Annotated in this window: 53 protein-coding genes and 1 pseudogene (2 of these 54 only partly in view); 23 read left to right on the top strand and 31 right to left on the bottom strand. The window is 62.2% G+C overall.

Features of this window, described 5'->3' with window-relative positions; translation table 11 throughout:
- Positions 1–198 carry the 5' portion of a macro domain-containing protein gene (locus tag VFB05_RS18780; protein WP_325014782.1) on the bottom strand. It extends 234 nt beyond the left edge of the window, so the window shows 198 of its 432 coding nt (coding positions 1–198); the start codon lies at positions 196–198; its stop codon lies off the left edge, out of view.
- Between the two features lie 135 nt (positions 199–333).
- On the opposite strand from VFB05_RS18780, the gene VFB05_RS18775 reads away from it, so the two are divergent.
- A complete protein-coding gene (locus tag VFB05_RS18775; RefSeq protein WP_325014780.1) occupies positions 334–1,872 on the top strand; it encodes a YifB family Mg chelatase-like AAA ATPase in 1,539 nt (512 codons plus the stop codon).
- A gap of 22 nt (positions 1,873–1,894) precedes the next feature.
- On the opposite strand, the gene VFB05_RS18770 is transcribed toward VFB05_RS18775, so the two are convergent.
- On the bottom strand, positions 1,895–2,623 hold the full coding sequence (locus tag VFB05_RS18770) for a DJ-1/PfpI family protein (RefSeq protein WP_325014778.1): 729 nt from the start codon (positions 2,621–2,623) through the stop codon (positions 1,895–1,897).
- A 343-nt stretch (positions 2,624–2,966) separates the two neighbouring features.
- Here VFB05_RS18770 and VFB05_RS18765 point away from each other — a divergent pair, with 343 nt between their 5' ends.
- The 4 genes from VFB05_RS18765 (at position 2,967) to VFB05_RS18750 (ending at position 8,702) form a co-directional block, all read left to right on the top strand.
- Positions 2,967–3,599: a glutathione S-transferase gene (locus VFB05_RS18765; RefSeq protein WP_325014776.1), complete on the top strand. Its 633-nt coding sequence runs from the start codon at positions 2,967–2,969 to the stop codon at positions 3,597–3,599.
- 931 nt (positions 3,600–4,530) lie between these two features.
- On the top strand, positions 4,531–5,010 hold the full coding sequence (locus tag VFB05_RS18760; RefSeq protein ID WP_325014774.1) for a hypothetical protein: 480 nt from the start codon (positions 4,531–4,533) through the stop codon (positions 5,008–5,010).
- 153 nt (positions 5,011–5,163) lie between these two features.
- The gene (locus VFB05_RS18755) at positions 5,164–7,407 is read left to right on the top strand and encodes a response regulator (protein ID WP_325014772.1); all 2,244 of its coding nucleotides are present in this window, start codon (positions 5,164–5,166) and stop codon (positions 7,405–7,407) included.
- A gap of 302 nt (positions 7,408–7,709) precedes the next feature.
- Complete coding sequence (locus VFB05_RS18750; protein WP_325014769.1) at positions 7,710–8,702, top strand: alpha/beta hydrolase; 993 nt, start codon at positions 7,710–7,712, stop codon at positions 8,700–8,702.
- Between the two features lie 111 nt (positions 8,703–8,813).
- Here VFB05_RS18750 and coaA read toward each other — a convergent pair whose 3' ends face one another.
- From coaA to hisB, 7 genes are all read right to left on the bottom strand, one after another.
- Positions 8,814–9,770 (bottom strand): type I pantothenate kinase, encoded by a 957-nt coding sequence (coaA, locus tag VFB05_RS18745; protein WP_325014767.1) that lies wholly within the window; start codon positions 9,768–9,770, stop codon positions 8,814–8,816.
- Positions 9,771–9,788: 18 nt separating this feature from the next.
- A complete protein-coding gene (locus VFB05_RS18740) occupies positions 9,789–10,112 on the bottom strand; it encodes a phosphoribosyl-ATP diphosphatase (protein WP_325014991.1) in 324 nt (107 codons plus the stop codon).
- An 88-nt stretch (positions 10,113–10,200) separates the two neighbouring features.
- Positions 10,201–10,977 (bottom strand): imidazole glycerol phosphate synthase subunit HisF, encoded by a 777-nt coding sequence (gene hisF / locus VFB05_RS18735; RefSeq protein ID WP_325014765.1) that lies wholly within the window; start codon positions 10,975–10,977, stop codon positions 10,201–10,203.
- A 92-nt stretch (positions 10,978–11,069) separates the two neighbouring features.
- Positions 11,070–11,810, bottom strand: coding sequence for a 1-(5-phosphoribosyl)-5-[(5-phosphoribosylamino)methylideneamino]imidazole-4-carboxamide isomerase (gene hisA, locus VFB05_RS18730; protein ID WP_325014764.1), 741 nt, complete (start codon positions 11,808–11,810; stop codon positions 11,070–11,072).
- The gene (hisH, locus tag VFB05_RS18725; protein WP_325014762.1) at positions 11,807–12,457 is read right to left on the bottom strand and encodes an imidazole glycerol phosphate synthase subunit HisH; all 651 of its coding nucleotides are present in this window, start codon (positions 12,455–12,457) and stop codon (positions 11,807–11,809) included. The genes hisA and hisH overlap by 4 nt, the downstream gene beginning before the upstream one ends.
- Entirely contained in the window at positions 12,454–12,987 is a 534-nt protein-coding gene (locus tag VFB05_RS18720; RefSeq protein ID WP_325014760.1) for a DUF2628 domain-containing protein, read from the bottom strand. The genes hisH and VFB05_RS18720 overlap by 4 nt, the downstream gene beginning before the upstream one ends.
- 25 nt (positions 12,988–13,012) lie before the next feature.
- Positions 13,013–13,606 (bottom strand): imidazoleglycerol-phosphate dehydratase HisB, encoded by a 594-nt coding sequence (hisB, locus tag VFB05_RS18715; RefSeq protein WP_325014757.1) that lies wholly within the window; start codon positions 13,604–13,606, stop codon positions 13,013–13,015.
- Positions 13,607–13,994: 388 nt separating this feature from the next.
- Between hisB and hslV the strand changes: the two genes are divergently transcribed.
- The 5 genes and pseudogenes from hslV to VFB05_RS18690 all read left to right on the top strand — a co-directional run bounded on the left by hslV (position 13,995) and on the right by VFB05_RS18690 (position 18,111).
- Positions 13,995–14,555, top strand: a complete 561-nt coding sequence (gene hslV, locus VFB05_RS18710) for an ATP-dependent protease subunit HslV (protein WP_325014755.1) — start codon at positions 13,995–13,997, stop codon at positions 14,553–14,555.
- 2 nt (positions 14,556–14,557) lie between these two features.
- Positions 14,558–15,040, top strand: a complete 483-nt coding sequence (locus VFB05_RS18705) for a GNAT family N-acetyltransferase (RefSeq protein ID WP_325014753.1) — start codon at positions 14,558–14,560, stop codon at positions 15,038–15,040.
- Positions 15,040–15,627: pseudogene (locus tag VFB05_RS18700) on the top strand (DUF2585 domain-containing protein). The gene VFB05_RS18705 and the pseudogene VFB05_RS18700 overlap by 1 nt, the downstream one beginning before the upstream one ends.
- Positions 15,628–15,676: 49 nt before the next feature.
- The gene (gene hslU / locus VFB05_RS18695) at positions 15,677–16,978 is read left to right on the top strand and encodes an ATP-dependent protease ATPase subunit HslU (RefSeq protein WP_325014751.1); all 1,302 of its coding nucleotides are present in this window, start codon (positions 15,677–15,679) and stop codon (positions 16,976–16,978) included.
- Between the two features lie 8 nt (positions 16,979–16,986).
- On the top strand, positions 16,987–18,111 hold the full coding sequence (locus tag VFB05_RS18690) for a hypothetical protein (RefSeq protein WP_325014749.1): 1,125 nt from the start codon (positions 16,987–16,989) through the stop codon (positions 18,109–18,111).
- A 12-nt stretch (positions 18,112–18,123) separates the two neighbouring features.
- Here VFB05_RS18690 and VFB05_RS18685 read toward each other — a convergent pair whose 3' ends face one another.
- The 3 genes from VFB05_RS18685 to VFB05_RS18675 form a co-directional block, all read right to left on the bottom strand.
- Positions 18,124–18,705, bottom strand: a complete 582-nt coding sequence (locus VFB05_RS18685) for a Smr/MutS family protein (RefSeq protein ID WP_325014746.1) — start codon at positions 18,703–18,705, stop codon at positions 18,124–18,126.
- A gap of 165 nt (positions 18,706–18,870) precedes the next feature.
- A complete protein-coding gene (locus VFB05_RS18680; protein ID WP_325014744.1) occupies positions 18,871–20,340 on the bottom strand; it encodes a murein transglycosylase A in 1,470 nt (489 codons plus the stop codon).
- A 40-nt stretch (positions 20,341–20,380) separates the two neighbouring features.
- Positions 20,381–21,085, bottom strand: coding sequence for a Tim44/TimA family putative adaptor protein (locus VFB05_RS18675; RefSeq protein ID WP_325014742.1), 705 nt, complete (start codon positions 21,083–21,085; stop codon positions 20,381–20,383).
- 469 nt (positions 21,086–21,554) lie between these two features.
- Here VFB05_RS18675 and secB point away from each other — a divergent pair, with 469 nt between their 5' ends.
- Positions 21,555–22,046 carry a protein-export chaperone SecB gene (secB, locus tag VFB05_RS18670; protein WP_325014740.1) on the top strand — a complete coding sequence of 164 codons (492 nt, stop codon included), beginning with the start codon at positions 21,555–21,557 and terminating at the stop codon, positions 22,044–22,046.
- An 18-nt stretch (positions 22,047–22,064) separates the two neighbouring features.
- On the opposite strand, the gene dnaQ is transcribed toward secB, so the two are convergent.
- From dnaQ to VFB05_RS18650, 4 genes are read right to left on the bottom strand one after another with little or no spacing between them, the layout of a single operon-like run.
- Positions 22,065–22,787 (bottom strand): DNA polymerase III subunit epsilon, encoded by a 723-nt coding sequence (gene dnaQ / locus VFB05_RS18665; protein WP_325014738.1) that lies wholly within the window; start codon positions 22,785–22,787, stop codon positions 22,065–22,067.
- 46 nt (positions 22,788–22,833) lie between these two features.
- Positions 22,834–23,433, bottom strand: a complete 600-nt coding sequence (gene coaE / locus VFB05_RS18660; RefSeq protein WP_325014736.1) for a dephospho-CoA kinase — start codon at positions 23,431–23,433, stop codon at positions 22,834–22,836.
- 1 nt (position 23,434) lies between these two features.
- Positions 23,435–24,043, bottom strand: coding sequence for a Maf family nucleotide pyrophosphatase (locus tag VFB05_RS18655; RefSeq protein ID WP_325014734.1), 609 nt, complete (start codon positions 24,041–24,043; stop codon positions 23,435–23,437).
- Positions 24,040–24,876 carry a pyruvate, water dikinase regulatory protein gene (locus VFB05_RS18650; RefSeq protein WP_325014732.1) on the bottom strand — a complete coding sequence of 279 codons (837 nt, stop codon included), beginning with the start codon at positions 24,874–24,876 and terminating at the stop codon, positions 24,040–24,042. Before VFB05_RS18650 ends, VFB05_RS18655 begins: the two co-directional genes overlap by 4 nt.
- 457 nt (positions 24,877–25,333) lie before the next feature.
- On the opposite strand from VFB05_RS18650, the gene hemJ reads away from it, so the two are divergent.
- The 7 genes from hemJ (at position 25,334) to VFB05_RS18615 (ending at position 33,381) form a co-directional block, all read left to right on the top strand.
- Positions 25,334–25,759, top strand: a complete 426-nt coding sequence (gene hemJ / locus VFB05_RS18645) for a protoporphyrinogen oxidase HemJ (protein WP_325014730.1) — start codon at positions 25,334–25,336, stop codon at positions 25,757–25,759.
- 250 nt (positions 25,760–26,009) lie between these two features.
- Positions 26,010–27,275 carry a transcription termination factor Rho gene (rho, locus tag VFB05_RS18640; RefSeq protein ID WP_072818380.1) on the top strand — a complete coding sequence of 422 codons (1,266 nt, stop codon included), beginning with the start codon at positions 26,010–26,012 and terminating at the stop codon, positions 27,273–27,275.
- Between the two features lie 159 nt (positions 27,276–27,434).
- Positions 27,435–28,769, top strand: coding sequence for a tRNA uridine-5-carboxymethylaminomethyl(34) synthesis GTPase MnmE (gene mnmE, locus VFB05_RS18635; RefSeq protein ID WP_325014727.1), 1,335 nt, complete (start codon positions 27,435–27,437; stop codon positions 28,767–28,769).
- 105 nt (positions 28,770–28,874) lie between these two features.
- A complete protein-coding gene (mnmG, locus tag VFB05_RS18630; RefSeq protein ID WP_325014725.1) occupies positions 28,875–30,764 on the top strand; it encodes a tRNA uridine-5-carboxymethylaminomethyl(34) synthesis enzyme MnmG in 1,890 nt (629 codons plus the stop codon).
- Between the two features lie 99 nt (positions 30,765–30,863).
- Positions 30,864–31,583: a 16S rRNA (guanine(527)-N(7))-methyltransferase RsmG gene (locus VFB05_RS18625; protein WP_325014723.1), complete on the top strand. Its 720-nt coding sequence runs from the start codon at positions 30,864–30,866 to the stop codon at positions 31,581–31,583.
- Entirely contained in the window at positions 31,580–32,431 is an 852-nt protein-coding gene (locus tag VFB05_RS18620) for a ParA family protein (RefSeq protein ID WP_325014721.1), read from the top strand. The genes VFB05_RS18625 and VFB05_RS18620 overlap by 4 nt, the downstream gene beginning before the upstream one ends.
- 65 nt (positions 32,432–32,496) lie before the next feature.
- Positions 32,497–33,381, top strand: coding sequence for a ParB/RepB/Spo0J family partition protein (locus tag VFB05_RS18615; protein ID WP_325014719.1), 885 nt, complete (start codon positions 32,497–32,499; stop codon positions 33,379–33,381).
- 9 nt (positions 33,382–33,390) lie between these two features.
- On the opposite strand, the gene holA is transcribed toward VFB05_RS18615, so the two are convergent.
- The 4 genes from holA to VFB05_RS18595 form a co-directional block, all read right to left on the bottom strand.
- On the bottom strand, positions 33,391–34,419 hold the full coding sequence (holA, locus tag VFB05_RS18610) for a DNA polymerase III subunit delta (protein ID WP_325014717.1): 1,029 nt from the start codon (positions 34,417–34,419) through the stop codon (positions 33,391–33,393).
- Between the two features lie 108 nt (positions 34,420–34,527).
- Positions 34,528–35,079, bottom strand: a complete 552-nt coding sequence (lptE, locus tag VFB05_RS18605; protein WP_325014715.1) for an LPS assembly lipoprotein LptE — start codon at positions 35,077–35,079, stop codon at positions 34,528–34,530.
- Positions 35,066–37,690, bottom strand: coding sequence for a leucine--tRNA ligase (leuS, locus tag VFB05_RS18600; RefSeq protein WP_325014713.1), 2,625 nt, complete (start codon positions 37,688–37,690; stop codon positions 35,066–35,068). Before leuS ends, lptE begins: the two co-directional genes overlap by 14 nt.
- Before the next feature lie 286 nt (positions 37,691–37,976).
- Positions 37,977–39,677, bottom strand: coding sequence for a diguanylate cyclase domain-containing protein (locus VFB05_RS18595; protein ID WP_325014710.1), 1,701 nt, complete (start codon positions 39,675–39,677; stop codon positions 37,977–37,979).
- Between the two features lie 90 nt (positions 39,678–39,767).
- Between VFB05_RS18595 and VFB05_RS18590 the strand changes: the two genes are divergently transcribed.
- The gene (locus tag VFB05_RS18590) at positions 39,768–40,448 is read left to right on the top strand and encodes a YggS family pyridoxal phosphate-dependent enzyme (RefSeq protein WP_325014708.1); all 681 of its coding nucleotides are present in this window, start codon (positions 39,768–39,770) and stop codon (positions 40,446–40,448) included.
- Here VFB05_RS18590 and VFB05_RS18585 read toward each other — a convergent pair.
- Both VFB05_RS18585 and VFB05_RS18580 read right to left on the bottom strand, forming a co-directional pair.
- Positions 40,445–41,230, bottom strand: coding sequence for a hydratase (locus tag VFB05_RS18585; RefSeq protein ID WP_325014706.1), 786 nt, complete (start codon positions 41,228–41,230; stop codon positions 40,445–40,447). The genes VFB05_RS18590 and VFB05_RS18585 overlap by 4 nt on opposite strands.
- Positions 41,231–41,243: 13 nt before the next feature.
- Entirely contained in the window at positions 41,244–41,813 is a 570-nt protein-coding gene (locus VFB05_RS18580; protein ID WP_325014704.1) for a L,D-transpeptidase family protein, read from the bottom strand.
- A gap of 226 nt (positions 41,814–42,039) precedes the next feature.
- Here VFB05_RS18580 and VFB05_RS18575 point away from each other — a divergent pair, with 226 nt between their 5' ends.
- Both VFB05_RS18575 and VFB05_RS18570 read left to right on the top strand, forming a co-directional pair.
- Complete coding sequence (locus VFB05_RS18575) at positions 42,040–42,726, top strand: response regulator transcription factor (protein WP_298106660.1); 687 nt, start codon at positions 42,040–42,042, stop codon at positions 42,724–42,726.
- A 39-nt stretch (positions 42,727–42,765) separates the two neighbouring features.
- Positions 42,766–43,206: a cyclic nucleotide-binding domain-containing protein gene (locus VFB05_RS18570; RefSeq protein WP_325014698.1), complete on the top strand. Its 441-nt coding sequence runs from the start codon at positions 42,766–42,768 to the stop codon at positions 43,204–43,206.
- Between the two features lie 6 nt (positions 43,207–43,212).
- On the opposite strand, the gene VFB05_RS18565 is transcribed toward VFB05_RS18570, so the two are convergent.
- The 8 genes from VFB05_RS18565 to VFB05_RS18530 form a co-directional block, all read right to left on the bottom strand.
- A complete protein-coding gene (locus tag VFB05_RS18565; RefSeq protein ID WP_325014696.1) occupies positions 43,213–44,028 on the bottom strand; it encodes an exodeoxyribonuclease III in 816 nt (271 codons plus the stop codon).
- Between the two features lie 99 nt (positions 44,029–44,127).
- On the bottom strand, positions 44,128–44,958 hold the full coding sequence (locus VFB05_RS18560; protein ID WP_325014694.1) for an outer membrane lipoprotein carrier protein LolA: 831 nt from the start codon (positions 44,956–44,958) through the stop codon (positions 44,128–44,130).
- Between the two features lie 300 nt (positions 44,959–45,258).
- Positions 45,259–47,703 (bottom strand): DNA translocase FtsK, encoded by a 2,445-nt coding sequence (locus VFB05_RS18555; RefSeq protein WP_325014692.1) that lies wholly within the window; start codon positions 47,701–47,703, stop codon positions 45,259–45,261.
- A 5-nt stretch (positions 47,704–47,708) separates the two neighbouring features.
- Entirely contained in the window at positions 47,709–48,923 is a 1,215-nt protein-coding gene (locus VFB05_RS18550) for an aminotransferase class I/II-fold pyridoxal phosphate-dependent enzyme (RefSeq protein ID WP_325014689.1), read from the bottom strand.
- A 260-nt stretch (positions 48,924–49,183) separates the two neighbouring features.
- On the bottom strand, positions 49,184–50,629 hold the full coding sequence (locus VFB05_RS18545) for an ammonium transporter (RefSeq protein ID WP_325014687.1): 1,446 nt from the start codon (positions 50,627–50,629) through the stop codon (positions 49,184–49,186).
- Between the two features lie 38 nt (positions 50,630–50,667).
- Entirely contained in the window at positions 50,668–51,006 is a 339-nt protein-coding gene (locus VFB05_RS18540; RefSeq protein WP_325014685.1) for a P-II family nitrogen regulator, read from the bottom strand.
- Between the two features lie 307 nt (positions 51,007–51,313).
- The gene (locus VFB05_RS18535) at positions 51,314–52,618 is read right to left on the bottom strand and encodes an ammonium transporter (RefSeq protein WP_325014683.1); all 1,305 of its coding nucleotides are present in this window, start codon (positions 52,616–52,618) and stop codon (positions 51,314–51,316) included.
- A gap of 98 nt (positions 52,619–52,716) precedes the next feature.
- The gene (locus tag VFB05_RS18530; protein ID WP_325014680.1) at positions 52,717–53,055 is read right to left on the bottom strand and encodes a P-II family nitrogen regulator; all 339 of its coding nucleotides are present in this window, start codon (positions 53,053–53,055) and stop codon (positions 52,717–52,719) included.
- A gap of 216 nt (positions 53,056–53,271) precedes the next feature.
- Here VFB05_RS18530 and VFB05_RS18525 point away from each other — a divergent pair, with 216 nt between their 5' ends.
- Complete coding sequence (locus VFB05_RS18525; RefSeq protein WP_325014678.1) at positions 53,272–54,150, top strand: DUF4339 domain-containing protein; 879 nt, start codon at positions 53,272–53,274, stop codon at positions 54,148–54,150.
- Here VFB05_RS18525 and tesB read toward each other — a convergent pair whose 3' ends face one another.
- Positions 54,151–55,011, bottom strand: coding sequence for an acyl-CoA thioesterase II (gene tesB / locus VFB05_RS18520; protein WP_325014676.1), 861 nt, complete (start codon positions 55,009–55,011; stop codon positions 54,151–54,153).
- Between the two features lie 226 nt (positions 55,012–55,237).
- Here tesB and VFB05_RS18515 point away from each other — a divergent pair, with 226 nt between their 5' ends.
- Positions 55,238–56,450 carry the 5' portion of a ubiquinone biosynthesis hydroxylase gene (locus tag VFB05_RS18515; protein WP_325014674.1) on the top strand. Its footprint extends 8 nt past the window's final position, so the window shows 1,213 of its 1,221 coding nt (coding positions 1–1,213); the start codon lies at positions 55,238–55,240; its stop codon lies off the right edge, out of view.

The following is a 56,450-nucleotide window of genomic DNA, read 5'->3' as shown; positions in this document are numbered from 1 at the left end:
TGCGCCACGCCAGAGCCAAAGCTTGCCCGGCGTCAATAGCTTCTTTTCGCAGAGTCGTTTGTAAGCGACGAACATCTCCGGTTCGCGTTCTTTGAACTCCTTCGCGAGACCTTTCCCCATGACGCCGACGCAATTGACTGTGTTCACCAAGGTCTGCGCGGTGGAGTCCAGCAGGCTGGTTCGTCGGTAAATCAGCATAGGCAGGTGTAATCGCTTTCTGCATCTCGCCCGCCTACCTTCTCGTAAGCGATCCCAAATGTGCCGCAAGTTCTGTTCACCTAATGTTCTTGCACATTTCGCTCCCTTCCGCTACCCTGTTTCCCGGAGGGGCTGATGGTCCAGCGGATTTCAACCGTCGCGTTTGAGGGGATCGAGGCGCGCGCCGTCGACGTGCAGGTGCAGGTCGCGCCGGGTTTGCCGGCCTTTGCCATCGTTGGGCTACCCGACAAAGCCGTCTCCGAGGCGCGGGAAAGAGTCCGCTCCGCGCTGATCGCCTCCGGTCTCGCGCTTCCCGCGCGCCGCATCACCGTCAACCTCGCTCCCGCCGACCTGCCGAAGGAAGGCAGCCATTATGATCTCCCCATTGCGCTCGGGCTGATGGCCGCGATCGGCGCGATCCCGCCGGATGCGCTTTCCGGTTTCACCGTGCTCGGCGAACTCGGCCTCGACGGCTCGATTGCGCCGGTCGCGGGCGTGCTGCCGGCCGCGATCGGCGCGAATTCGCGCGAGGAAGGCTTGATCTGTCCCGCCGCCTGCGGCGCCGAAGCGGCCTGGGCGAGCCCGGACATCCAGATCGTCGCAGCGAATTCGCTGATTCAGCTCGCCAATCATTTCCGCGGGCAACAGGTGTTGTCGCGCCCCACGCCCAAGGTGCACGAAATAAGCCCAAGCGCGCTCGACCTGCGCGACATCAAGGGCCAGGAAAGCGCCAAGCGCGCGCTCGAAATCGCAGCCGCCGGCGGGCATCACCTCCTGATGATGGGCTCGCCCGGCGCGGGCAAGTCGATGCTGGCCGCGCGCCTGCCCTCGATCCTGCCGCCGCTGTCGCCGTCCGAACTGCTGGAAGTGTCGATGATTGCGTCGGTCGCCGGCGAAATCCGCGACGGCGCGTTGACCGCGCAGCGCCCGTTCCGCAGTCCCCATCATTCGGCAAGCATGGCGGCGCTCACTGGTGGAGGTTTGCGCGCAAAACCCGGCGAGATTTCGCTCAGCCATCACGGCGTATTGTTTCTCGACGAGCTGCCGGAGTTCGATCCGCGCGTGCTCGATTCTTTGCGCCAGCCGCTCGAGAACGGTGTGGTCGCCGTCTCCCGCGCCAATCACCGCGTCACCTATCCGGCGCGCTTCATGCTGGTCGCCGCCATGAATCCCTGCCGCTGCGGCCATGCCTTCGAGCCCGGTTTTTCCTGCAAGCGCAACCGCATCGAGCGCTGCACATCAGATTATCAGGCGCGCATCTCCGGTCCGTTGATGGACCGCATCGATCTGCGCATTGAGGTGCCGGCGGTTTCCGCCGCCGATCTCATTTTGCCACCGCCGGCGGAAGGTTCAGCCGAAGTCGCGGCACGCGTCGCCGCCGCGCGCGACGTTCAGAACGCGCGTTATGCCGCGCTTGGACTATCGAACATCCGCACCAATGCCGAAGCGCCGGCCGCCGTGCTTGAAACCATCGCAGCGACGGACGCAGCAGGGACGAAACTGCTGCGCGAGGCATCGGAGTCCATGCGGCTCTCGGCACGAGCCTATCATCGCGTGCTGCGCGTGGCACGCACGCTCGCCGATCTCGACGGCGCGGAGGCGATCACGCGGTTGCATCTCGCCGAGGCGCTGTCGTATCGCGCGCTCGCGGATGATCTGCAACGGGCGGCTTGATTCACTCTCCACCGTCACAGCTCTAGCTCGCCGTCCGGATCAGATCGATGAAGCGCCTCCATGCGATCCTGGGCACGAGGCGGCGCTGATCGGCGGGAATGGATTGGTCCATCATCGTCCCGGCGAGACCTCGCACCTCCTTGCTGGCCTTCGTGGTGTGACCGGCCTCGAACGGCGGATGCGGGTCGTACTCGATCACGAGCTGGATCGCCTCTGCGCGCTCGCGCCCCGCGATCTCGCCCGCGAGCCACAGCGCCATATCGATGCCCGACGATACGCCCGCCGCCGTGACGATCTTTCCCGAGCGAACCACCCGTTCGTCGGGCCTGGGCCTGGCGCCCATGATCCGCAGGACACCCATCTTGTACCAGTGCGTCGTCGCGGGCCGGCCTTTCAGGATACCCGCTGCTCCCAGGATCAACGCGCCGGTGCAGACGGAAGCGGTCCACGTCGTCCTCTCGTGCACCTTGCGCAACCAGTCGAGGACCTCGTCATCCACCATCTGGCCCGGCGTCGTCGAGCCGCCTGGCACCACCACCACGTCGGGCGAGGGAGTTTCAGCCACCGAATGCGTGGCCCCGAGCAGCAGCGCTCCGCCTTCGACGACGACCGGCCCCACCTCCTTGGCCACAAAGCGCACGTCCGCGCCTGGAATGCGCGACAGGACCTCCCACGGCCCGACCGCATCGAGGGCCGTCACGCCCTGATAAAGCAGGATCGCGATCTGAAGAGGGTTTTCCTTTTGATCCATGCCGGTGGCTCCTTGCCGTCTGTTGACGTGGCCTGGCCCTCAGCCCTTCTGCGAATAGTGACGGAGCCGACCACGCGCAATGGCACGAAAGTCGAGCGCCTCAATGGAACCTCGATCCCGCAGCTGAACCCATCACGCGGCGGTACCTCATCGAAGCGATGTCGTGTCGCGCACCCGCGGATGATCTGCAAAGCGGCGTGATCGTCTCTCCATCGTCATTCCGTAAGCCGCGCAGCGGCTATCCGGAATCCATTTCTCCTAGTATTCATGCGGCCTGATGGATTCCGGGTTCTCGCTTCGCGAGCCCCGGAATGACGAAACAATTCGGTCTGGAAGCCAATATATGACCCCACCCCTCCGCATTCTCGGCCGCGCCTCCTCGATCAACGTCCGCAAGGTTCTCTGGACCTGCCGCGAGATCGGCATCGACTACAGCCGCGAGGATTTCGGCGCCGGTTTTGCGCCGACCAACACGCCCGAATTCCTCGCGATGAATCCGAATGGCATGGTGCCCGTCATAGAGGATGAAGCCGGCGTGCTTTGGGAATCCAACACCATCTGCCGCTATCTCGCCGGCAAGCATGGCCGCACCGATCTGCTGCCGGCAGGTCCGCGCGAGCGCGCCGGCGTCGAGCAATGGATGGATTGGGGCGCAACCGACCTCAACACGTCCTGGCGTTATGCCTTTGTCGGGTTGATCTGGCGCGATCCGGCGTTTCAGGATGCTCAGCAGATCGCCGCCAGCATTGCCAAGTGGAATGCGATGATGGGCATTCTGGAGCAACGCCTCGCTGCAACGGGCGCGTTCGTCGCGGGCGAGACCTTCACGCTCGCCGATGTGGTGCTGGGACTGTCGGTCAATCGCTGGCTGATGACGCCGATCGAACGGCCGGACTATCCGGCCGTCGCGGCCTACTACGAGCGCCTCAAAGCACGGCCGGGATTCCGCGAACACGGATGTAATGGATTGCCGTGAACTAACTGTCGTCATTCCGGGATGGTCCGAAGGACCAGACCCGGAATCTCGAGATTCCGGGTTCGCGCTGACGCGCGCCCCGGAATGACGAAAAAACTTGACACCTCTTCGCTACCTCAACTGATTTGCCCGTCGTGCCAATCTGTCGCAGCACGCCTGCTTGTGACGACGGGCAAATCACGGGCACATCTTTGCGCGTCTTCCGCCCGGTAAAGAGGGGCGTTTCGCGATCGTCACTAAACGTGGGGCGGAAGATGCGGTGGACGCGTTGACGCACGAGACGAGTGCGCGCGGCGCGGACGGCGAAGTCGTGGCGTCCTGATATCTCGACGCTGGTATCAACCTGGTGACGCTGCTTGCGCGGCGCACCGGGGATGGTGGCAAGAAAGCCCGATCACCAGGGAGACCACGAAGGAAACCGTTAAAACCATTGCGCGGGGAATGCCGGAACGTTATCGGCGAACTCGCGGTGACTAACTCGTACGCTTTTTTCTTTTGCGTGCGAGGCTGCGGGCGAGCCAAACGCCCGGCATTCCCTGCGCCCTCTGATTTCGGGGGCATGTTTGCAATAACCCGGAGGCGATTTGCCGCGCGGGAATATTTCCTTGCGTCATTGCGAGGAGCCCTGCGACAAAATTGCGGAGCAATTTTGCGCTGGAGCGACGACCCGTCTTCGCTCGGCAGGCGAGCTTCGCCGGGTAGGAGACCGCCGAAGCGCATCAGCGCGAAGGCGGAAGCAATCCAGCTCTTCTGGATCGCTTCGCTAACGCTCGCGATGACGGTGTGGGCTGTTTGACATGTGAATCGATGTGACCGCGGGAACCGCGCGCGACAGCCACCGCCGTCAACCCGGCGGTAACCTGTTTTATTTACGCTTCACGAACCATGAATCCTCCGGCCATCGGGGGACACGGTGCGTAGGGGCGTATCCATGTTGCGTTTGAACGTGCGTTTGAAAGTCCTTGCCTCGGTTGTTCCCCTGGCTCTCGTCGCGCTGCTCGTGCGCGGCAATCTGTTATCCAGCGCGCACCCCTGCATCGCGATCGCCAATACCTCGGTCGAAATCGCCGAGCTGCCCTGGCACGCCGACCTCCATGTCGCCTTCACGGACGATCCCGCGGCCGCGACGGTGCGGGTGCAGATCACCGAAGACGCGCAGACGGCCGACTTCGCGATCGTCGACGACAACAATGCCGCAGACGCCAGCGCCTGCGAGCTCAACCCCGCTACACGCGCGGTGTCGATTTCGGACATGGTGGAGCGCGGCACGCCCGTCATCTATCTGACGCATGACGGCCCCGCCGACTATCGGATCTTCGTCCGCTCGAACAATTTCAGCCAGCGCGATGCCGCCGCGCTGGTCGTCGGTGCCGGCATTTCGGGCCGACCGCAGGAAGCCGCTTCGCTCTGACCGCGCCAGGGAGCCCGCGGAGCGCGCGTAACTCGTCATCAACCATGTTCGTAACGCACGGGCGGAACCCGCGCGCCTTCAAGCACTTCGCAAGGTGGTGGGCGGCATCTTCGTGAACCAACAAGACGTTGCATAATCTTCAGGTGATCGGCGATGGGGCGGATGATCCGGATCAAATTGCACCTGCGCCGCTTCTCGCGACGTCATCCGCGCATTGCATTTTCCATTCGTTCGTTTGCGATCTTCTCCGCCACCTTCGGCGGCGCCTACGGCTTCATCGCCGGCAGCCGGTCACAAAATTCGGGCTACGATCCCAACAATTTCGCGATCGGCGCCAGTTTCCTGTTTGCGCTGGCCTGCCTTGCGCTGGTGACGCTGAGCATGCGCTTGCGCTTTTTGCGCAAGAAGATGCGCAAGATCGCGCTGCATAACGAAGCGATGGCCGATCGCAATTGGGAATTGCAGGAAGCCGCCGATCGCGCGCGCAGCCTGTTCGAGCAGCAAGGCGATCTGATCGTGCTGCGCGACGCCGACGACAGCATCACCTTTGTCAACGACGCCTATTGCGAGCTGGCCCGAAAACAGCGCGCCGCGCTGATCGGCAGCCGCTTTCAGTTTAGCGTGCTCGAGCAGGGCGAAAGCGCCATCGAATCGAACGGCACGCGAATTCATGACCAGCGAATCGAAACCGAACTCGGTCCGCGCTGGATCGCATGGCGCGAAGCGCTGGTTCGCTTCGATGCCGGGGCGCCCGCCGAATTGCAATGCGTCGGGCGCGACGTCACCGACCGCACCGAAACCGAGCGTGCGCTGGCCGAGGCACGCGACCAGGCCGACGCCGCCAACCGCGCCAAGTCGCGCTTCCTCGCGATGGCGAGCCACGAGATACGCACGCCGCTCAATGGCATCATCGGCATGAGCAGCCTGTTGCTCGACACCGCGCTGACACCCGAGCAGATGACCTACGCCAAGGCGGTGAAGACGTCGGGCGATGCGCTGCTCGCGCTGATCGAGGAATTGCTCGACTACTCCAAGATCGAGGCCGGCAAGATCGACCTGGAATCGCGGCCCTTCGCGCTGCAAAGCCTGATCGAAGACATCACCGAGCTGCTGGCGCCGCGCGCGCAGGCGCGCAAGCTTGAAATCGCCGCTTACGTCGACGACAGCCTGCCGACCGAGGTGATCGGCGATGCCGCGCGCTTGCGGCAGGTGCTGCTCAACCTCGCCGGCAATGCCATCAAGTTCACGACGACGGGCGGCGTGGCGCTGATCGTCGAGCCCGGCATCTGGCCGGATGAGATCTCCTTCATCGTGCGCGACACCGGCATCGGCATCGCGCCGGAAGCGCAGGTGCGCATCTTCCGCGAATTCGAACAGGCCGACGACAAGATTGCCCGCAGCTATGGCGGCACTGGATTGGGCCTCTCCATTTCCGAGCGCATCGTCAAGCGCATGGGCGGCCGCATCACGCTTCAGAGCGAGCCCGGCAAGGGGTCGACCTTCGAGGTCAGCATTCGGCTGGCGGCCAGCCAACATGCGCCGCAGCCATTCCCCACGCCCGACCTTGCCGGACGGTCGGTGATGCTGGTGGCGCCGCAGAGCATCGAGGCCTCGCTGATCGCGCGGCGGCTGGAGCGCTGGGGCGGCCAGACCTGCGTCGTTTCCGATCCCGACGTGGCGCAGGCATTGCTGCCCGAGCGAAGCTGGCACGCCGTTCTGCTCGATCACGGCCTCGGCATCGGCAAAGTCGAGGCGCTGGCAACAGCAGCTCGGTCCTACGTGTCCCAGCGCATCGTCATGTTCACGCCGGCATCGCGGCAGGAACTGCAATTCTCGGCCGCATCGAGCTTGACCGGCTATCTGGTCAAGCCCTTACGCGCGGCCTCGCTCGCGGCCCGCCTCGCCGGCCCGCCGGAAATTTCCGCACCTCACCTCGTCGACGACGCGCTGACCGGACAGACCGAGACGGCGGCACCGGCCATCACGCCACGGGGCCTGTCGGTGCTGGTGGCGGAGGACAACGAGATCAATGCGCTGCTGATGCGCTCGCTGCTGACCCGGCTCGGACATCAGGCGGTCATCACCACCAATGGCGAGGAGGCGCTGGAATCCTGGCTTGCGGCGAAATCCGCTGGCACGCCTTACGACCTGGTGCTGATGGATATCCAGATGCCGGGCCTCGATGGCATCGAGACCACCAAACGCATCCGCAGCCATGAAGCCGCGCAAGGTCACAAGCGAACGCCGATCCTGGCGCTGACTGCAAATACGCTGGTTGAGGATCGCTATGCCTGTTTCGAGGCGGGCATGGACGGCTTCCTGGTCAAGCCGCTCGACCGCGACAAGCTCGCGGAAGCCCTCGCCGGACTTGGCGCGACGCCACATCCGGTTACTTAAGGCGCGACATCGGACCAGTGCCGTCATTGCGAGCGTGAGCGAAGCAATCCAGAACTCTTGCCCGAGGCGGACTGGATTGCTTCGTCGCTTCAGCGCAAAATTGCTTTGCAATTTTGTCGCGAGCTCCTCGCAATGACGACGCCCGGCGCAAAGCACGGTTGCTTCTACCAGTCTTGACAGCGGCGGCCGATTCCATCGAGCATCACCGCCAACAAAAAAGGCATGGGAGGCATTCGATGCGCGCCAAGGTTTTGCAGGTTTCTTCTTTGTTGGCGTCAGCGTTGCTGGCCAGCATTTCTTTTTTGCCTCGGGCAAACGCCGAAGAACCCAAGTTCGACACCTCTGACACCATGATTCCGTCGGGCGATCCCGGCATCGAGCTGTTCGTGCGCAACAAGCATCTCGCCGGCCGCGAGAGCTCGCCGGACAAGATCTTGCTGTTCGTGCATGGCGCGACCTATCCGGCCGAGACGGCGTTCGACCTGCCGATCGAAGGCGTGTCGATGATGGATTTGATCGCAAGCCGTGGTTACGACGTCTACCTTGTCGACGTCCGCGGCTACGGCCATTCGACCCGGCCTGCTGAGATGAGCCAGCCGCCGGAGGCCAACAAGCCGATCGTGTCGACGAAGGTTGCCGCCCACGATCTTGGCGCGGCGGTCGACTACATCCTGAACAAGCGCAAGGTAGCGAAGATCAATGTCATGGGCTGGTCATGGGGCACATCGATCGCCGGCTCCTACACGTCAGAACACAATGACAAGGTCGAGAAGCTTGTACTGTACGCGCCGCAATGGATTCGCAACGAACCGGCCGCGCCACCCACAACGCCGCTCGGCGCCTACCGGCTGGTGTCGAAGGATTCCGCGAAAGCGCGCTGGCTGAAGGGCGTCGCCGAAGACAAGCAGGCCGGCTTGATCCCGCCCGGCGTGTTCGAGGCCTGGGCGTCCGCGACGTGGGCGACCGATCCCGAGGCGTCTAAACACAATCCGCCGATGCTGCGCGCGCCGAACGGCGTGATGGAGGACAGTGCGAACACCTACGGCGCCGGCAAGGCGCTCTACGACCCCGGCAAGATCACGGTGCCGACGCTGCTATTGCACGCCGAATGGGATGCGGATCTGCCGAGCTATCAGGCGCAGGGCTATTTCGCGCAGCTCACGCATACGCCCTACAAGCGGCTGATCGAGCTTTCCGAGGGGACGCATACGGTGATGATGGAAAAGAACCGCATGCAGTTCTTCCACGAGCTGATGGGTTTCCTCGACGAGGAACGGCCGCTGGCGCTGAAGTGACACGCATGATCCGGACCGGTACGGCCGCGTTAGCGCAAAGTGGGAACCGGTTTTCCCTCGCGACAAACGCGCAGGCGTTTGCGCGGAGATCATGCTTCAAAGAAGATTATGTCAGAGCCGGCGCAGCGCCACGGTCTCGACCACGTGGTCGGCGCCCTTCTTGAGGATCAGCGTCGCGCGCGGGCGTGTCGGCAGGATGTTGTCTTCGAGATTGGCGAGGTTGGTGCGTTCCCAGATCGCAATCGCGGTCGCCGTGGCTTCGTCGTCGGACAATAGCGCGTAGCGGTGGAAATAAGACTTGGGATCGTGGAAGGCGGTATCGCGCAGGGTCAGGAAGCGACGGATGTACCAGTCGCGCAGCACCGGCTCTTCCGCATCGATATAAATGGAGAAATCGAAGAAGTCGGAGACGACAGGCACGGCCTTGCCGTCGCGCGGCAGCCGTCCGGTCTGCAACACATTGACGCCTTCGACGATCAGGATGTCGGGCTGGCCGACCTCTTGCCATTGGTTTGGAACGATGTCCCAGCTCAAATGCGAATAGACCGGCGCGCGTACCCCTCTGCGTCCGGCCTTGATGTCGCTGAGGAACGACAACAACAAGGCCTGGTCGTAGCTCGCCGGGAAACCCTTCTTCTGTATCAAACCCAACCGTTCGAGCACCGCGTTCGGATAAAGGAAGCCATCGGTTGTCACGAGATCAACCTTGGGCCGCGGCGACCATCGAGCCAGCAGAGCCTGAAGCACGCGTGCCGTGGTCGACTTGCCGCCGGCAACCGAGCCGGCAATGCCGATGATGTACGGCACCTTGCGGTCGCGGATGCCAAGAAACTGGCGCTGTGCCTGAAACAGGCGAGTCGTGGCGTCGACATAGATCGACAACAGGCGCGACAGCGGAAGGTAAATGTCTTCGACTTCCTTGAGGTCGAGGCGATCGTGCAGCGAGCGCAAGCGTTCGAACTCGCCCGGCTCCAGCGTCATCGGGGTGTCGTCGCGAAGGCGCGCCCACTGCTCCCGGGTAAAGATCCGATAAGGGTTATATTGCTGATCCGGTGCCCTGATATCCATGACGCCTATTATCCAGCTCTAGTCACGCTTGCGCGCGGCCTTCTCTTCAAGCCCCGACATGCCGGTGCGGCCTTCCAACGCCGCCTCGACTTCCTCAAGCCGAACGCCACGCGACTTCAGCAGCACCAGCAGATGAAACAACGCGTCCGCGCTTTCCGCGATCAGATGGTCGCGGTTGGTGCCGACAGCGGCGATCAGGGTTTCCACCGCCTCCTCGCCGAACTTCTTGGCGCAATGCTCCGGTCCCTTGTCCAGCAGCTTGCGAGTATACGAGGCCTCGCCACCCGACGCGGCGCGCGCGTCGATAATGCCGGCAAGATCGTGGAGCGAAAAACGCGACATCACTTCGAACTCGACTTCAAAATTACAGGCGCCCGCTGTCACGAGCGCCAACGATCCCGACATGTAGCACTTCTGTCACAAAGAGTCGTCAGGGATCGAGCCGCATGGCCAAGCCGGCGCGGGCCATGTGGTCCTTGGCCTGCCGAATGGTAAATTCGCCAAAATGGAAGATCGAGGCCGCCAGCACCGCGGTCGCGTGCCCCTCGCGGATGCCGTCGACCAGATGGTCGAGATTGCCGACCCCGCCGGAGGCGATCACCGGCACGCCAACGCTGTCGGCAATCGCCTGGGTCAGCGGAAGGTCGAAGCCCTGCTTGGTGCCGTCGCGGTCCATCGAGGTCAGGAGGATTTCGCCGGCGCCGAGCGACACGACTTCCTGCGCATATTCGATGGCGTCGATTCCAGTAGCGTTGCGCCCGCCATGGGTGAAGATCTCCCAGCGGTCTGAGCCGCCGGGGCGTTTCACCCGCTTGGCGTCGATGGCGACCACGATGCACTGGTCGCCAAATTTTTCGGCAGCTTCCTTGACGAATTCCCGCCGGCTGACGGCGGCGGAGTTGATCGAGACCTTGTCGGCCCCCGACCGCAACAGCGTGTTGATATCGTCGACTTTGCGCACGCCGCCGCCGACCGTGAGCGGCATGAAGCAGGCTTCCGCCGTGCGCCGCACCACGTCCAGCATGATGCCGCGGTTCTCGTGGGTCGCGGTGATGTCGAGAAAGCAAAGCTCGTCGGCACCGGCGGCGTCATAGGCGATTGCTGCCTCGACGGGGTCGCCAGCATCGCGCAGGTCGACGAAGTTGACGCCCTTGACTACGCGGCCGTCTTTCACGTCGAGACAGGGAATGACGCGGACCTTGAACATCGGAATCTCCTACGTCTTTTTCCTGCGCATGATCTCCGCGCAAACGCATTTTGCGTTTGTCGCGAGGGAAAACCGGTTCCCACTTTTCCGGATCATGCGATCGCCCGCGCGCTGCGGATCAGCTTCAGCGCCGCGGCCGGATCGAGGCGGCCGTCATAGAGCGCGCGGCCGACGATGGCGCCGGCGAGCTTCTTGGCCCGCGGGTCGAGCAGCGCCTCCACATCGTCGATCGAGGCAAATCCACCGGAGGCGATGACGGGAATGGAAATGCGATCGGCAAGCGCGATCGTGGCCTCAAGATTGAGGCCCTTCAGCAGGCCGTCGCGCGCGATGTCGGTAAAGATGATCGCGGCAACCCCGGCATCCTCGAAACGCTGCGCGATATCGAGCGCGGTGACTTCCGACGTCTCCGCCCAGCCTTCGACCGCGACCTTGCCGTCGCGCGCGTCGAGACCGACAGCAACGCAGCCCGGAAATTTCTTCGCGGCGCTCTTGACGAGTTCAGGATCGCGCACCGCCGCGGTGCCGATGATGACACGTGTAATGCCCTTTGAGAGCCAGGCCTCAACCGTCTTCAGATCGCGGATGCCGCCGCCAAGCTGCACCGGCATGGTGATGTTCGCGAGCATGGCTTCGACCGCATGCGCATTCACCGGCTTGCCGGCAAAGGCGCCGTCGAGATCGACGACGTGGAGATATTCGAAACCCTGCGCGGCAAAGCTTGTGGCCTGCGCCGCCGGATCGAGATTGAAGACAGTAGCGCGCGCCATGTCGCCTTGCTCGAGGCGCACGCACTGCCCGTTCTTCAGGTCAATGGCGGGAAAAAGAATCACGGCTTCCACTTCAAGAAGTTCGAAATCAGAGCGAGCCCGAAACGCTGGCTCTTTTCGGGGTGGAATTGCGTGCCGATGGCGGTGTCGCGCGCAACGATCGCCGTGACCGGCCCGCCATAGTCGGCGCGCGCCAGCACATCCGCCTCATTGGCGGCGTTGAGGTGATAGGAGTGCACGAAATAGGCATGCCGGCCCTTTGGCCCCAGCGGCAAACGCTCCAGCACCGGGTGCTCGCGCAGCACGTCGAGCGTATTCCATCCCATGTGCGGGATCTTCAGGTTTTCGTCGCGCGGCGAAATCTTTTCGACATCGCCCGCAATCCAGTCGAAGCCCTTCGTCGTGACGTATTCTTTGCCCTGCGTCGCCATCAATTGCATGCCGACGCAAATGCCGAAAAACGGCCGCGCCTTGTTGCGTACGGCCTCGGTCAGCGCATCGACCATGCCGTTCACTGCATCGAGGCCGTGGCGGCAATCTGCGAATGCGCCGACGCCGGGCAGCACGATGCGATCGGCGCGATAGACTGCGTCCGGATCGCGCGTGACAACGATCTTGTCGGGATTCTCCATGCTGCGGCTGGCACGCTCGAAAGCTTTCGCCGCCGAGTGCAGGTTGCCGGAGCCGTAATCGATGATCGCAACACTCATCGTGGCGCTCCCGGTTCCGGAAACAGGCCAATGATGTCGTCATCGCGTGGCGGTGACGGAGGCCTTGAAAAGGCCTGTCCGGGAATGTCCCGCGTCGGCGGCGGCGCACCGCGATCAACTGCCAGCTGGTCGTTGCTCGTCATATTTTGCCTTGCAGTCCAGCGATCGAAGAAGCGGCGTTCGGCAGCCTCCTCGTCGTCCGCGACCACGATGTCAAGTTGCCGCCATCTGCGCCGCGACAACGTCCAGCGCTTAAGGCTTGCGGCCTCAAAGCCCAGGAGCAACGCGAGCAGGGCATCGACGAGAAAGACAATTCCGCCCCCGACGCCAAGCTTGACGAAGGCAATATCGATCACCGCCATCAGCACGATCCAGCCGATCAGCGCCAGCCAGAGACGATGCCACGCAAGCCAGATCACGCCGAAGATCGCGGCCCACACGTGAAAGCCGTCGCGCACGAAGGCAAAGCGATCGGTGGCGCGAAAATCCATATTGTTCGCCACGGGGGCATGAACGGTATAGACCGGCATCTTACTCTCCGCCTGAAAAGCGGGATCAGCCGCCGAGCTGACCCTTGGTGGATGGCACCTCACCCGCGGCGCGCGGATCGATGGCTATCGCCAACCGCAGCGCCCGCGCCAAGCCCTTGAAACAGGACTCGGCAATATGATGGCTATTCTCGCCATATAGGGTTTCGACGTGCAAAGTCACCCCGGCATTCATCGCAAAGGCGTTGAACCATTCGCGTACCAGCTCGGTGTCGAACTGGCCGACCTTGTCGCGGGGAAACTCGGCCTTGAACACCAGGACCGGCCGGCCGGAAATATCGATCACCACGCGAGACAGCGTTTCGTCCATCGGCATGTGGACGCTGGCATAGCGCGTGATGCCGGCCATGGTTCCGAGCGCCTGCTTCACCGCCTGACCGAGCGCAATGCCGACATCTTCGGTGGTGTGGTGGTGATCGACATGGAGATCGCCCGCCGCTTTCACCGTAATGTCGATGCGGGAATGGCGGGCCAGCAAGTCAAGCATATGGTCGAAGAAGCCGATCCCGGTCGCGACATTGGACGCGCCCGTGCCATCGAGGTTGACGGTCACCTCGATGTCGGTCTCTTTCGTCTTGCGCTTGATGGTGGCGCTGCGCATGAGGCTTTCTCTCCAGACCAACCCATTGGCCGAAAACGCGGTTCTTTGACAGGCCGCCTTTTAACAGGCCCCCTTGCGCTTCGCTACCGCAGGACACCGTTTTGGGGGTGCGAATTCGGCCTATGGTGACCGGAATCCGCGCTCCCCGCCCCGTCAAAAAGTGACCTGGTCGAGCGGCCTCCGTTGTAACGGCGTGCGGCTAGCCCTAAATGGCCTGGTGGTCCGCTTCTGACATTCGCATCCCGTTGCGGCAGGCTCTGTCGGAAGCATCGGACCACCAGCAAATATATGGGTTTCTAGTGGAGTTTCGGATTTGACATTCGCTTAACGCATTCGCGGCCGGGTGGGCGCGAATGTCAAATCCACTCCACTGGTTATGAGGTATTCCATGCATTCAGCAGCCCCAAATACGCCGGTTTGGCACGGCACCACCATTCTGACGGTCCGCAAGGGCGGCAAGGTCGTGGTCGGCGGCGACGGCCAGGTCTCGATCGGCCAGACCGTGATCAAGTCCAACGCCAAGAAGGTCCGCAAACTCGGCAAGGGCGAGGTGATCGGCGGCTTTGCCGGCGCCACCGCCGATGCCTTCACGCTGTTCGAGCGGCTGGAAGCCAAGCTCGAGCAATATCCGGGACAATTAACTCGCGCCGCGGTCGAACTTGCCAAGGACTGGCGGACCGACCGTTATTTGCGGCGCCTGGAAGCGATGATGATCGTCGCCGACAAGGACGTTTCGCTGGTCCTGACCGGAACCGGCGACGTGCTGGAGCCGGAAGGCGGCGTGATGGCGATCGGCTCGGGCGGCAATTATGCGCTGGCGGCTGCGCGCGCGCTGGTCGAGACCGACAAGGACGCCGAGACGATCGTGCGCCGGGCGCTCGATATCGCGGCCGACATTTGTGTCTACACCAACCGCAACGTCACCATCGAGACGCTGCAAGGCGGGTAGGCATGGCGGATTATGCGTTCCGCCCGATGTCGTCCGGTGACCTCCCAGTCATCAAACGATGGCTGGAAACGCCGCACGTCCGTGAATGGTGGCACGACCCGGCCGAGCAGTTCGAACTCGTGAGCGGCGACCTCGGCCATCCCGATATGGCGCAGTTCATCGTCGCGGTGGACGGACAGGAATTCGCTTACTTGCAGTGCTACGCCTTAAGCGCCTGGAATTGCGGTTTCGGCCCACAGCCCGACGGCACCCGCGGGCTCGATCAATTCATCGGCGAAGCCGGCATGATTGGACGCGGCCATGGCTCGGCCTTCGTTCGCGCCTTTGCCGACCGGTTGCTCGCGAACGGAACGCCGCGTGTCGTCACTGATCCTGATCCCGACAACGCACGGGCAATCCAGGCCTACGAAAAGGCCGGGTTTCGCCGCGACCGCCTTGTCGAGACGCCCGACGGAACGGCGCTACTGATGATCCGTGATCCCTGATGCCAGCGCGCTTGCTTTCACGGTCTTCCCTGAGCTGGCTCCTGATCGCGACAGGCCTGCTTGCCGCTCAGGCGGCGTTGCTGTTGGCCATGGGCCGCGTACCGATCTGCACCTGCGGCTATGTCAAGCTGTGGCATGGCGTCGTTCAGAGCTCCGAGAACTCGCAACACATCGCGGATTGGTATTCGTTCTCCCATATCATCCATGGCTTCCTGTTCTATGCCGTAACCTAGATGCTGTTTTCGAAACTGCCCTGGCCGGCGCGGCTGACCATGGCCATGATGATCGAAATCGGCTGGGAGCTGGTTGAGAACTCGAACTGGATCATCGAGCGCTATCGCAGCGCCACCATCTCGCTCGACTATTTCGGCGACAGCATCGTCAATTCCGTCTCGGACACCCTTTTTATGGTGGCCGGCTTTCTGCTGGCGAGGAACTTCCCCGTCTGGGTAACCGTCCTGCTGGCGGCCAGCTTAGAAATTCTGGTCGGTCTTCACATTCGCGACAATCTGACGCTGAATATCATCATGCTGATCCACCCGTTCGAGGCGATCCGGCAATGGCAAGCCGGCCCTCCCCTCATCTGAGACGTAAAATCGCTTGCCCCCACCAGATTCCGATCCTAGCTAGAGCCTCATGACCGACTTTTCCCCCCGCGAAATCGTCTCCGAACTCGACCGCTTCATCGTCGGCCAGACCGACGCCAAACGAGCGGTATCGATCGCGCTGCGCAATCGATGGCGTCGCCTGCAGCTCGCCGAGGGCTTGCGCGAGGAAGTGCTGCCGAAAAACATTCTCATGATCGGACCGACCGGCGTCGGCAAGACCGAGATCGCGCGACGGCTGGCGAAGCTCGCGGGCGCGCCTTTCCTCAAGGTCGAGGCTACGAAGTTCACCGAGGTCGGCTATGTCGGCCGCGATGTCGAACAGATCGTCCGCGATCTCGTTGAGGTCGCGATCGCGCAAACCCGTGAGCGCAAGCGCAAGGATGTGCAGGCGCGCGCGCAACTCGCGGCCGAGGAACGCGTGCTGGATGCGCTGGTCGGCGCCAGTTCCAGCGCCGCGACGCGGGACTCTTTTCGTAAAAAGCTGCGCGCCGGCGAACTCAACGACAAGGAAATCGAGATCGAGACGCAGGCGTCCGGCGGCATGCCGATGTTCGAAATCCCGGGCATGCCTGGCGCGCAGATGGGCGCGATCTCGATCGGCGATATCTTCGGCAAGCTGGGCGGCCGCACCAAGACGCGGCGGCTGACGGTCGAGGGTTCGCACGAAATTCTCGTCAATGAAGAAGCGGACAAGCTGCTGGATAGCGATCAGCTCGTGCTCGAGGCGATCGCGGCGGTCGAAAGCAACGGCATCGTCTTCCTGGACGAGATCGACAAGATCTGCGTGCGCGATGGCCGCGTCGGCGGCGAAGTATCGCGCGAAGGCGTGCAGCGCGACCTGTTGCCGCTGATCGAAGGCACGACGGTTTCGACCAAGCACGGCGCGGTGAAAACCGATCATATCCTGTTCATCGCGTCCGGCGCGTTTCATATCGCCAAGCCCTCGGACCTGTTGCCGGAGTTGCAGGGACGCCTGCCGATTCGCGTCGAGCTCGAGGCGCTCAGCCGCGACGACATGCGGCGGATCCTGACCGAGCCGGAGGCCTCGCTGATCAAGCAGTATGTCGCGCTGATGCAGACCGAAGGCGTGACGCTCGACATCACCGACAGCGCGATCGACGCGCTCGCCGATATCGCGGTTGCCGTCAATTCGACGGTGGAGAATATCGGCGCGCGACGTTTGCAAACCGTGATGGAGCGCGTGCTCGACGACATTTCCTTTGCCGCGCCCGATCGTCACGGCGAAACGGTCCGGATCGATGCGGACTACGTCCAGAAGCATGTCGGCGACCTCGCCAAGAATGCCGATCTAAGCCGGTTCATTCTGTAGTCTCACGGATGAATTGGCTCACCCGGCAAAATCCCTGGCGCTTGATGCTTGTCGTCAACGCCGCGGTGATATCAGGGGTGTTGATCCATAAGATCCTGCTGCCGCCTTACGTCCCCTACATCCATCTTCTCGTCGACTACCATTTCGGGTTCGTCAAACGCGCGCTGATCGGTGCGATTGTCGCGCTCTTTGCCCAGAAGGTGCCGGTGTGGCTGGTGTTCGCGCTCGGCGCCGCGACCTGGCTCGTCACCGCCGGACTTTTCGTCAAACTGTTCCGGCGCACATTCGGTTTCGACGATGCTCATCTGCCGCTGTTCGTCTTCATCGCGGGCTCGCCGTTCTTTCTGAAGAATTTCATGCACACGCTCGGGCATTTCGACATCTACGGATGCCTGTTCGCGATCGTCTTGCTGCTCATCCCTGCACGATCGATTGGCTATGTGCTGCTGGCCGCGGCCTTTTCAATCGTCCTGATCCTGATCCACCACATCCATCTTCTGATGTATGTGCCAACCATCGCCGTGATCGCCCTGCTCCGGCATTATCTGGCAGTCGGGTTCGATCGCTCGAACCTCATCGTGGGAACGATCTCGATCCTTGCGCTCGGCGCGCTCTTTTTCGTGCTGCAGTTTTTGGGGACGATGCCGATCCCCGAAGCTGAATTCGTCGCCTATCTGAAGACGCGGATGGCCGACCCGTCTCGCACCGACCTCTTGGGCTTCAGCTACATCTGGTACCAGCCGCTTGCGAAGGAAATCAGCGATACCTGGGCGCGGCTGCCGTCGAATCTTCTCGGCCTGCCTGTCTTTGCGTTGTTGATCTGGCTGCACACGCCGCTCTGGCGATATTTTGCCGATCTGGTTCGCTCGCTTACGGATGATACCCATCGCCGCATCGTTGTCGTCAGCATCGCCGGCGTGACCATGGGTTACCTGATCATGTTTGCGATCGTGTTCGACTATTCCAGGTGGATTTCGAACTGGGCGGTGTGCCTGTTCCTGATCCTGCACGCAATCAAGACGCTGCCATCCGCGCAAGCCGTTCTGCCCATCAAAGGCGCCGACCGAAAGCCCAATATCTTCGGCTGGATCGTGACGCTAATCCCGCGCGTCGGCGTGATCCGGCCGTTCTGATTTCGATCGGATTTAAATCCGCGATCGCCGGATGCGCACGTAGAGTGCGCCCTCGCCGCCATGGCCGATATGCGCCTCTTCAAAGCCGACAACGAGCGTTCGAAATTCCGGCTGGCTCAGCCATTGCGGCACCTGGCGGCGAAGCACGCCGCGCTCCGACGGAGTGCCGACCTTGCCCTTGCCGGTGATCACAAGCACGAAGGTCAAGCCATCGCCATGCGCCCGGTGCAGAAATCCCGACAATGCGCGATGCGCTCTCGCCTGCGTCATGCCGTGAAGATCGAGACGGGCTTCGATCTCCTTCTTGCCTTTCGACAGTTGCGACCGCTCGCGGCGACCGAGCGGCGCAAGCGGCGGCGGCAGCGGTTTCTTCGACGCCGGAGCCACGACCGGAAGCGCCGCTTTTGGATGCAGCATGGCGTTGGCGGCCACCGGCGACTCCATCTTTGAGGCGGCGGCCTGCGGCGCGGCAGCACGATGCTTCTTTCGCAGCGGTTTGATTTGCTTTGCGACACTCTCCCACAACGCGTGCTCTTCCTCGCTCAGGATTCGCTTGCGGCGCGGCGGATCAAGGATGGGAGGCGGTCGTTTCATGGTCTAGTGGTCCGATTTCAACATTCGCATCCCATCGCGGCAGGCACTTTTGCGAATGTTGAAATCATAGGCCCACTAGCAAATATAAGTTTCTAGTGGAGTTTCGGATTTGACATTCGCTTAAGAATTTGTGGCTAGCGGGTAGCGAATGTCAAATCCACTGCACTAGCGGTGATGGACAAAACGACGAAGGCGAAGGCCCGTGCGCCCGGGCTTGATCACAGGCCGCGCCTCCGGCAACGGCACCTTCTCGGCCGCTTGCGCCGTGGTGGTTGGAGCCGCCGTTGACTTTACACCGTCCGCCGGCTCATTCGGCTTGGCTGCCAAAGGATCCGTTTGCGGAAACAGCTTTGCGATCGTCTCCGACGGACGCGGGTCCGGGAGCGGCATCTTGCGGCCGCGGGCGACGGGGTCAAGGCTCTTCGGCACCAGCATGACAAAGTGCATGCTGTGACGAAACCGGCCGGAGATCCGCCCTGCTTCAGGACCGGCGCCATAATAAATGTCGGCGCGCGCAGGCCCGGTGATCGCCGAGCCGGTATCTTGCGCGACCATCAGCCGCCGGAACGGCGTTTTCGCCTGCGGCGACTGGATCGGCAGTTCGCCCTCGATGAAAAACAGCGTGCCGTAGACGTGGAGCGAATTGTCGACCGCGATCGATCGTCCCGGCGTCAGCGGCACGCCTTGCGCGCCGACCGCTTCGTCCTTGTTGGAGAGCGGCACTTCGCGGAAGAATACATAAGCGCGATTTTGTCGCCGTACTTCGTTGGCCCCGTCTGGATTTTGCTCCATCCACTCCCTGATCTTTTGCATCGACATCTGTTCTTTCGGAATGATGCCGCGGTCGATCAGGATGCGGCCGACCGCCGTATAGGGATAGCCGTTGTGCGCATCGTAGTTGATGCGAATGGTCGAGCCGTCCTGAAGGCGGACGCGCGCCGATCCCTGGATCTGCGAGAACAGCAGATCGGTTTGATTCTTGAGCCAGCAGATTTCGAGACCGCGGCCTGCAATTGCGCCATCTTCGATTTCGGCCCGATCGTAGTAAGGCACGAGCTTGCGGCGTCCGATCTTGCGAAACACCTGGCCTTTGTTGGGCAGGCTCGGGGAATCCTGCGTGAAACCCCGCACAAACAAATTGGACGGCCGGCGGTAGACCGGCACGTTGTAAACATCCGTCTTCGTCCGCGAGCCCTCGATGATCGGCTCGTAGTAGCCGGTGACAAAGCCCGCATCCTCGCCAAGCCGCGATATCTGGAGCGGCACGAAATTGCTTTCGAAGAAGGCGCGCGCCTTGCCGTCGTCGGTGATCTCCTTTGCCTTGGCGGCCCGGCAGGGTTCGCGCAACGAAGCGCCGAGCGCTTTGGAATCATCGGGTGGATTTTGTTGCGCGGCTATCGACTTGCAGCTGACACGAAACGCCTTGTAGGCCTCGACGTGATCATCGCTGGCCCAGCCGGCCATGCCGCTCCAGGCAAGCGGCATATATTGTCCGCCATGGACGACCAGCGGCCAGTCAAGCCTCGGATAGGGAATCTGTCGCGGCGCTGGGGCTTGCGAAAGAGTGTGACCGGCGAGCGATGAACGCACCTTGCGCGCAGCCATGGCCGCAAGCGGGATGAGGGGCAGCGCCATAATCACTAAACCGAGCGCGGCGACGATGCGCCACTTTCGATTAGTGAGCGCTACCCGTGCCAACCAGCTTCCAGTTAGGATCGCGCGAAGACGGATCGCGGGCGAATGTCCAGACATCGGTGATATCGGCGACCTTGTCCGGGTTGCCGTCGACAATGGCGCCGGTCTTGTCGCGGGTGACCGAGATCATTTGCGAGACAAAGCGGACCGTGAGCTGGGCGTTGCGGTCGCGCGCGTCGGCGCCGACGATTTCAGCCTTGTCGATCGAGACAAAGCGCGTCTCGGTCTTGCGCTCCTGCCGCTCCCGATCCTTGATCGCGGCGTCGAAACTGTCATAGACCTCGGTCGAGAGCAGGTCCTTGAGCGCGCGCCGATCGCCATTGGCAAACGCCAGGACGATCATTTCATAGGCGCTGCGCGCGCCACTGACGAAGTGGCGGGGATCGAACGACGAATCCTGGGCGGCAATCCCGTCGAGACCCTGGGCGAGCGGCGTTCCCGGCTCGGCAATCCCCTTCCAGCGATCGGTGGGCGGCGCGACATCGGCGGTCGGCGCCATCGGCGTCTGGTCGATCACGGTTCCCGGAATCGGAACGACATTGCTCTCCGGCGCGCCCTGCACGACGTTGCGCGCCGCGCGATCGTAAGGCGGCCGCTCATTTCCGGTGCGCTGTCCAAGGACGTTGCGCAAGCGGAGGAAGATGAACACGGCCAACGCCAGGAAGATGATCGTATAAATATCCACGTCGAATTCGCTTTCTGATTCTAGGCGCCGGCAGTGGACCCGGCGGTAGAGTGCCCTTTGAGCGGGCTGACATTACATCATGGACGAGTCAGCCGCATGTAAGAACGAAACCTTGGCCGGCCAATGGCACCTGCCGGCAAGATTGCCGGATCAATGACGTGCCAGCCTGTCCCGGGCTTTCACCGGCGCGCCAACGATAAGCAAGTGAATTCTAGCGCGTTTCGGCGGCGGGAGGAAACCCCGCACTGGCTATAAATCGCGCATATTCAATTATTTAGAAGCACCTCTCGTTCCCTTCCGCGGGAGTCATAAATAAAATTGAGCTTAGTCTGCGACCCACCTTGAGGTCGTCCTTGTGGAACGAGGCAGGGCTATGTTAGCCACTCGCCCCGACGAGGCTTTTTCCTTTCAGGCGAGCGCGGATGCGACAATTGGCTCCGCTCGCCAAACCGTTCCAGGAGCGATTCGCATGACCAACGGCAATGGTACGCCTCCCGAGGCGGCCCCTCCTCCGCAGCTGAACGTGTTGGCGCAATACACCAAGGACCTGTCGTTCGAAAATCCGAACGCGCCGGCTTCCCTGAGCCCGCAACAGCAGCAGCCCGCGATCAACATCCAGATCAACGTCAACGCCAATACCGTTGCCGAAACCGACTACGAAGTGGCGCTGTCGGTCGAGGGCAAGGCCGAAACCGGCGGCAAGGTGATGTTCTCTTTCGAGCTCGTCTATGCCGGCGTGTTCCGGATCGTCAACGTGCCGAAGGAAAACCTGCATCCGCTGGTCATGATCGAATGCCCGCGTCTGCTGTTTCCGTTCGCCCGCGAGATCATCGCTAACGCCGTTCGCGACGGCGGCTTCCCGCCCTTGATGCTGGATCCCGTCGACTTCGTTGGCCTGTATCGCCAGAACATGGAACGGCAGGCGGCGCAGATGCAGGCCGCCCAGGTCAAGCCGAGCTGAGGCAAATCAAGCTGAAGATCAAGCCGGGCTGATTTCGGCCGGAGCCAAAACCGGCAGGAACTCGTTCCAGATCGGCTTGTCGCCAAGCGTCAGAACAAACTCCCGATGCGCCGCGCGGTCGGCCTCTGATATCCGCGGCACGAGCGGGATCTCGCGCTGCCGCCGTGGCATTTCGCCGGCGCCGGCGACGCGGATTTCGCGCGATTCGGACGCCAGGATCAGCTGCGACTGCCGCGCCCCGATCAGATCGACATACACCTCGGCCAGAAGCTCGGCGTCGAGCAACGCGCCATGCTTGGTGCGGCGGGAATTATCGATCGAATATCGCGAGCAGAGATCGTCGAGGCGATTGGACACGCCCGGATGCTTGCGACGCGCCAGCAGCAGAGTATCGACCAGCCGTTCCCGCAGGATCGGAGGCCGCTTGATCCGGTCGAGTTCTGCATTGATGAAGCTGACATCGAACGAGGCATTGTGGATGACGAGCGGCGCGTCGGCGATGAACGCCAGGAAGTCCTCGACCTCTTCCTCGAACAGCGGCTTTGAGGACAGAAATTCGCTCGACAGCCCGTGCACGGCGAAGGCCTCCGCCGGCATGTCCCTTTGCGGATTGAAATAGCGATGGAAAGTCTGCCCGGTCGGCATGCGGTTGAAAATCTCGACACAGCCGATTTCGACCAGCCGATCGCCGCGCAAGGGATCAAGGCCGGTGGTTTCGGTATCGAGAACGATTTCGCGCATGGAAGTGAGGGAACCGACGAGGAAAGACGAAAGAGACGAGGGCGAATCAGGATCGCCCGGGCGGCAATTTAGCAGCCTCGACCAGAATGTCGCGAATTCGCGCGCGGACGGGATCAAGACCGTGCGAGGTATCCACCACGAAATGCGCCCGCTTTCTCTTCTCGGCGTCGGGCATCTGCCGCGCCAGAATGCCGGCGAGCTTTTCCTCGGTCATATTGGGCCGCGCCAAAATGCGCTCGCGTTGGACTTCCGGCGTCGTGGTGACCACGACAACCGCATCGACGCGCTTTTCGCCGCCGGTCTCGAATAGCAAGGGGACATCGACCAGCGCAACCGGCGCGCCCGACTGTTCCGCCTCCTGAAGAAATTTCTGCCGCGAGGCCCCGAGCATCGGGTGAACGATGTCCTCGAGCTTTTGCATGGCGGCAGGATCGTGCACCACGCGGGCCGAAAGCTTGTTGCGATCGACCTTGCCGTTTTCGGTCGTCCCCGGAAACGCGGCCTCGATCGCGGCCACGGCCTCGCCTTCGTACAGCCGATGAACGGCGGCATCGGCGTCATAGACGGGAACGCCGGCTTCCGCGAACAGGTTTGCGGTCGTCGACTTTCCCATCCCGATCGAACCGGTCAATCCAAGGACGATCATGTTAAAGGCTCAACAAATGCTGGCTGCGCAGAAACGCCAGCAGGGGAAACAACGGCAGGCCGAGGATGGTGAAATGATCGCCCTCGATGCGCTCGAACAAATGAATACCAAGTCCTTCGAGCTGATAGGCGCCGACGCTTGTCGTCACCGCGCTGCCTGCCTCATCGAGATAGGCGTCGATTTCGGCATCGCTGAGCTGACGCATGGTCATACGAGCAATCGACACATGGTCGAACAGTATTTTCTCATCGCGAGCGAGCGCAATCGCCGAGTGCAATTCATGGCAGTGGCCGGACAGCGCGCGCAGCTGATCGGCCGCCTGCACCCTCCCCGCGGGCTTGTTGAAAATTCGCGTTCCCAGCGCCAGCGTCTGATCGGCGCCGATGACATACTGGCCAGGGCGCCGCGCAGAAACAGCGCGGGCTTTCTCGCGCGCAAGTAAGCTTGCGACCTCCCCCGGCGCCGAAAGTTCAGATGATTGCTGGATCGCGCGTTCGTCGATATCGGCCGGCTGGCTTTCAAATGCGAAGCCGGCATTGGCCAGCAAGGTTTGCCGCGCTTTGCTCTGCGACGCCAGGATCAACGGCGCTTTGCCCAGCCACAGTGTCATTCGGCCAGCCGCTGCCTTTGCCGGTCGGAGAAGAGCTTCATGACGGCAGCCGCGGTTTCCTCGATCGAGCGGCGCGTGACGTCAAGCTGCGCCCAGTTGAACCTGGCGGAGAGCCGCCGCGCAAAGGCGACCTCATCCGCCACCGCCTGACGGTCGATATAGGTGTCGTTGTCGCGATCACCCATGCTCAGCAATCGATTTTGCCTGACCTGAATGAGACGCTCCGGCGTGGCGTGCAGACTGACGACCAGCGGCTTGGTCAGGACTTCGAGCTGATGCGGGAGAGGAATGCCCGGCACCAGCGGTACATTGGCGGTCCGGATGCCGCGGTTGGCGAGATAAATCGAAGTCGGCGTCTTCGAGGTGCGAGACACCCCGACCAGAATCACGTCCGCCTCGTCGAGGCCTTCGACGTGCTGACCGTCGTCATGCATCATCGTGTAATTCAGCGCATCGATCCGCTTGAAGTATTCGGCGTTCAGCGTGTGCTGGGCCCCTACCCGCCCCGAGGTCGGCGCGCCGAGATAGGCCTGGAACAGTTGCATCACCGGCCCGATGATCGACAAGCTCGGAATGTTGATTTCCTGGCATTTCGACTGAAGTTTCGAGACGAGATCCTTCTCCAGCAGCGTGAACAGGACGATGCCGGGTGCTTCCTCGATTTCGCTGAGCACCCGATCAAGCTGCTTCTGGCTGCGCACCAGCGGATAGACATGCTCGACAGGCGTCACATTGGTGTATTGCGCGGCGACCGCGCGCGCCACGGTGATCAATGTCTCGCCGGTCGAGTCGGACACCAGATGAAGATGGAAATAGTTGCTGGACGGGGACACGAAAAACCCTGTGTAACCTGTGAATCCTTGTGGAGCTTATCCGAGTGAATCGCAGCCGCCTCGCCTCCTCCGGGATAACCGGCTTTTTTCTTCACAAGGCTCCCTGCGAGGATAACTCCATGACGACGCGACGACGTTAGTGGGGTTTTGTGGATTTGTCTCTTTATAAACGGACGAGACGGCCTGCCAAGAGATTGAAACATTGGACGTAACGGCGATTGGCGGGACAGCAGTGAAAATTGTCGACAGATGTGAGCAACGACTGAAAAACGAACGGATGTCGTTGTGTGAGTCCAATCCACGGTCAACCAGACTCAAACCCTAAGATTCTAAAATTATTAGTTTAGATAAGAGCGCTTCACGGATATCTCTCAGCGAGACGGGAGACAGGATGTCGTTCAGCTCGATATGACTAAGCGATCTATTTGCCAGGCAAGCTTCGAAAGGTGAGGTGCAAGTGTACGAGTGGATCAAGGCGCTGCACATCATCGCGGTCATCTCCTGGATGGCCGGCATGCTCTATCTGCCGCGGCTGTTCGTTTATCACTGCGAGGCAGAGGCTGGCTCCCGGCAGTCCGAGACGTTCAAGGTGATGGAACGGCGGTTGCTGAAGGCGATCATCAATCCGGCGATGATCGTGACCTGGCTCGCCGGGCTTTACCTGGCCTGGGCCGGTCATTGGCTCTTCATGAGCTGGTGGATCTACGGAAAACTTGTCCTGGTGCTGGTGCTTTCTGGTGTGCACGGGTTTTTTGTCCGCTGGGTGAGAGATTTTGCCGCGGACCGGAATCGGCACTCACAGAAATTTTATCGTTTAATCAACGAGATACCGACCGTCCTGATGATCGGGATCGTCATTCTGGTGGTGGTCAAGCCGTTCTGAGCGCTATATCGAGCGAAGACGCCGTCTTGCGGAAACGGAGCCGATTTTCTATATTGTTGCCATTCCCACCCTACGCAGGCGGATGTGGTTGCGTCCCGGTTTCCTCATTGGGCCGGCCGCTGCATCAGGTTTGAAGCCTTATCAGGCCCTTTCCTTGCTCAGACCTGCGGACTTCCTGACTTCAGGCTCCGCATTCCAAGAAGCCACCCTGCACTCCCTCCCCTCTTAAGCACTCCACAGGACCATCCCAATGCGGGAAATCAAACTCCAAGACCTCAAAGCCCAGACGCCGGCGGAACTCGTCGCTTTTGCGGAGGAAAAAGGGGTCGAAAACGCCAGCACCATGCGCAAGCAGGAGCTGATGTTTGCCATTCTCAAGCAGCTCGCGATCCAGGAAATCGACATTATCGGCGAAGGCGTCGTTGAGGTTCTCTCCGACGGCTTTGGCTTTTTGCGATCGCCCGATGCGAACTACCTGCCCGGCCCCGACGATATCTACGTTTCGCCCTCGCAGATCCGTCGTTTCGGCCTGCGCACCGGCGACACCATCGAAGGCCATATCCGCAGCCCGAAGGAAGGCGAACGTTATTTCGCGCTGCTCAAAGTCAACACGCTCAATTTCGAAGATCCGGAAAAGTCCAAGCACAAGGTCAATTTCGACAACCTGACGCCGCTGTTTCCGGATGAGCGTTTCCGCCTCGAACTCGAGGACCCCACAAGAAAAGACCTTTCGGCGCGTGTGATCGACATCGTCGCCCCGATCGGCAAAGGCCAGCGCGCCCTGATCGTGGCGCCGCCGCGCACCGGCAAGACGGTGCTGATGCAGAACATCGCTCATTCGATCACCGCCAATCATCCCGAATGCTATCTGATCGTGCTTCTGATCGACGAGCGTCCGGAAGAAGTCACAGACATGCAGCGTTCGGTGAAGGGCGAGGTGGTTTCGTCCACCTTCGACGAGCCGGCCGTGCGTCACGTTCAGGTCGCCGAGATGGTGATCGAGAAGGCCAAGCGCCTGGTCGAGCATGGCCGCGACGTCGTGATCCTGCTCGATTCGATCACGCGATTGGGCCGCGCCTACAACACGGTCGTTCCGTCATCCGGCAAGGTGCTGACAGGCGGTGTCGACGCCAACGCACTTCAGCGGCCGAAGCGGTTCTTCGGCGCCGCGCGTAACATCGAGGAGGGCGGTTCGCTGACGATCATCGCGACCGCGCTGGTCGATACCGGCAGCCGCATGGACGAAGTGATCTTCGAAGAATTCAAGGGCACCGGTAACTCCGAACTGATTCTCGACCGCAAGGTCTCCGACAAGCGGACCTTCCCGGCGATCGACATTTCGCGCTCCGGCACCCGCAAGGAAGAGCTCATCACCGATCCGCAAGTTCTGAAAAAGATGTACGTGCTGCGGCGGATCCTCAATCCGATGGGCACGATGGACGCCATCGACTTCCTGCTCGACAAGCTCCGCAACACCAAGAACAACGCGGAATTCTTCGAGTCCATGAATACGTAAAGCACTCGGCCACTGGCCTACCTTCAGGCGTCCTTGCGCGAGCAGGGACGCCTTTTTGTTGCGTGACCAGCCGCAGCATGAGCTGCAGCATTTCCGCGTAGGCTCTACGACAAGCTCAAATCCCGTTGCCTTTTCAGGGGCTCGCGACCAAATAGGCCAATGCACCCTCGCGAGCAGACCATTTTTGCATTGTCGTCCGGCCGGCCGCCGGCTGCGATTGCAATCGTCCGGGTGTCGGGTCCGCAAGCCGGAAAGGCGCTCGCGGAGCTGGCGGGCAGGGCGGTCGAACCGCGAATTGCCACGCGCGTCCGGCTTCGAGATGGCGAGGGCCGTGAAATCGACGACGCGATCGTACTCTGGTTTCCGGCTCCCGCGAGTGCCACCGGAGAAGACGTCGCCGAATTTCACATTCATGGCGGCCGCGCAGTACAGGCGGCGTTGTTCGCGGCGCTCTCGGCGTTCAACAATGTTCGACCCGCAGAGCCCGGCGAGTTCACCCGGCGTGCCTTTGAAAACGGCAAGCTCGATCTGACCGAAGCCGAAGCGCTCGATGATCTCATTCACGCCGACACGGATCGGCAGCGGCGCCAGGCGTTGCGTCAGCTCAAGGGACTGCTCGGCGACAAGGCGCGGGATTGGCGTGCGCGCATCATTGAGGCGTCGGCATTGATCGAAGCCGGCATCGATTTTGCCGACGAAGGCGATGTGCCGGCGGAACTGATCGCGCCGGCTTTGGCGACGATCAGATCATTGCTTGCCGAAATCGAGGAAACGCTTGAAGGGCAGGGGCGGAGCGAGCGATTGCGCGATGGCCTGACCGTTGCGATCTCGGGCCCGCCCAATGTCGGCAAGTCCACCTTGATCAACCTGCTGGCGCGGCGCGAGGTTGCGATCGTCTCGCCGCACGCCGGGACCACGCGTGACGTCATCGAGGTTCAGCTCGACCTCGACGGTTATCCCGTCACGGTGATCGACACGGCCGGCATCCGCGACACGGAAGATCCGGTCGAGCAAGAAGGTGTGCGTCGTGCGCGGGCGCGGGCGGCGGAGGCGGACCTTGTGCTGTGGGTCACGGATTCCGACCACGAGCTGGACGAGAGCATGATCGCGGCCGATGCGGCCGCGCCCTGGATCGTTCGCAACAAGATCGATCTCGAGCCGACACGCGAAGTCGATGCAGGGCAGGGCAGGCTCTTCAAAATTTCCGCTCGTCAGGGCGAAGGTGTCGGCGAGCTGGTCGCGGCGCTCGCAGCATTTGTGCGCGATTACTTCGGAGCGACCGAGGATAGTTTGATCGGTCGCGTGCGGCAGCGGCAGTTGCTGCAGGAGTCGGCCGCTGGACTACGCCGCGCCTTGGCCATCGTGGGGCAGGGCGATGAGTTGATCGCCGAAGAGCTGAGGTCGGCGTCGCTTGCACTCGGGCGGCTCCTCGGCCGCGTCGACGTCGAAGACGTTCTGGATAAAATTTTTCGCGAGTTCTGCATCGGAAAGTAGTGAATAATAATTCATTACTTGGACTTGGCTAACGGCCCGTTTCACGTGAAACAAGTGGCCCGTTGTCACTTCCGAGTTTGATGGCTGCGGTATAGAAGATGCCGCATGAATTCCCACTCCGACTCTTTTGACGTGATCGTCATTGGCGGCGGCCACGCCGGCTGCGAGGCAGCCAGCGCGGCTGCGCGAATGGGCGCGCGAACGGCGCTGGTGACCCATCGCTTCTCGACGGTCGGCGCGATGTCCTGCAATCCGGCGATCGGCGGTTTGGGCAAGGGCCACCTTGTCCGCGAAGTCGACGCGCTCGACGGCCTGATGGGCCGCGTCGCCGACGCCGGCGGTATCCAGTTTCGTGTGCTCAATCGGCGCAAGGGTCCGGCGGTGCGCGGCCCACGCGCCCAAGCTGATCGCAAACTCTATGCGGCGGCGATGCAGGCTGCGATCCACGAGACCGCCAATCTGACCGTCGTCGAGGGCGAGGCCGACGAGCTCAGGGTTGTCGATGGCAAATTGCGGGGCATCCGTCTCGCCGACGGCCGCGAGCTCATCGCCGGCGCGGTCGTCGTCACGACCGGGACTTTCCTCCGCGGCTTGATCCATCTCGGTGAGAAGAATTGGCCGGCTGGCCGGGTCGGCGAGGCGCCGGCGCTTGGCCTATCCTCATCCTTCGAGCGGATCGGCTTCACGCTGGGCCGATTGAAGACCGGGACTCCGCCGCGACTGGACGGCACCACGATCGACTGGTCGGCGGTCGAGATGCAGCCGGGTGACGATCCGCCTGAGTCGTTTTCCGTTCTGACTGATCGGATCACGACGCCGCAGATCCAATGCGGCATCACGCGGACGACGGCGGCAACCCATGAGGTGATCCGCGCCAACGTGCATCGCTCGCCGATGTATTCGGGGCAGATCAAAAGCACCGGACCGCGCTATTGTCCTTCGATCGAGGACAAGATTGTCCGCTTCGGCGATCGTGATGGTCACCAGATCTTCCTGGAGCCCGAAGGCCTCGACGACACGACGGTTTATCCCAACGGCATCTCGACCTCGCTGCCGGAGGAGGTCCAACTCGGCATCCTCGCCTCGATCCCGGGGCTCGAGCGGGTGCGGATGGTCCGTCCGGGCTATGCCATCGAATATGACCACGTCGATCCCCGTGAACTCGACCCGACGCTTGAGGCCAAACGGCTTGCCGGACTGTTTTTGGCTGGCCAGATCAACGGTACCACGGGCTATGAGGAGGCCGCGGCTCAGGGTCTCGTGGCAGGTCTCAATGCCGCGCTCATCGCCGGCGGATCTCGGCCAGTCGTGTTCGATCGCGCTGACGGTTATCTCGGCGTGATGATCGACGATCTCGTGACGCGAGGGATCACCGAGCCCTATCGGATGTTCACCTCGCGCGCTGAGTATCGCCTGACCCTGCGGGCTGACAACGCCGATCAGCGCCTGACCGACAAAGGAATTGCGCTCGGATGCGTCGGGCCGGCGCGGTCTGAAAGGCACCGCGCCAAGATGGCCGCGTTGAATGCCGCGAAGGCGAGGGCGCAGTCGCTGACCCTGACCCCGAACGAAGCGGCCCGGTACGGCCTATCCCTCAACAAAGACGGCCAGCGCCGGTCCGCCTTCGAACTGCTCGCCTACCCGGAAGTTGGCTGGGACCAGGTTCGGACCATCTGGCCGGACCTCACGGCCGTCGATCCCGCGATCGCGGTCCATCTGGAGATCGATGCCAAATACGATGTCTACCTGAAGCGCCAGGTCGCGGATGTCGAAGCCTTCCGGCGTGACGAAGGTCTCGCGCTGACGGGCGTCGACTTCGACGAGGTCCCGGGCTTGTCTAATGAGGCCCGTGGCAAGCTCAAGGCGGCGCAGCCACGAACGGTGGGGCAGGCGGGCCGGCTCGACGGCGTGACGCCGGCTGCGCTCGGCATTCTGGCGGCCTACCTGAAGCGCGAAGCCCGGCGGAAAACCGCCACGGCGGCCGCGGGCGCCTAAGCCCAATGGAATTTTGTTTGATGCGTTTTCTTCTCGCGGACCGGTATCCGCTCCGCTCGAAAGCGCTACGGTGTTTCACGTGAAACAAAGCGATTCGCCATGAGCGCCGCTCACCCCCACCAAAAGCCTTCGCTCGAAACGTCCTTGGAGCAACGCCTCACAGCCGACCGTGCGGCGGCGCTGTCCCTGACGCCTGTTTCACGTGAAACAGCGGCACGGCTCGATCGCTTCATCGACCTGCTCCAGACGTGGCAGGCCAAGACCAACCTCGTATCGCCCGCGACACTGCCGATGCTTTGGAGCCGGCACGTCTCGGACTCGCTGCAGCTCCTCACCCTCGCGCCGGACGCCAAGGTCTGGGCCGATTTCGGAAGCGGCGGCGGCTTCCCTGGAATGGTGCTCGCCTGCGTCCTCGCCGACACGCCCGGTGCAGTGGTTCATCTGATCGAGCGCAATGGCAAGAAAGCCGGCTTCCTGCGCGAGGCGCTTCGCGTGACCGGAGCTGCCGCTGTCATCCATCTCGCCGATATCAAGGATATTGTGGATAGGCTCGCTGGCCCGGTCGATTGCATCACCGCGCGCGCAGTTGCTCCGTTAAATCAACTGATCGGTTTCGCGGAGCCTTGGGTGAAAAAGGGCGCAAAAGCCCTGTTTCTCAAGGGCCAAGATGTAGAAGCGGAATTGACCGAGGCCACTAAATATTGGAAAATTGAACCACATCTTCACTCCAGCCGCACGGGGGGACACGGCTGGATCGTCGAGCTCGACCGGATCGAGTGCCTCAACCCGTCCCCAAGCGTCGATGGCAGGCCGCTATGAACGAAATAGATCAGGTATTTCAAGAAGATAGTTCAATGGCCCAGCCGGGCCATCCGCGCATCCTGGCGCTGGCCAATCAAAAGGGCGGCGTCGGCAAAACCACCACCGCGATCAATCTGGGCACCGCGCTTGCCGCGATCGGCGAGCGCGTGCTGATCGTCGACCTCGATCCGCAAGGCAACGCGTCGACCGGGCTCGGCATCGATCGCCGCAATCGCAACTGCTCGACCTATGACGTCTTGATCGGTGAAGCCTCGTTGCGCGAGGCGGTGGTGCCGACCGCCGTGCCGCGCCTGCACATCGCCTCGTCGACCATGGACCTGTCGGGTCTGGAGCTCGAGCTTGGTCATACCCAGGGCCGCGCTTTCCGCCTGCGTGATGCGATCGCAGCTCTCAATCACAACGTCTCGCCGGATTCCGACTACACCTATGTGCTGATCGATTGTCCGCCATCGCTCAACCTTCTCACCGTCAACGCAATGGCCGCGTCGGATGCGATCCTTGTGCCGTTGCAGTGTGAGTTCTTCGCGCTCGAAGGTTTGTCGCAGCTTCTGCAGACGGTCGAGCAGGTGCGCTCCACGCTCAATCCGAATCTCTCGATTCACGGCATCGTGCTCACGATGTTCGACTCCCGCAACAACCTGTCGAACCAGGTTGTCGCCGACGTGCGCCAGTTCATGGGCAGCAAAGTCTACAAGACCATGATTCCGCGCAACGTGCGCATCTCGGAGGCGCCGTCCTACGGCAAGCCGGTGCTGGTCTACGATCTCAAATGCGTCGGCAGCGACGCCTATCTGAAGCTCGCCACCGAAGTCATTCAGCGCGAGCGCGAGCTGCGCCCGCATTGAACGGGATATCGTCGGTACCGAATATCAAACGGGAGTAGCGTGAGTTGAATCCAAGGGAGTTGGCGATGGCGGACGAAGCGCGTTCGCGACTGGGGCGAGGTCTTGCAAGTCTGATCGGCGATGTCGGCGGCGAAGCCGCCCACGTCGATCGGCCGCGCGCGCAGCGCAAGGTGCCGATCGAATTCCTGAAAGCCAATCCGCGCAACCCGCGCAAGGAATTTGCCGACGCCGAGCTGAAGGAGCTCGCTGACTCGATCAAGCAGCACGGCGTCATTCAGCCGATCGTGGTGCGGCCGGTGCGCGGCGCGCAGGATCGTTTCGAGATCATCGCCGGCGAACGCCGTTGGCGCGCGTCGCAGATCGCGGGCCTGCACGAGGTTCCGATCGTGCCGGTCGATGTCAGCGATTCGGACGCGCTCGAGATCGCGATTGTCGAGAACGTGCAACGCGAAGACCTCAACGCGATGGAAGAGGCGCAGGGCTATCATGCGCTCGCCAACGAATTCAAACGCAGCCAGGAAGACATTGCCCGCATCGTCGGCAAGAGTCGCAGCCACGTCGCAAACACCATGCGGCTGACGAAACTGCCGGCCGAGGTGCAGGCCTATATCGCGCTCGGTCAATTGTCCGCGGGCCATGCCCGCGCGCTGATCGGCGTGCCCGATCCGCTCGCCGCCGCCAAGCGGATCGTCGAAGAAGGTCTCAACGTGCGTCAGGCCGAAGCCCTGGCCCACGAAGAAGGTGTGCCGGAGCGCAAGCCGCAAAAGGCGAGGGGTGGGGGCGGCAAGACGAAAGACCCCAACACGGTGTCGCTGGAGAAAACCGTCAGCGATGCGCTCGGTCTTGCCGTCAGCATCGATCACCGCGATTCCGGCGGCATCGTTCACATCCGCTACCGCGATCTCGATCAGCTCGACGAGGTCGTGAGACGGCTGAGTTCGAAATCCTGAGAAGGGCGGTTAGGCGCGCCGCTTCGCGTTCACGGCAATCGACAACAGCGCGCGCTGCGCAATGACGGCGGCGAGCCCCGCCTGCTTTCGCATCTCGAGCGCGGCCGTGGCCAATTGATCGATGATGGTTGTCAGTCGCGCTGCATCAAAATTGCGAAGCGCCATCTCGACATTGGCTTTCCGTGAAAAATGCAGCCTCGGAAATCCGCCATCCAGCACGGCCGATGCCGGTGTTCCCTCTGATATCGCCAGTGCAGACTTGTGTAGCCACGCCGCCTGGCGCTGGGCTGCCGAGATGATCACGCCGGGATAGGTGCCGGCGACCATGGCCTTGGCGAATTCGGTCTCGACCGCGGCCGGGTTTCCGGCAAAGGCACCGTCGACGATGGGATCGATCTTGAGCTCTGAAGCGTCAGCCACGACCGCCATCACGTCATCGAGCGTCACCTCGCCCTTGCCGTGGGCGTAGAGCGTGAGCTTGCGCAGCTCGTTGCGCGACGCCTGGCGGTCGCCGCCGAGCAGACCCATCAACACCGCGCGCGCGTCGGACGCGATGCGCAAGGCCGACAGCTTGAGTTCGTCGTCGATCAATTTTGCCAGGTCGCGTTCGGTGTCGGGATAGCAGGCGATGGCGACCGCCGTCTTGGCGCGCTCGCAGGCTTTGCGCAGCGGCGACTCAGCCCGCAACTCGCCGGCCTCGATCACGATCCGGCAATCCCTGAGCGGCACCTCCGCCAGCGCGTCGATGCCGCTGGCAAAACTTCGCGAGCCGGCCCTGACGCGAATCGCGCGGCGGCCACCAAACAGCGGGATTGTCAGCGCCTCATCGACCAGCCGGGACGGCTCGGCCGAAAGCTCGTCGCCATCGAGCCTCACCAGCGAGAATGGATCGCTCGGGTCGTCAACCGCGGAGGCCAGCAAGGCTTCGGCGCGTTCGCGAACCAGACCCGCGTCCGGACCATAAAGCAGAATGATCGGACGCGCCGGATCTGGCCGGGCTAGATAGGCATCGATTTCTCTGCCGCGCAGGGCCACCATAACGGGATTAATTTAATACCTGTGATGTCCGGATATGCGTAGCCGCATCGTGCCGAATTGCAAAGGCTATCGAGGAGGCGCCGGCTTTCGCCGCGGGCTGATGAAGTCTCAGGCGCCTGCGAAGAAATAAGAGGCGAGCCGCGTCTGGATGTTTTCGGCGATTTCCTGACTGGCGCGATCCTCGGCATCGTGGAATGCGCGGGCGCGGGCATAGCGCTGGAAGGTGCCGGGGACGTCGTAGGAGACACGCGACGCGGTGGTTCCGGTCATCACCGATTTATTGGTGGCGATGTCGATCAGGTTGAATTGCGCGTTGATGCCGTAATTTTCGCTGGTCGGCAGCCCGGTGTTGGCATCGGTCATCAGCGTCGAACGCGTGGTCTGGATCCTGATCACGAGCCGGTGGGTCGGCGATGTTCCGGTGGCGTTGCCGTAAAGCTTGAATGCCAGGGCATTGCGGATTTCGACCCCAAGCCGCGCCTCGCGCGATGAATTAGGGACATCGAGGGGTGGCAGATCAACGCCCAACAGCTTTTCGCGCAAGCCAGGCGTGCCATCGGTGTGCTCGGCATACATCGGCTGGAAGCAACCAGCGGTCAGTGCCCCCAGGACAGCAACGGCGAAAAGCCTGGCGACGATTCGAATCCTAGCCGACGACATTGACGATCCTCATGGGAACAACAATCACTTTACGCACGGCTTTGTCCCCCAAGGACTGTTTTACCGCATCGAGGGCTAAAACGGCAGCCTCAATTTCCGCATTCTGGGCGGTGCGGGCCACAGTGACCTCGCCCCGCTTCTTGCCGTTGACCTGAACCACCAGGGTGACCGTCGCTTCAACCAGCAAATCTCGTTCGATTTTGGGCCAATTTGCTTCTGAAACCAGACCCGGCTGGCCGAGCACGCCCCAGCACGCCTCGGCCAGATGGGGCATCATCGGCGCGAACAGTTGAACGAGGATCACGGCGGCTTCGCGGATTGCCCAGGTGAGGTCGGGCGAGGGCTGTCCGGGACGGGCCATGACGTCGGCCAGCGCGTTGGAAAATTCGCGGATATGGGCGAGGCACACGTTGAAGTGCAGCCGTTCGATGCCGCTAGAGACTTTGTCGAGGGCTCCATGAGCCGCCTTGCGCAAGGCAGTGGCATCGGCCCCGAAGTAAGCGGGCCTTGCCGCGGGCGCGGCCGTGGTGATCTCGGCGGCTTCGTGCACGAGACGCCACAGCCGTTGCACGAAACGCGAGGCGCCCTGCACACGCTCGTCGCTCCAGATCACGTCGCGGTCGGGCGGAGAGTCCGACAGCATGAACCAGCGCGCGACGTCGGCGCCATAAGTCGCGATGATGTCGTCGGGGTCGACCGTGTTACGCTTCGATTTCGACATCTTCTCGATCGCGCCGATCGCAACCGGCTCGCCGGTCGCGAGCAGCGTCGCTTGCCGATCAGGGCCCGCGCTCTCGACCTTCACCTCTGCCGGCGTGACATAGGAGCCGTCGGCTTTCTGATAGGTCTCGTGCACCACCATGCCCTGGGTGAACATGCCGGCGAACGGTTCATTCATGTCGATATGGCCCGTCGCTTTCATGGCGCGCGTGAAGAAGCGGCTGTAGAGCAGGTGCAGGATCGCGTGCTCGACGCCGCCGATATATTGATCGACCGGCATCATCCGGTTGGCGACCGCGGGCGTCGTCGGCGCCTTTTCGTTCCATGGGTCGGTGAAGCGCGCAAAATACCAGGACGAATCGACGAACGTGTCCATGGTGTCGGTTTCACGCGTGGCCTTGCCGCCGCACTTCGGGCAATTGACGTGCTTCCAGGTCGGGTGGTGGTCGAGCGCGTTGCCCGGTCTGTCAAAAGTCACATCTTCGGGCAGGACCACCGGCAAATCCTTGTCGGGCACCGGCACCACGTCGCATTTCGGGCAATGAATGACCGGGATCGGACAGCCCCAGTAGCGCTGGCGTGAGATGCCCCAGTCGCGCAGGCGGAAATTGACCTGCCGCTCACCGACGGCTGCGTTGCCGCGCACTTCCGTCTCCAGCCGTTTCGCGACCTCTTCCTTGGCTTGATCGATCGTCATGCCGTCGAGGAAGCGCGAATTGATCATGCGGCCATCGCCGTCATAGGCGGTGTCCGTGATCACGAACGTCTTCGGGTCCTGGCCTTGCGGACAAACCACCGGCGTATTGCCGAGATTGTATTTGTTGACGAAGTCGAGGTCGCGCTGGTCGTGCGCGGGACAGCCGAAGATCGCGCCGGTGCCGTATTCCATCAGCACGAAGTTGGCGACATAGACCGGCAGCTTCCAGTTCGGGTCGAATGGATGCACCGCGCGAATGCCGGTATCAAAACCCTGCTTCTCGGCGGTATCGATGACTTCCTGTGCGGTGCCGATCCGTTTGATCTCGGCGATGAACTCGGCGAGCTTTGGATTTTTCGCGGCTGCCGCCTGCGCCAGCGGATGATCGGCCGAAATCGCCATGAACTTGGCGCCGAACAGCGTGTCGGGCCGCGTCGTGAATATCTTCAGTTCGCTCTCGCCGGCCGGCGTCGTCGCCTTGTCGAGCGCAAAGCGGATCAAAAGACCTTCACTGCGTCCGATCCAGTTGTGCTGCATCAGCCGCACTTTTTCCGGCCAGCGGTCGAGCGTGTCGAGGGCGTCGAGCAGTTCCTGCGAGTACTTGGTGATCTTGAAGACCCACTGATTCATCTCGCGCTGTTCGACCATTGCGCCCGAACGCCAGCCGCGGCCGTCGATCACTTGCTCGTTCGCGAGCACGGTCATGTCGACCGGGTCCCAGTTGACCTTGCGCTTCTCGCGTTCGGCGAGCCCCGCACGCAGGAAGTCGTTGAACATCTTCTGCTGGTGCTTGTAGTAGCTGGGATCGCAGGTGGCGAACTCTCTGGACCAGTCGAGTGAGAGCCCAATCGAGCGCAACTGCTTCTTCATCGCGGCGATGTTGTCGTAGGTCCAGGCCTTCGGCGCCACCTTGCGTTCGATCGCAGCGTTTTCCGCCGGAAGGCCAAAAGCGTCCCAGCCCATCGGGTGCAGCACGTTGAATCCCTTGGCGCGCATGAACCGCGCCAGCACGTCGCCGAGCGTATAGTTCCGCACGTGCCCGATATGGATGCGCCCGGACGGGTAGGGGAACATCTCCAGCACGTAGTATTTCGGCCGCGGGTCGTCGTTTTTGGCGGAAAAAATCGCCTTTTCGTCCCATTGGCGCTGCCAATGGGGTTCGGATTCGCGGGCGTTATAGCGTTCGGAGCTCATGGAATCAGTTGGCCTTGGGCCGTCCTTAAAAAGACGGCGGAATAGGCCACAAAAGCAGCTTTCCGGTCAACGGGTCGGACAGGCCAGTCTGCCTACTGATTGTAACCAGGCCGGTAGATTGTAACGGGCTATCCCGGCCAATGTGGTGGATTTGACATTCGCTACAACGTAGCCGCGACTTCTCCCAGCGAATGTCAAATCCGAAACCACACTGGAATCTAATATTTGCTGGTCTCCCTGAGGTTCGGACATTCGTAATAGTGCCAGCCGCGACGGAATAGGAATGTCAGAACCCGGACACCAGCGCGATGTCGCCCGTCTCGCCGGCCTGTGCGAGTCCGTGTTCGGCGACCCGGTTGCGGCCGCTGCGCTTGGCGACATAGAGGCTGGCGTCGGCAGCTTCCAGCAGGTCGTTCGGATTCAGTGCCTCGTTTGGCTTGAGACTGGCGACGCCCACGCTGACGGTGACGATCTGATGGTTCGAGGTCACATGGGGGATGACGAGATCGAGCACGGCCACGCGAACAATCTCGCCGATTTCGAGCGCACGGTCTGCGCCTACGTTCGGCATCAACAGGCAGAATTCCTCGCCGCCGTAGCGAGCGGCGACCCCTGCCGTTGCAAGTGCAATCCGGTTCAGCGTCTCGCCGATCCGCGACAGGCAGGCGTCGCCTTCGGGGTGGCCGTACGTGTCGTTGAACAGCTTGAAATGGTCGACGTCGATCATCAGAAGCGACAATTGACCGCCACCCTGCAGGGCCTTCGCCCATTCGAAATCCAGCCGGCTCTGAAAGCCGCGGCGGTTTGCAAGGCCCGACAGCATGTCGCTCGAAGCGATCACGGTGAGGCGGTCGTTGGACGCGATCAGTTCGCGTTCCCGCTCCGAAAGCTGGCTCGCCATCTTGTCGAACGCGCGGGCGAGCGGCGCGAACTCGGCCGGCAATCGGCTATCGGACGCCCGCGCCGACCACTCGCCGTCGCCGAGACGCCTAGCGACTGCGACAAGCTTGTGGATGGGCCGAATGATGAGTTGCTCCGCTGCAAACAGCGCACCAAGCAGCACCATCAGGCAGACCAGTCCGAGCTGCAGATAGGCGTTGCGAATGTCGAGATTGGTCGCGGCAGCGATCCTCGCTTCGTCGACAATCAGGATCAGGCGCGATTCCGTGCCGAGAATGCGTGAAAAGCGCAACGTCAGCTTGGCGCCATCAGGAGACGCGAACGAAAACGATCCCGTTGACCGCTCCGGATTGATCGCCCGGGTCACCGCCGCCGCAAGCGCCGGGACGCTGCCGAGCGGATGGCCGATCAAGCGGGAGAGATCCGAGGGCGCCGCCATCACGGTTCCCCCACTATCGACCAGAAAGGACATGACGCCGCGACGACCAGAGAGGTCGTTCATGATCTTCGACATCCAGCCGAGATTGATGCTGGCGACGATGACGAGATCCGATTCGGGATTGACCGCGGCGACGGGATAGGCGGCCAGCGCGACTGGTTCATTGTCGTACTTGGACAAGAGGAAATCGCTGAAGATGAGGTCGCGGGCCTGCCGCGCCCGCTTGAAATAGTCGCGGTCGCTGAGGTCGAGCCCGATCAGCGTATCAAGCGTTGCACATTTGATTCGTCCGTCACTGCCCGCGATCGTCAGATTGCGGATCCATGGCAGGCGGACCGGAAGGCTCGCCGACAACGTGTCACAGCTTGCGTCCGCAGTTTGCCTGGAGGCCTGGATGTGAGCGGCCGACTTGAGCACGGTCTCGACCGAAGAGATGGCTTCGCGCTGGCTGTCGGCGCTTTGTTCGGCGATTCGCGAGAATTCGGAATAGGCGAGCGCAATCTGCTTGTTGCGGGTTTCCTCAAGCGAGCGGGCGCGTTCCAGCATCAGCGGTGCCACCAGGATCAGCGCCAGCAATGCGAGCCGCGCGCGGATTCCAAATAGCTTGCCTAAGTCAGTGGTTTTGCGCTTGAAGGCTGAGCTCGACATGGTTCCCTTGTCCCAGCGCACGGTACAGGGGAGGGTTCAAGAAGCCCTGCTCGGATTATATAAAAATGGAACGATCCCCGGATTACCCCGATGTCTTCTGAGCTAACCGAAAATTTACCAAGCGGACTTGCCGCCGTTGAAGAAGCGGTCGCGCGGGCCTGCCGGGAGGCGCGCCGCGATCGGGCATCGCTGACCTTGGTTGCAGTTTCCAAGACGTTCGCTGCCGATGCGATTGCCCCGGTGATTAAGGCGGGCCAACGCGTATTCGGTGAAAACCGCGTCCAGGAAGCCAAGGCCAAGTGGCCAGAGTTAATGTCGGCTTACGGCGGCCTCTCGCTGCATCTGATCGGTCCATTGCAATCCAACAAGACCAGGGAAGCGGTCGCGTTGTTCGATGCGATCCATTCGGTCGATCGCCCGAGCCTCTGCGAAGCGCTGGCCAAGGAGTTCCGTACCCAGACCCGGCGGCCGCAACTGTTCGTTCAGCTCAACACTGGCGAGGAGCCGCAAAAGGCTGGCGTCGCGCCCGCCGACGCTGACGGCTTCATTGCCGACTGCCGTGAGAAATATGGTCTTCCGATTTCGGGCTTGATGTGCATCCCGCCGGTCAATGAGGCGCCGGCGCCGCACTTCGCACTGACCGCCAAAATCGCTGCGCGCAACGGCTTGAAGAATTTGTCGATGGGCATGAGCGCCGACTTCGCCGTCGCGATCCAGATGGGCGCGACCCACATCCGCGTGGGATCTGCGATTTTCGGGCATCGAGGTTAGCTGAAACCTACCGACACTTTGCCGAGCACGCCGAAATCGGCGGCGAACACGTCGCCGGCCTGGATCGGCAGCGGCGTGCAACAGGTTCCTGTCGTAATCACCTCGCCTTCCCGGAGCGTGATTCCGAGTGCGCGCAATTCGTTGACGCACCAGGCAAGCGCCACGCGGGGATCGCCGAGCACGTTCTTGCCATGGCCAACGTGTTTTTCGCCGCGCAAGCTGACAACCGGCCGCTCCTCGACCAGATCGCGGCTGCGCCAATCGGCTGATGTCGCGTCGCCCAGCACAAAGAGATGCGCACAGGCATTGTCGGCGATCAACTGGGCTTCGCCGGCGCTGACGAAATCGGCGAAACGCGAATCGGGGATTTCGATCGCCGGATGCAGCGCGCCGACGGCGCCGAGGACGTCCTGCACGGAATAGGGGTTTGGCCGCGGCGGTAGATCGCGGGCGAAACGGAAAGCGAATTCGGCCTCGCCGACCCGCATCTCGTTGCCTTTCATCGAAGCCGTGCCGCCGTCCGCGATGACCTTTTCGGTAAAGATGCGCCCTGCCAGCGGACCGGCGACGTTGATGTGCCTTTGTCCGGCGACGCTCGTCGCGGCGATCTTCCAGCCGAACAACGCGCGATGTGGATCCTTGCCGAGCGCCGCCTGGATCGCATAGCCCTCGAGGCGATCCTTCGGCCGGATCGAGGCCTCGAGCTGTTCCAGCTTGGTGCCGGCGCGCCAATGGTCGTTCAGCGTCTTAGCCGCTCGCGCGATCTTGTCATTGTCGAGCATGCTGCTGCCTCCCCTACCCGATGATGATCTTGGTACCCGGTCCGATCTGCCGCAACAGATGCAGCATGGCCGCCTTTGTCATCGAAACGCATCCTGCGGTGGGCGAAAAGTTCGGCCGCGCCAGATGAAGAAACACCGCGCTGCCGCGGCCGGCGATCCGCGGCTTCGTGTTGTGATCGATCTCGATGATGAAATCATAGAGATGGTCATCACGCATCAGCCGGTCGCCGCCATCGTCGCGGCCAAGCTTCACCGGCCGATTGTAATGACGGCTTGAGGGATCTTCGCACCAGGCGTCGTCGGGACGGATGGCGCGAACGGTCAGGAAAGTTTGCGGCCTCGGCGTGCGGTCGGCGCGCCACCACAAACGTCGCGGCCGGAACGTCCCTTTCGGGGTTCCGCCATCGCCCTCGCGCTTGTTGGCGATGATTCCCCCTCTCCCAAGCGCCACCGGGATCGCGTGCAGGCCGGCTATGAGCCAGCCGCGGCACGGGTTGTTGGCAGCAGCATTGACGCGGATCGAATCAAGCGGCCGGTCGCGCTTTATTTTCCGGTAAGTATCTGAAAAACGGGAATTATCCATAGGCGTGGAGAGTCTCCAGATCAGCTACCATGGGACAATTCGCCCGCGCCGCATTACAGGACATTCATCTAAAGAGGCGCGAATCCTGAGGTAGATTGCCTTTCGGCTTGTGAATTCGTAACAGCCACATACCTCATGACGTAAGTCTTGACGTCCCCCGTTTGACCCATACGACCCGGCCCGTTCCCCTCGGGCCCGCGCCGACGCCCTCATAAGGACTGTACCCATGGCCAATGCCCGCAAGATCCTGATCGTAGATGACGATACCGATCTGCGCGATACGCTGGTGGAGCAATTGTCGCTACACGACGAATTCGAGGCTTCCGCCGTCGACACCGGCGCCAAGGGCGCCACTGCCGCCAAGACCGATGCCCCGGATCTGGTGCTGATGGATGTCGGACTGCCCGATACCGATGGCCGTGAAGTCGTGCGTTCCCTGCGCAAGGGCGGCTTCAAGGCGCCGATCATCATGCTGACTGGTCATGACACCGATTCGGATACCATCCTGGGACTGGAATCCGGCGCCAATGACTATGTCGCCAAGCCGTTCCGTTTCGCGGTGCTGCTGGCGCGCATTCGCGCCCAGCTCCGCCAGCACGAAGCCAGCGAAGACGCCGTGTTTTCGGTCGGCCCCTACAGCTTCCGGCCGGGCTCCAAGATGCTGACGGGCGCCAACGCCAAAAAGGTGCGGCTCACGGAAAAGGAGACCGCCATCCTCCGCTTCCTGTATCGTGCCGGCCAGGCGCCGGTCTCGCGCGAGACGCTGTTGCAGGAAGTCTGGGGCTACAACTCGGGCGTCACCACGCACACGCTGGAAACCCATATCTATCGCCTGCGCCAGAAGATCGAAAAAGACGCCGCCAATCCGGAAATCCTGGTGACGGAGGCCGGTGGCTACAAGCTGGTGCCGTGATACGGTCCAGCTAACGATTCGTCGCGCAACTGGTCTTTCATGTCGATCGAGGATGATGTTGCCCTGCTGGAGCGTGTCCCGACCCTTCGCGTATTGGGGACGGCGTCGCTGCGAATGCTGGCCATCGGCTCCGAACAGAAGAGCTGCGCGCGCAATTCCGCCCTCTTCCATGCCGGCGAAGATGCCGACGCTGGTTTCGTCGTTCAGCGCGGCAGCTTTCGCATCGAGGACGGCGGCGCCTCGGTCGTCGCCGGTCCCGGTGCATTGATTGGGGAACTGGCGCTGATCAACGCGATGAGGCGGCCTTCAACTGCGATCGCGCTGGAAGATTCGTCCGTGATCCGTGTCGCGCGCAGCCTGTTTCAGCGCGTGCTCGAAAGCGATCCTGCGGCGGCACGCCGGCTGCGCGACGAATTCGCCCGGCGCACAAGCCAGATCGCCAGCGACATTCTCGTGGCGAGCGGCAAACTCAGCACCTGAGACGCATCAAATCTCCAGCGTGACCGTCACCGGAACGTGGTCGGACGGCCGCTCCCAGCCGCGGGCGTCGCGCGCAATGCGGAAATCGCTGACCTTTTCTTTTAGCGCGCGCGAGACCCAGATGTGATCGAGCCTCCGGCCTCGGTCGCCGACCGTCCAGTCCGCTGCGCGATAACTCCACCAGGTGTAGACCTTTTCTGACAACGCAATGCGGTCGCGCGCGACATCGATCCACTCGCCCTGGCTTTGCGCCGCCAGCAGCTTCTCGCACTCGATCGGCGTATGCGAAACAATCTTCAGGAGCTGCTTGTGCGACCAGACGTCGTTTTCGTGCGGCGCCACGTTGAGATCGCCGACCAGGACGTGATGATCCTCGCGGCGTGGATGCAGCGGCTCGCAGGATTTCATCTCGTCGAGAAAACGAAGCTTGTGGTCGAATTTCGGATTGAGCGCGGGATCCGGAATGTCGCCGCCGGCAGGCACATAGAAATTATGCAGCACCAGTGGCTTGGTGAGCTGTGCGCGCTCGCCGAACTCGACCGAGATGTGACGCGAGTCGAGCTTGTCGCAGAAGGTGCGGATATCGGTCTTCTCGAACGGCAGTCGCGAGATCACCGCGACGCCGTGATAACCCTTCTGGCCGTTCAGCGCGATATGCTCGTAGCCGAGCCGCTTGAAGCGCTTGAGCGGAAAGGCGTCGTCGATGCACTTGGTTTCCTGCAAGCACAGGACGTCAGGCCTCACCGACTTGATGAATTTGGCGACGAGGTTGATGCGCAAGCGCACCGAATTGATATTCCAGGTTGTCAGGGAAAGACGCATGCGCCCAGAGATGACGCATGTCTCCATCCGCCAATCAAGGATGAATTTCCAGATTGTCGCAGGGAATAGTGGATTGTTCGATTCAATCCGGTTGAAAGATCAGCCGGGCGGAAAGGTCTTCTCTGAAAAGTCGATCTTGAACATGCCTGGATCGATCTTCCTGGACGTATCCAGATTGTAGACGGCGACCGTGGTGTCGTAGCCCTGCGGATCGGTCACTGTCCATTGCTTGAGCTGGCCGTCCTTGGCGCCGACCATCAGCATCAGGCGGCTCGTGCCCGTCAGCAGCTGCCGTTCCTCGATGGTGATGCTGACATACATGTCGTCCGCGGTCACGCTGACAACATTGGTGTCCTTCATCAGGTCGATACGGTCCGACAGCAGATACCGTAGCGGCGTCTGCGACAGCGGGTAGAGGTCCTGGGTCGAGAGACTGCTGTTGCGGACCGCCACCATCGATCCGTCCGCGACGATCGCGATCGGATTTGGCGCGTCATATTCGAAGCGCACCTTGCCCGGCTTCTGGATGAAGAACTGGCCCTTGGTCTTGGTGCCGTCGGGCCCGACCTGGACGAAGTTTCCGATCAGCGTCTGGAGCGACGACAGATAATTGCTGACCTTGGCGGCCTGCGCCTTTTGCTTGTCGTCGAAGGTCGCAAACAGACTGAGCGGCAGATTGCGATGCGGATCGGGAATGAATGGGGTGGGCGGCGTTTGCATGGCGCCTGTCGTGGACGGCCCCCTCGAGCCGTCCGGTGCGCCGTCGCGGCCCTTTGGTGCGGACTTCGGAACTGGAACGCTCTGCGGCGGGATCGGCTGGGCGATCGCCGTCGTCGAGACGACGCCAACAGATGAGGCGGTCGCAAAAAAAGCCAAAGCGACCTGAGCGAGAGCAACGCCCCTGAAGGGGAGAGGGAATCGTTTGGCCATTCGAATTTTCTGATTTTCGATCAACGCATCGTCCCCTAGTGGTCCGATTCTAACATCGGCATCTCGGTCCGGCTCACACTGTTGCAAATGTTAGAATCAAAGGACCACTAGCAAATATGGTTTTCTAGTGGAGTTTAGGATTTGACATTCGCATTACGCATTCCGGGCGACAGGGTAGCGAATGCCAAATCCACTCCACTGGTTGGTCGCCCTTTTATCCTGCTTCGCATCAGGGCGATATCGCTTTTCCGTGAAAATAATCCAGCAATTGGTGGGATTTAGAGGGGCGTAAGTCGGCGACTAAAAGCCGCCCTCTTCCTCGGGGACCAGAATCTCGCGTTTGCCTGCATGATTGGCCTGTCCGACGATACCCTCGAGTTCCATTCGCTCCATCAGGGATGCCGCACGATTGTAGCCAATTTGCAGCCGGCGCTGAATATAACTGGTCGAGGCCTTGCGATCGCGTTTGACGATCGCAACCGCCTGGGCGAACAGGTCGCCGCCGCCATCTGATCCCATGCCGGTGGCATCGAATACCGCTCCGTCTTCCTCGGAGGGCTCTTCGGCCGTAACCGCCTCGAGATATTCGGGCGAGCCTTGCGTCTTGAGGTGACGCACCACTTTCTCGACTTCTTCGTCCGACGCGAAGGGACCGTGCACGCGGCTGATGCGTCCGCCGCCTGCCATATAAAGCATGTCGCCCTGGCCGAGCAGTTGCTCGGCGCCCATTTCGCCCAGGATGGTGCGGCTGTCGATCTTCGACGTCACCTGGAATGCGATACGGGTCGGGAAGTTCGCCTTGATCGTGCCGGTGATCACGTCGACCGACGGACGCTGCGTCGCGAGGATCACATGCAGCCCCGCGGCGCGCGCCATCTGGGCAAGGCGCTGCACCGCGCCTTCGATGTCCTTGCCGGCGACCATCATCAGGTCGGCCATTTCGTCGACGATGATGACGATATAGGGCAACGGATCGAGGTCGAGCTTTTCTTCCTCGTAAATCGCCTTGCCGGTTTCCTTGTCGAAGCCGGTGTGCACCGTGCGCGTGAGCTCTTCGCCCTTGGCCCTGGCTTCGACGAGGCGCGCATTGTAGCCGTCGATATTGCGCACCCCTAACTTGGCCATCCGCTTGTAGCGTTCTTCCATTTCGCGCACCGCCCATTTCAGCGCGACAACGGCTTTCTTGGGATCGGTGACGACCGGCGTCAAAAGATGCGGGATGCCGTCATAGACGGAGAGCTCGAGCATCTTGGGATCGACCATGATCAGCCGGCATTGATCGGGCCGCAGCCGGTACACGAGGCTCAGGATCATGGTGTTGATCGCGACCGATTTGCCGGAGCCGGTGGTGCCGGCGATCAGCATGTGCGGCGTCTTGGCGAGATCGATAATGACGGGATCGCCGCCGATGGTCTTGCCGAGGCAGAGCGGCAGCTTGGCGATGGACTCGGTCGCTTCCTTCGCGACGAGCAGTTCGCGCAGGTAAACCTTCTCGCGATGCGAGTTCGGCAATTCGATGCCGATGGCGTTGCGGCCGGGCACGACAGCGACACGCGCCGAGAGCGCGCTCATCGAGCGGGCGATATCGTCGGCGAGGCCAATCACGCGCGACGACTTGATGCCGGGCGCCGGTTCGAGCTCGTACAGCGTGACGACCGGTCCGGGATTGGCTTTCGCGATTTCGCCGCGCACGCCGAAGTCTTGCAGCACGCTTTCAAGCCGGCGCGAATTGGCTTCCAGCTCCGTCTTGGACAGCGGCCGACGATCGGTCGCCTTGGGCGCTGCGAGCAACGACATCTCCGGGAAATCCCATTTTTCGGATCGCCTCGAAGGCGCCTTGGGAGCGGCCTTCTTGCGCGGCGCACGGGCGGCCGGCTCTTCCTCGTCCCCTTCTTCCTCCTCTTCCTCGTCCTCGTCTTCGGCTTCATCCTGAGGAGCGAGCGAGGGAGCGCCGCGGCCGCCAAGGTTTGGCTCATGGCGATCGAACGAAGTGGTGCGCGGAGCGTGGGCGCTCGAGACCAGCCAGCGATAGGCCGCAACCAATCCCCAGGACAGCCTTGCCCTCAAGCTCATCAAAGCGTGCACCATCCATCCGAGCGAGATCGAGCCGCCGTCGTCGTCGCCGGTGATGTCGTCGTCGTCTTCTTCGATATCGGCTGGGTCTTCGTCCCTCGCCTGCGAGCCAACGCCGCTGGCGATGTAGAAGGTTGCAAGCGTCGCTGCGCCGAGGATGATTCCAAGTACAAGGCTGTAAAAGAAGCCGGGCGGCCCGAAGACGACGGCGGGCGCGCGCACCAGCGCGTCGCCGACGACACCGCCAAGCCCGGTTGGCAGCGGCCACCTGCCGCCATGCGGCCAGCAGCTGGCAAATCCCGCAGCCGCACACGTGCACAGGATCCAGCAGCCGAGCCGCAACGCCTCGCGGTCGAAGGCGCGGTGGGTCATCATGCGCCAGCCCCAGACCGCAATCGGGAGGATCAGCATGATCGCGCCGAGACCCAGAATCTGCATCAGGAAGTCGGCGCCAATCGCGCCGACATAGCCGGCAACGTTGTGGATTGGACGCGAGGTGGCGTGGCTGAGACTCGGGTCCTGCACCGACCACGTCATGAGGGCAGCTGCCGCGCCTGCGGCGAGCACCAGCAAGCCGAGACCTGCGAGCTCACGCAAGCGGCGGACCAGCGCCTCGCGGATCGCGACCGGCAACTGGTTGACAAGAGGAATGACACGTTCGATCGCCGGCATGATCTTCAGCCCAGGGTCTGAACCAGCCGATGCAACGCCTCGGCCGTGATTTCACTGTCTGCGACAAGCGCGAGCCGGATATAGCCCGCGCCGGGATTGCTTCCGTCCGGCTGTTGCCGGGCGAGGTAGCTGCCGGGGATGACCCGCACACCTGCGTCCCGGTAAAGCCTGACGGTGACTGCCTCGTCGCCACCTATCGCCGAGACGTCGAGCCAGACACAGAAGCCGCCGGCGGGACGCCGGTAGCCGTACCTCGATCCAAGAATCTGGTCGGCGGAGTCGAACTTCAGGCGGTAGAGCCTGCGGTTTTCCTCGACATGAGCTTCGTCGTTGTAAGCGGCGACCGCGACATGCTGGACCGGAACGGGCACCTGCGGCGCGGCAACATTGCGCAGCTCGTGAAAGGCGGAAAGAAAGTGTTTGTCGCCGGCGGCAAAGCCGACGCGCATGCCAGGCAGGTTCGATCGCTTCGACAGCGATTGAAACGCCACCACATTGGCATAATCGTCGCCGGCGCATTCGAGCATGCTGCCGGGCGCTTCCTGCGTGTAGATTTCCGAATAGCATTCGTCGCTGAAAATCATGAAGCCGAAGCGGTCGGCGAGTTTCTTCAGACGAATGAAATAGTCTCGTGATGCGACCGAGCCTTGCGGATTGGCGGGGGAGGCGATGTACATGGCGACCGTTCTCGCCAGCGTCGCCTCGTCGAGCGTATCGAGGTCAGGCAGGAATCCGTTGGCAGCGGTGGCCGGCAGATGGATCGGCTCGCAACCGGCGGCGCGGGTGCCGGCGCCATAGGCCGGATAGAACGGATTGGGCATCAGGATCGCCGGCTTTCCCTTGCGCTCGCCGACCAGGCGCACGGCCGCCAGCGCCGCCAGAAAGAGTCCCTCGCGGCTGCCAGAGAGCACCAGAAGTTCGGTCTCCGGATCGATCGGGCGCGGCAGCGTGAAGCGCCGAGAAAGCCATCCCGACGCCGCGCGCCGAAAGGGTTCGATGCCCTTGGCGATCGGGTAGCGGCCGAAATCGGCAATGTGCTCGGCCAGGACCGGCCCCACAAAGTTCGGCACCGGGTGCTGCGGCTCGCCTAAAGATAGCGTTATCAATGGCTTGGAAGGCTGGTAGGGCGCCAGCAATTCGGCGACCCGCAAAAAGGGCGAACGCTCGCTTTGCGAGTTTTCACCGCCCAAGGGCGCGCGGGATGATGCGGTCATGGCCATGCTTGTCGCGCCAGCACTCTTTTACGCAGCCGATCGGGTTTTTGGACCGGCGGAAAACGGATCAAACCACCATAGATACGGCGAGGTTAAGACGCGATTAACCATCGGTTTCGGCGACCGAAATCCGCCTTGCCGGCCACACGAAAAAAAGGGGCTCCAGCTTGCGCTGAAGCCCCTCAACGGCCGGAGCATTGCCGGGTATGTGCTCCAAACCGTAGTTCTGGACGCCCCTTCCGGGGAAGGAGCGCCCTCGGGAGAACTCACATGTTGTAGGCGCGCTCGGTGTGGTCGGTGAGATCGAGGCCTTCGCGTTCGCTTTCGACCTTGGCGCGCAGGCCGACGACCACGTCGACGATCTTGTAGAGGATCGCCGAGCCGACGCCCGACCACACCAGCGTGGTGCAGACGCCCCAGATCTGTGAGACCATCTGCGTGCCGAACTCGTAATCGGCGACCTTGCCGGTGACGTAGTCCATGATGCCCGAGCCGCCGAGCGCCGGATTGACCAGGATGCCGGTGCCGAGCGCGCCGACGATGCCGCCGATGCAGTGGACGCCAAACACGTCGAGCGAGTCGTCGTAGCCGAGCGCATTCTTCACGGTGGTGACGAAGAACAGGCAGACCACGCCGACCACAAGGCCCAGCACGATCGCGCCCATCGGACCGGCGTAACCGGCCGCAGGCGTAACTGCGACGAGGCCGGCGACCGCGCCGGAAATGACGCCGAGCACGGATGGATGGCCCTTGGTCATCCACTCGGCGAACATCCACGACAGTGCCGCGGCTGCGGTTGCGACAAACGAGTTGGTCATGGCGAGCGCCGCGCCGCCATTGGCTTCGAGGTTGGACCCGGCGTTGAAGCCGAACCAGCCCACCCAGAGCAGCGAAGCGCCGATCATCGACATGGTCAGCGAATGCGGCGCCATCAGATCCTTGCCGTAACCGATGCGCTTGCCGATGATGAGCGCGCCGACGAGGCCGGCGATGCCGGCATTGATATGCACGACCGTTCCGCCCGCGAAATCGATCGCACCCTTCTTGTTGATCCAGCCGGCATCGGCCTGCACTGCGGCGAGCTTGGCCTCGGCCGCGGCCTTTGCCGCAGCGTCGCCGCCGGCGGCGGCAATCGCCTTGACCGCATCCGAGATCGCATCCGGGCCGGCCCAGTACCAGACCATGTGCGCGATCGGGAAATAGATCAGCGTGACCCAGAGCGGGATGAACAGCGCGATCGCCGAGAACTTCATGCGTTCAGCGAAGGCGCCGACGATCAGCGCGGGTGTAATCGCCGCGAAGGTCATCTGGAAGCAGACGTAGACGAGTTCGGAAATATTGGCATCAACGCTGAAGGTTGCGGCCTTGGAGTCGGGTGTGACGCCCGACAGGAAAACCTTCGAGAGGCCGCCGAAGAAATCGTTGCCGCCGGTGAAGGCGAGGCTGTAGCCATAGAGCGCCCAGATGACGACCACGACGCAGACCGTGTAGAACACCTGCATCAACACCGAGAGCATGTTCTTGGAACGGACGAGGCCGCCATAGAACAGCGCGAGCCCCGGGATCGTCATCAACAGCACCAGCACCGTCGACGTCAGCATCCAGGCATTGTCGCCCTTGTTGACGGTTGGTTCCGCATAAGCAGCGGTCGCGGCGAACATGCCGACGGCGAGGGCCGCCAATCCCGCGCTAGTGGGACGCTTGAACGTCATTTCGTTTTACTCCTGATTGGAAAAGGTTGTGCGCGCCATCACAGCGCCGCAGCGTCCGCCTCGCCGGTCCGAATCCGGACGGCGTTTTCGAGGTTGATGACGAAAATCTTGCCGTCGCCGATCTGGCCGGTCTTGGCCGCCGACGTAATGGCCTCAATGGTCTTGTCCACCTGATCGGTCGCGATCGCGACCTCGATCTTGATCTTGGGCAGGAAGCTCACCGCGTATTCGGCGCCACGATAGATTTCGGTGTGACCCTTCTGCCGGCCATATCCCTTCACCTCGGTGACGGTCAGGCCGTGAACGCCGATGGCTGTGAGGGCATCGCGGACTTCTTCGAGTTTGAATGGCTTGATGATCGCCATAACGATTTTCATGGGTCTTAATCCCCGCTTGGACCCGGTCGAGAGGCGACCGAGGAATCTGGACTGCTTCACCACGCAAGCATGGATGGTCACGACGCGGGCACAGCCGCACACGATAGAATCAAATGCCGTGCCAGTTCTGGGACTTCTTCAAACGGTCTTTTAACGCGGAGGTTTTTCGCGCGCGTGAGGCAGGCACGGAACAGGGCCTCGCAGGGCCGCCCAAACCCTGGGCAGAATAGCCCATGATTTGTGCAAGGCGGAATGGCGAATGGACCCGGTGCTTAGCGGGCGAGCAGAAAAACGGTATTCTGGTAGCTTATTGAAGCGCCTCGCCGTGCTGCGAGATGTCGAGGCCTTCCAGCTCCTGTTGCATCGAAACGCGGATCGGAACGAACAGGCCGACCAGCTTGAGCAGGATGTAGGTCACGACAGCCGACCAGGCGAGCGTAACAGCGACGCCATAAGCTTGCGTCACGAGCAGGTGCGGATTGCCTTCGAGAAGCCCGGACTTCTCGCCGATCGAGGCGGTCGCAAACACGCCGGTCAACAGGATGCCGGTCATGCCGCCGATGCCATGGACGCCGAACACATCCAGCGCATCGTCATATTTGAAGCGCCGCTTGAGCCAGGTGCAGGCCCAGAAACACACGCCACCCGCGATCACGCCGATCAGGACGCCGGCCCAGGGCGCAACGAAACCCGAGGCCGGTGTGATCGTGCCAAGTCCGGCGACGGCGCCGGAGATCATGCCGAGCACGGATGGCTTGCGCTGAATGGACCATTCGATAGCACCCCAGGTCAGCGCGCCAGCGCAGGCCGCCAGATGCGTCGCTGTGATCGCCATCACCGCGCGCGAGTCGGCGGCGAGCGCCGATCCGCCGTTGAAGCCGAACCAGCCGACCCACAGCAAGCCTGTGCCCATCACGGCCAGCGACAGATCGAAGGGCGACAGATTTTCCACGCCGTAGCCGCGGCGACGTCCGACCACCATCGCGGCCACCAGACCGCCGATACCTGCGGACAGATGCACGACAAGGCCGCCGGCAAAATCCAGGACGCCCGCCGCCTGGAGAAAGCCTCCGCCCCACACCCAATGGGCCAGCGGCACGTAAACGAACACGAACCAGCCGATGGAAAACAAGAGATAGGCGGAGAACCGCATCCGGTCGGCGACGGCGCCTGCGACCAGCGCCACCGTGATGATCGCGAACGTCATCTGGTAGAGCATGAACAGGACTTCGGGAATCGTCTTGGCTGCCGGATTGACGCTGTCCATGGTCATGCCGGCGAGAAACCAGCGATTGAGGCTGCCGAGCACGGGGCCATCACCGACGAAAACCAGCGAATAGCCGAAGGCGACCCAGAGGATCGAGACCAGCGCCACCGCGGCGAGGCTTTGCGCCATCGTGCCGAGCACGTTCTTCTTGCGCACCATGCCGGAATAGAACAGCGCGAGTCCCGGAATGGTCATCATCAGCACCAGACCGGTGGCGACGATCATCCAGGCCGTGTCGGCGCCGTTGATCGCGGTATTTGCCGCAAACGCAGGCCGTGCAAGCGAAACGACGGCCAGCAGAACTGGCGCAGCCAGCTTCGCTGCGCGACACAGATGTGCCCCCATTGGTATTTTCCCCACCCAGACAAGTTGTTCGCTGATCCCGGCGCCGTTGCCGGGTGCGATGGAAATTTTGCGAGGTTTATAGCCTCGTCCTTCTGATCCTAAAGCGCGTCGCTGTCGGTTTCGCCGGTCCTGATCCGCAGCGCGTGGTCGATCGGCGTGACGAAGATCTTGCCGTCGCCGATCTGCCCGGTGCGGGCGCTGGTGGTAATCACATCGACCGCCTTCTCGGCGATATCGGATGCCACCGCGATCTCGATCCGCAGCTTGGGCAGGAAGTTCACGACGTATTCCGCGCCGCGATAGATTTCAGTGTGGCCCTTCTGCCGGCCGTAGCCTTTGACCTCGGTGACGGTCATGCCGTGCACGCCGATCGCGGTCAGTGCCTGCCGGACTTCGTCCAGCTTGAAGGGTTTGATGATGGCGACAACAAGCTTCATGTTCAGGCCTTCTTTTCCCGGATTTCGAAGGTCGGTCAAGCCGTGGAGGGCAGTGGCATTTCCCCCACTCCACTGCACAATAAAGTGCCGGCTGGGCGAAAAACAATTGCGAAATTGTCACTTCGGCCGATAGTTCCAGTAGCGGCACCGGCGTGATCTGCCAAGATCGCGCCCGATAGCGATAACAAGAGCCCGTCTGCATGCTGTGGGGGACAAATGTCAAATCGCGCGTGGTTCTACGCTGAACGCGGCCAGCAACAGGGCCCTTTTCCGGACGCCCAATTTCGCGACCTGATCGCGCGAGGCATCATTCGTCCCGATACGCTGATCTGGACCGACGGCATGGCGGGCTGGCAAAGCGCCGGCGACATTCCCGGCCTGTTTTCGGCGGCGGGCAGGCCCCCGCCCATGCCGGGCAGAATGCCGGCAACAGCGGGCGGCGGCGGTGGATCGCTATCGATCGATTTCGAAATTCTGGATTTTGTTCGCCAGGGGCTGATCTTTTTCGTCGGCTCCCTTCTCGTCATTCCCTTTCCGTGGGTCCTCGTCAGCACCTTGAAGTGGGCCGTCTCCCGCACCCAGGTGCCGGGACGGCCGGATCTCACATTCGCGGGCAAGGTCGAGACCATCATGTGGTGGTACTTCGGCACGATTGCCGCCGTCATCGTGCTCGGCTTCATCGGCGGCCGGATTCCCCAACTCATCTCGTTCCTGATCGAAGTGGGAGTGGCCTGGCTTGCCATCCAATGGTTTATCGCCAACCTCGCTTCCGCCGACGGACAGCCGCTCGGCTTGCGCTTCTCCGGCGCCTTCTTGCCCTATCTCGGCTGGCACGCCTTGGGCGCGCTCTCCACCATCACCATCGTCGGCTGGGCGTGGGTCTACACCGCGCAGACGCGCTGGATTTTCCGCAACGTCGAAGGCACGCGGCGCGACATCGTCTTCAATGCCACCGGCCTCGAATATCTCTGGCGCGCCATCGTCACCGTTATCGGCTGCGCCTTCATCATCCCGATTCCATGGGTGGTGCGCTGGATGATGGGCTGGGTCGCCTCGCAGATCGCGCTGGTGCAAAGAGATGCAGAAGCGGCGTAGTTACCTGCGCTCGCGCACCGAGCCTTCCTGGGCGACGGAGGCCACCAGCGTGCCATCCTGCTTGAAGATCAGCCCGCGCGTCAGCCCGCGTCCGCCTTGCGCGCTCGGCGAGTCCTGCGCGTAAAGCAGCCATTCGTCTGCGCGGAACGGCCGGTGAAACCACATCGCGTGATCGAGGCTCGCCGGCATCATGCGCTTGTCGAACAGCGTCCGGCCGTAGCGCGCCATCACAGCATCGAGCAGCGAGAAATCCGAGGCATAGGCGAGCGCGCACATATGCAGCGCCGGATCGTCGGGGAGTTTCGCGGCGGTCCTGATCCAGACATGGATGCGGCCGTCGTCGATCTTCTGGCCGAAATAGCGGCCGAGCTCGACCGGGCGCAGTTCGATCGGACGGTCTGACTCATAATAGCGGCGGATGAATTCCGGCATGTCGCGGAACATCGGCTGCTTGGCCATTTCCTCGGCGGTGAGCTTTTCCGGCGGCGGCACGTCCGGCATCTTGTCCTGGTGATCGAACGCGCCTTGTTCCTCGGCGTGAAACGACACCATGATCGAGAAAATCGCGTTGCCATGCTGGATCGCGGTGACGCGCCGCGTCGAATAGCTCTTGCCGTCGCGCAGCCGCTCGACCTGGTAGATGATCGGAATCTGCGGATCGCCCGGCAAAATGAAATAGCAATGCAGCGAATGCGGCAGCCGGCCTTCGACGGTGCGGCAGGCCGCGACCATGGCTTGCCCAATCACCTGCCCGCCAAAAACCCGTTGCCAGGAGGTTTTCGGGCTCTTGCCGCGAAACATGTTCACCTCGATCGGCTCGAGATCGAGAATGGAAATCAGGTCGATCAGGCTTTTGGACATTATGTGCTTTCTAGCGTCATTCCGGGGCGCTCGCGAAACCGCGAGCGAACCCGGAATCCGGAAGTTGCGGCGCGAGATTCTCCGATGTGCAACCGCACATCGTAGTTCACGCTTTGCGTGCCCCGGAATGACAGGCCTAGCTTACCCTTGTTTACGGGGTCTGTTTCGCCCAGCTATTATGGAGTAGCAAGCTGAGTTTTTGCAGGGTTCGAATAGGCGGTCCAGCATGTCGGTTCAGCGTGGCATTGTCATCGGCGGCGGCGCGTTTGCGGGGCTCGCGCTCGCGCTGGCGCTGCGCCAGGGCCTTGGGGGCGAACTGCCCGTCATCGTCGCAGATCCCGCGCTCGGCACACGGCCGAGCCGCGATCCTCGCGCCACCGCCATCGTCGCGGCTTGCCGCCGGCTTTTCGAGACGATCGGCGTCTGGAGTAAGGTTGCCGACGGCGTGCAGCCGATCCTGGACATGGTCGTCACCGATTCGAAGCTCGAAGACGCGACGCGGCCGGTGTTCCTGACTTTTTCCGGACATATCGAGCCGGGCGAGCCGTTCGCGCACATGGTCGAGAACCGGTACCTGATCGACGCGCTGGTGGAGCGCGCGCAAGCCGACGGCGTCGACCTTCGTCCGCTCGCGGTGTCCGATTTCTCGACCCATAGCGGCGGGATCGACGTGACGCTTTCGGACGGCAGCGTCGTCGAAGCGAGCCTTCTGGTCGCCGCTGACGGCGCGCGATCGAAATTGCGCGAGCGCGCCGGCATCGCCACCCATGGCTGGGACTACGATCAATCCGGTATCGTCGTCACGGTCGGACACGAGCGCGATCATCAGGGCCGCGCCGAAGAGCATTTTCTACCGGCCGGCCCTTTTGCGATTCTGCCGCTGTCCGGAAAACGCTCATCGCTGGTCTGGACCGAAAGGCGCGGTGAGGCGGCGCGGATCGTTGCGCTCTCGGAGCAGGAGTTTCATGGCGAGCTCGAGCAGCGCTTCGGCCTGCACCTCGGCGAGGTGAAGGCGCTGGACAAGCCGCGCGCCTTTCCGCTCGGCTATTTCGTGGCGCGCTCGTTCATCGGCGAGCGCCTGGCGCTGGTCGGCGATGCCGCGCATGTGATTCATCCGATTGCGGGGCAGGGGCTCAATTTGGGTCTCAAGGATGTTGCCGCGCTCGCCGAAGTCGTCGTGGATGCGGCGAGGCTTGGCATCGATCCCGGTCAGGCCGACGTGCTCGAGCGCTATCAGCGCTGGCGGCGGTTCGACACCATGGCGATGGGCTTGGCCACCAACTCGCTCAACTTCCTGTTCTCCAACCAATCGACGCTGCTCCGCACCGTGCGCGATATCGGTCTGGGTCTGGTCGACCGCGCCCCGCCGTTGAAGGGAATGTTCATCCGCCAGGCCGCGGGTCTCGCGGGCGATGTGCCGCGGCTTTTGAAGGGCGAAG

The sequence above is a fragment of the Bradyrhizobium sp. genome (assembly GCF_035652035.1).
Classification (GTDB): domain Bacteria; phylum Pseudomonadota; class Alphaproteobacteria; order Rhizobiales; family Xanthobacteraceae; genus Bradyrhizobium.
This window is presented reverse-complemented; position numbering and strand designations above follow the sequence as displayed.

Excerpts from the sequence above, each read along its gene's own strand:
- VFB05_RS18775 (WP_325014780.1), top strand. The coding sequence starts at position 334 with ATGGTCCAGCGGATTTCAACCGTCGCGTTTGAGGGGATCGAGGCGCGC.
- VFB05_RS18770 (WP_325014778.1), bottom strand. The coding sequence starts at position 2,623 with ATGGATCAAAAGGAAAACCCTCTTCAGATCGCGATCCTGCTTTATCAG.
- VFB05_RS18765 (WP_325014776.1), top strand. The coding sequence starts at position 2,967 with ATGACCCCACCCCTCCGCATTCTCGGCCGCGCCTCCTCGATCAACGTC.
- VFB05_RS18760 (WP_325014774.1), top strand. The coding sequence starts at position 4,531 with ATGTTGCGTTTGAACGTGCGTTTGAAAGTCCTTGCCTCGGTTGTTCCC.
- VFB05_RS18755 (WP_325014772.1), top strand. The coding sequence starts at position 5,164 with ATGGGGCGGATGATCCGGATCAAATTGCACCTGCGCCGCTTCTCGCGA.
- coaA (WP_325014767.1), bottom strand. The coding sequence starts at position 9,770 with ATGGATATCAGGGCACCGGATCAGCAATATAACCCTTATCGGATCTTT.
- VFB05_RS18740 (WP_325014991.1), bottom strand. The coding sequence starts at position 10,112 with ATGTCGCGTTTTTCGCTCCACGATCTTGCCGGCATTATCGACGCGCGC.
- hisF (WP_325014765.1), bottom strand. The coding sequence starts at position 10,977 with ATGTTCAAGGTCCGCGTCATTCCCTGTCTCGACGTGAAAGACGGCCGC.
- hisH (WP_325014762.1), bottom strand. The coding sequence starts at position 12,457 with ATGAGTGTTGCGATCATCGATTACGGCTCCGGCAACCTGCACTCGGCG.
- VFB05_RS18720 (WP_325014760.1), bottom strand. The coding sequence starts at position 12,987 with ATGCCGGTCTATACCGTTCATGCCCCCGTGGCGAACAATATGGATTTT.
- hisB (WP_325014757.1), bottom strand. The coding sequence starts at position 13,606 with ATGCGCAGCGCCACCATCAAGCGCAAGACGAAAGAGACCGACATCGAG.
- hslV (WP_325014755.1), top strand. The coding sequence starts at position 13,995 with ATGCATTCAGCAGCCCCAAATACGCCGGTTTGGCACGGCACCACCATT.
- VFB05_RS18705 (WP_325014753.1), top strand. The coding sequence starts at position 14,558 with ATGGCGGATTATGCGTTCCGCCCGATGTCGTCCGGTGACCTCCCAGTC.
- hslU (WP_325014751.1), top strand. The coding sequence starts at position 15,677 with ATGACCGACTTTTCCCCCCGCGAAATCGTCTCCGAACTCGACCGCTTC.
- VFB05_RS18690 (WP_325014749.1), top strand. The coding sequence starts at position 16,987 with ATGAATTGGCTCACCCGGCAAAATCCCTGGCGCTTGATGCTTGTCGTC.
- VFB05_RS18685 (WP_325014746.1), bottom strand. The coding sequence starts at position 18,705 with ATGAAACGACCGCCTCCCATCCTTGATCCGCCGCGCCGCAAGCGAATC.
- VFB05_RS18680 (WP_325014744.1), bottom strand. The coding sequence starts at position 20,340 with ATGGCGCTGCCCCTCATCCCGCTTGCGGCCATGGCTGCGCGCAAGGTG.
- secB (WP_325014740.1), top strand. The coding sequence starts at position 21,555 with ATGACCAACGGCAATGGTACGCCTCCCGAGGCGGCCCCTCCTCCGCAG.
- dnaQ (WP_325014738.1), bottom strand. The coding sequence starts at position 22,787 with ATGCGCGAAATCGTTCTCGATACCGAAACCACCGGCCTTGATCCCTTG.
- coaE (WP_325014736.1), bottom strand. The coding sequence starts at position 23,433 with ATGATCGTCCTTGGATTGACCGGTTCGATCGGGATGGGAAAGTCGACG.
- VFB05_RS18655 (WP_325014734.1), bottom strand. The coding sequence starts at position 24,043 with ATGACACTGTGGCTGGGCAAAGCGCCGTTGATCCTGGCGTCGCAGAGC.
- rho (WP_072818380.1), top strand. The coding sequence starts at position 26,010 with ATGCGGGAAATCAAACTCCAAGACCTCAAAGCCCAGACGCCGGCGGAA.
- mnmE (WP_325014727.1), top strand. The coding sequence starts at position 27,435 with ATGCACCCTCGCGAGCAGACCATTTTTGCATTGTCGTCCGGCCGGCCG.
- mnmG (WP_325014725.1), top strand. The coding sequence starts at position 28,875 with ATGAATTCCCACTCCGACTCTTTTGACGTGATCGTCATTGGCGGCGGC.
- VFB05_RS18625 (WP_325014723.1), top strand. The coding sequence starts at position 30,864 with ATGAGCGCCGCTCACCCCCACCAAAAGCCTTCGCTCGAAACGTCCTTG.
- VFB05_RS18620 (WP_325014721.1), top strand. The coding sequence starts at position 31,580 with ATGAACGAAATAGATCAGGTATTTCAAGAAGATAGTTCAATGGCCCAG.
- VFB05_RS18615 (WP_325014719.1), top strand. The coding sequence starts at position 32,497 with ATGGCGGACGAAGCGCGTTCGCGACTGGGGCGAGGTCTTGCAAGTCTG.
- holA (WP_325014717.1), bottom strand. The coding sequence starts at position 34,419 with ATGGTGGCCCTGCGCGGCAGAGAAATCGATGCCTATCTAGCCCGGCCA.
- lptE (WP_325014715.1), bottom strand. The coding sequence starts at position 35,079 with ATGTCGTCGGCTAGGATTCGAATCGTCGCCAGGCTTTTCGCCGTTGCT.
- leuS (WP_325014713.1), bottom strand. The coding sequence starts at position 37,690 with ATGAGCTCCGAACGCTATAACGCCCGCGAATCCGAACCCCATTGGCAG.
- VFB05_RS18595 (WP_325014710.1), bottom strand. The coding sequence starts at position 39,677 with ATGTCGAGCTCAGCCTTCAAGCGCAAAACCACTGACTTAGGCAAGCTA.
- VFB05_RS18590 (WP_325014708.1), top strand. The coding sequence starts at position 39,768 with ATGTCTTCTGAGCTAACCGAAAATTTACCAAGCGGACTTGCCGCCGTT.
- VFB05_RS18585 (WP_325014706.1), bottom strand. The coding sequence starts at position 41,230 with ATGCTCGACAATGACAAGATCGCGCGAGCGGCTAAGACGCTGAACGAC.
- VFB05_RS18580 (WP_325014704.1), bottom strand. The coding sequence starts at position 41,813 with ATGGATAATTCCCGTTTTTCAGATACTTACCGGAAAATAAAGCGCGAC.
- VFB05_RS18575 (WP_298106660.1), top strand. The coding sequence starts at position 42,040 with ATGGCCAATGCCCGCAAGATCCTGATCGTAGATGACGATACCGATCTG.
- VFB05_RS18570 (WP_325014698.1), top strand. The coding sequence starts at position 42,766 with ATGTCGATCGAGGATGATGTTGCCCTGCTGGAGCGTGTCCCGACCCTT.
- VFB05_RS18565 (WP_325014696.1), bottom strand. The coding sequence starts at position 44,028 with ATGCGTCTTTCCCTGACAACCTGGAATATCAATTCGGTGCGCTTGCGC.
- VFB05_RS18560 (WP_325014694.1), bottom strand. The coding sequence starts at position 44,958 with ATGGCCAAACGATTCCCTCTCCCCTTCAGGGGCGTTGCTCTCGCTCAG.
- VFB05_RS18555 (WP_325014692.1), bottom strand. The coding sequence starts at position 47,703 with ATGCCGGCGATCGAACGTGTCATTCCTCTTGTCAACCAGTTGCCGGTC.
- VFB05_RS18550 (WP_325014689.1), bottom strand. The coding sequence starts at position 48,923 with ATGGCCATGACCGCATCATCCCGCGCGCCCTTGGGCGGTGAAAACTCG.
- VFB05_RS18545 (WP_325014687.1), bottom strand. The coding sequence starts at position 50,629 with ATGACGTTCAAGCGTCCCACTAGCGCGGGATTGGCGGCCCTCGCCGTC.
- VFB05_RS18540 (WP_325014685.1), bottom strand. The coding sequence starts at position 51,006 with ATGAAAATCGTTATGGCGATCATCAAGCCATTCAAACTCGAAGAAGTC.
- VFB05_RS18535 (WP_325014683.1), bottom strand. The coding sequence starts at position 52,618 with ATGGGGGCACATCTGTGTCGCGCAGCGAAGCTGGCTGCGCCAGTTCTG.
- VFB05_RS18530 (WP_325014680.1), bottom strand. The coding sequence starts at position 53,055 with ATGAAGCTTGTTGTCGCCATCATCAAACCCTTCAAGCTGGACGAAGTC.
- VFB05_RS18525 (WP_325014678.1), top strand. The coding sequence starts at position 53,272 with ATGTCAAATCGCGCGTGGTTCTACGCTGAACGCGGCCAGCAACAGGGC.
- tesB (WP_325014676.1), bottom strand. The coding sequence starts at position 55,011 with ATGTCCAAAAGCCTGATCGACCTGATTTCCATTCTCGATCTCGAGCCG.